This is a genomic window from Mesorhizobium sp. C395A (assembly GCF_030323205.1).
GTDB lineage: Bacteria > Pseudomonadota > Alphaproteobacteria > Rhizobiales > Rhizobiaceae > Mesorhizobium.
Genome location: NZ_CP100473.1, coordinates 2,755,268 through 2,811,337 on the forward strand (window position 1 = coordinate 2,755,268; position 56,070 = coordinate 2,811,337).

Annotated in this window: 55 protein-coding genes (2 of these 55 only partly in view); 26 read left to right on the top strand and 29 right to left on the bottom strand. The window is 63.9% G+C overall.

All coding sequences use genetic code 11. From position 1 onward, the window contains the following. The 5 genes from NLY37_RS13575 to NLY37_RS13595 form a co-directional block, all read left to right on the top strand. On the top strand, positions 1–746 hold the 3' portion of the coding sequence (locus NLY37_RS13575; protein WP_023741744.1) for a polysaccharide deacetylase family protein. It extends 166 nt beyond the left edge of the window; the window shows 746 of its 912 coding nt (coding positions 167–912); the start codon falls outside the window, past its left edge; it ends in the stop codon at positions 744–746. Between the two features lie 62 nt (positions 747–808). Continuing rightward, positions 809–1,777: a rhizopine catabolism ABC transporter substrate-binding protein gene (locus NLY37_RS13580; RefSeq protein ID WP_023687959.1), complete on the top strand. Its 969-nt coding sequence runs from the start codon at positions 809–811 to the stop codon at positions 1,775–1,777. A 157-nt stretch (positions 1,778–1,934) separates the two neighbouring features. Continuing rightward, the gene (locus NLY37_RS13585; protein ID WP_031197030.1) at positions 1,935–3,050 is read left to right on the top strand and encodes an ABC transporter permease; all 1,116 of its coding nucleotides are present in this window, start codon (positions 1,935–1,937) and stop codon (positions 3,048–3,050) included. Then, the gene (locus NLY37_RS13590) at positions 3,047–3,883 is read left to right on the top strand and encodes an ATP-binding cassette domain-containing protein (RefSeq protein WP_050588413.1); all 837 of its coding nucleotides are present in this window, start codon (positions 3,047–3,049) and stop codon (positions 3,881–3,883) included. The genes NLY37_RS13585 and NLY37_RS13590 overlap by 4 nt, the downstream gene beginning before the upstream one ends. A gap of 32 nt (positions 3,884–3,915) precedes the next feature. Then, positions 3,916–5,022: a Gfo/Idh/MocA family protein gene (locus tag NLY37_RS13595; RefSeq protein ID WP_023741746.1), complete on the top strand. Its 1,107-nt coding sequence runs from the start codon at positions 3,916–3,918 to the stop codon at positions 5,020–5,022. 139 nt (positions 5,023–5,161) lie between these two features. On the opposite strand, the gene NLY37_RS13600 is transcribed toward NLY37_RS13595, so the two are convergent. Both NLY37_RS13600 and NLY37_RS13605 read right to left on the bottom strand, forming a co-directional pair. Beyond that, a complete protein-coding gene (locus NLY37_RS13600) occupies positions 5,162–5,938 on the bottom strand; it encodes a FadR/GntR family transcriptional regulator (protein WP_023725423.1) in 777 nt (258 codons plus the stop codon). Positions 5,939–6,056: 118 nt separating this feature from the next. Continuing rightward, complete coding sequence (locus tag NLY37_RS13605) at positions 6,057–6,947, bottom strand: NAD-dependent epimerase/dehydratase family protein (RefSeq protein ID WP_023741747.1); 891 nt, start codon at positions 6,945–6,947, stop codon at positions 6,057–6,059. A 117-nt stretch (positions 6,948–7,064) separates the two neighbouring features. On the opposite strand from NLY37_RS13605, the gene NLY37_RS13610 reads away from it, so the two are divergent. Then, on the top strand, positions 7,065–8,003 hold the full coding sequence (locus tag NLY37_RS13610) for an NAD(P)-dependent oxidoreductase (protein WP_023682235.1): 939 nt from the start codon (positions 7,065–7,067) through the stop codon (positions 8,001–8,003). Between the two features lie 19 nt (positions 8,004–8,022). Here NLY37_RS13610 and NLY37_RS13615 read toward each other — a convergent pair whose 3' ends face one another. Both NLY37_RS13615 and NLY37_RS13620 read right to left on the bottom strand, forming a co-directional pair. Then, positions 8,023–8,805, bottom strand: coding sequence for a FadR/GntR family transcriptional regulator (locus NLY37_RS13615; protein WP_023690787.1), 783 nt, complete (start codon positions 8,803–8,805; stop codon positions 8,023–8,025). Positions 8,806–8,984: 179 nt separating this feature from the next. Continuing rightward, positions 8,985–9,974: a sugar-binding protein gene (locus tag NLY37_RS13620; RefSeq protein WP_023741748.1), complete on the bottom strand. Its 990-nt coding sequence runs from the start codon at positions 9,972–9,974 to the stop codon at positions 8,985–8,987. A gap of 466 nt (positions 9,975–10,440) precedes the next feature. Here NLY37_RS13620 and NLY37_RS13625 point away from each other — a divergent pair, with 466 nt between their 5' ends. The 12 genes from NLY37_RS13625 (at position 10,441) to NLY37_RS13680 (ending at position 21,451) form a co-directional block, all read left to right on the top strand. Then, the gene (locus NLY37_RS13625) at positions 10,441–11,181 is read left to right on the top strand and encodes an ATP-binding cassette domain-containing protein (protein WP_023673049.1); all 741 of its coding nucleotides are present in this window, start codon (positions 10,441–10,443) and stop codon (positions 11,179–11,181) included. 41 nt (positions 11,182–11,222) lie between these two features. Further along, on the top strand, positions 11,223–12,221 hold the full coding sequence (locus tag NLY37_RS13630; protein WP_023673048.1) for an ABC transporter permease: 999 nt from the start codon (positions 11,223–11,225) through the stop codon (positions 12,219–12,221). 39 nt (positions 12,222–12,260) lie between these two features. Continuing rightward, the gene (locus NLY37_RS13635; RefSeq protein ID WP_031246147.1) at positions 12,261–13,031 is read left to right on the top strand and encodes an SDR family oxidoreductase; all 771 of its coding nucleotides are present in this window, start codon (positions 12,261–12,263) and stop codon (positions 13,029–13,031) included. Between the two features lie 149 nt (positions 13,032–13,180). Continuing rightward, entirely contained in the window at positions 13,181–14,008 is an 828-nt protein-coding gene (locus tag NLY37_RS13640) for an AraC family transcriptional regulator (protein ID WP_023696208.1), read from the top strand. 112 nt (positions 14,009–14,120) lie between these two features. Next, positions 14,121–14,564, top strand: a complete 444-nt coding sequence (locus NLY37_RS13645) for an SRPBCC family protein (RefSeq protein WP_023741750.1) — start codon at positions 14,121–14,123, stop codon at positions 14,562–14,564. A gap of 16 nt (positions 14,565–14,580) precedes the next feature. Beyond that, the gene (locus tag NLY37_RS13650; protein ID WP_023741751.1) at positions 14,581–15,375 is read left to right on the top strand and encodes an FAD binding domain-containing protein; all 795 of its coding nucleotides are present in this window, start codon (positions 14,581–14,583) and stop codon (positions 15,373–15,375) included. A gap of 60 nt (positions 15,376–15,435) precedes the next feature. Further along, entirely contained in the window at positions 15,436–15,918 is a 483-nt protein-coding gene (locus NLY37_RS13655) for a (2Fe-2S)-binding protein (RefSeq protein ID WP_023673043.1), read from the top strand. Positions 15,919–15,929: 11 nt separating this feature from the next. Then, positions 15,930–17,297: a xanthine dehydrogenase family protein molybdopterin-binding subunit gene (locus NLY37_RS13660; protein ID WP_023741752.1), complete on the top strand. Its 1,368-nt coding sequence runs from the start codon at positions 15,930–15,932 to the stop codon at positions 17,295–17,297. 1 nt (position 17,298) lies between these two features. Beyond that, positions 17,299–18,303, top strand: coding sequence for a xanthine dehydrogenase family protein molybdopterin-binding subunit (locus NLY37_RS13665; protein WP_023733134.1), 1,005 nt, complete (start codon positions 17,299–17,301; stop codon positions 18,301–18,303). Between the two features lie 7 nt (positions 18,304–18,310). Continuing rightward, positions 18,311–19,192 (top strand): AAA family ATPase, encoded by an 882-nt coding sequence (locus tag NLY37_RS13670; protein ID WP_023741753.1) that lies wholly within the window; start codon positions 18,311–18,313, stop codon positions 19,190–19,192. A 235-nt stretch (positions 19,193–19,427) separates the two neighbouring features. After that, a complete protein-coding gene (locus NLY37_RS13675) occupies positions 19,428–20,564 on the top strand; it encodes a vWA domain-containing protein (protein WP_023741754.1) in 1,137 nt (378 codons plus the stop codon). Continuing rightward, the gene (locus NLY37_RS13680) at positions 20,564–21,451 is read left to right on the top strand and encodes an amidohydrolase family protein (RefSeq protein ID WP_023705629.1); all 888 of its coding nucleotides are present in this window, start codon (positions 20,564–20,566) and stop codon (positions 21,449–21,451) included. The genes NLY37_RS13675 and NLY37_RS13680 overlap by 1 nt, the downstream gene beginning before the upstream one ends. Positions 21,452–21,496: 45 nt before the next feature. Here the strand turns inward: NLY37_RS13680 and NLY37_RS13685 are convergent, their stop codons facing one another. The 7 genes from NLY37_RS13685 to NLY37_RS13715 all read right to left on the bottom strand — a co-directional run bounded on the left by NLY37_RS13685 (position 21,497) and on the right by NLY37_RS13715 (position 30,675). Then, positions 21,497–21,904: a carboxymuconolactone decarboxylase family protein gene (locus tag NLY37_RS13685; protein ID WP_023729419.1), complete on the bottom strand. Its 408-nt coding sequence runs from the start codon at positions 21,902–21,904 to the stop codon at positions 21,497–21,499. A gap of 248 nt (positions 21,905–22,152) precedes the next feature. Beyond that, the gene (locus NLY37_RS13690) at positions 22,153–23,649 is read right to left on the bottom strand and encodes a sugar ABC transporter ATP-binding protein (RefSeq protein ID WP_023741755.1); all 1,497 of its coding nucleotides are present in this window, start codon (positions 23,647–23,649) and stop codon (positions 22,153–22,155) included. Continuing rightward, entirely contained in the window at positions 23,649–24,698 is a 1,050-nt protein-coding gene (locus NLY37_RS13695; RefSeq protein ID WP_023729421.1) for an SMP-30/gluconolactonase/LRE family protein, read from the bottom strand. The genes NLY37_RS13690 and NLY37_RS13695 overlap by 1 nt, the downstream gene beginning before the upstream one ends. Then, a complete protein-coding gene (locus NLY37_RS13700; protein WP_023690776.1) occupies positions 24,695–26,818 on the bottom strand; it encodes an ABC transporter permease in 2,124 nt (707 codons plus the stop codon). Before NLY37_RS13700 ends, NLY37_RS13695 begins: the two co-directional genes overlap by 4 nt. A gap of 78 nt (positions 26,819–26,896) precedes the next feature. Further along, positions 26,897–27,922 (bottom strand): sugar ABC transporter substrate-binding protein, encoded by a 1,026-nt coding sequence (locus NLY37_RS13705; RefSeq protein WP_023741756.1) that lies wholly within the window; start codon positions 27,920–27,922, stop codon positions 26,897–26,899. 60 nt (positions 27,923–27,982) lie between these two features. Further along, the gene (locus NLY37_RS13710; RefSeq protein ID WP_023741757.1) at positions 27,983–28,969 is read right to left on the bottom strand and encodes an ABC transporter permease; all 987 of its coding nucleotides are present in this window, start codon (positions 28,967–28,969) and stop codon (positions 27,983–27,985) included. A gap of 272 nt (positions 28,970–29,241) precedes the next feature. After that, positions 29,242–30,675 (bottom strand): DHA2 family efflux MFS transporter permease subunit, encoded by a 1,434-nt coding sequence (locus NLY37_RS13715; protein ID WP_023741758.1) that lies wholly within the window; start codon positions 30,673–30,675, stop codon positions 29,242–29,244. A gap of 110 nt (positions 30,676–30,785) precedes the next feature. Between NLY37_RS13715 and NLY37_RS13720 the strand changes: the two genes are divergently transcribed. After that, positions 30,786–31,787 carry an ornithine cyclodeaminase family protein gene (locus NLY37_RS13720; protein WP_023682252.1) on the top strand — a complete coding sequence of 334 codons (1,002 nt, stop codon included), beginning with the start codon at positions 30,786–30,788 and terminating at the stop codon, positions 31,785–31,787. Then, a complete protein-coding gene (locus NLY37_RS13725; RefSeq protein ID WP_023714825.1) occupies positions 31,784–33,292 on the top strand; it encodes an HAL/PAL/TAL family ammonia-lyase in 1,509 nt (502 codons plus the stop codon). The genes NLY37_RS13720 and NLY37_RS13725 overlap by 4 nt, the downstream gene beginning before the upstream one ends. On the opposite strand, the gene NLY37_RS13730 is transcribed toward NLY37_RS13725, so the two are convergent. From NLY37_RS13730 to NLY37_RS13785, 12 genes are all read right to left on the bottom strand, one after another. Continuing rightward, positions 33,293–34,096, bottom strand: a complete 804-nt coding sequence (locus NLY37_RS13730; protein WP_023682254.1) for a 3-methyl-2-oxobutanoate hydroxymethyltransferase — start codon at positions 34,094–34,096, stop codon at positions 33,293–33,295. It lies immediately after the preceding gene. A gap of 85 nt (positions 34,097–34,181) precedes the next feature. Further along, positions 34,182–35,273, bottom strand: a complete 1,092-nt coding sequence (locus tag NLY37_RS13735; RefSeq protein WP_023712101.1) for a fatty acid desaturase family protein — start codon at positions 35,271–35,273, stop codon at positions 34,182–34,184. Positions 35,274–35,291: 18 nt separating this feature from the next. Next, positions 35,292–36,206 (bottom strand): sugar phosphate isomerase/epimerase family protein, encoded by a 915-nt coding sequence (locus NLY37_RS13740; RefSeq protein ID WP_023705643.1) that lies wholly within the window; start codon positions 36,204–36,206, stop codon positions 35,292–35,294. Between the two features lie 54 nt (positions 36,207–36,260). Further along, positions 36,261–37,349 (bottom strand): Gfo/Idh/MocA family protein, encoded by a 1,089-nt coding sequence (locus NLY37_RS13745; protein WP_023712102.1) that lies wholly within the window; start codon positions 37,347–37,349, stop codon positions 36,261–36,263. Between the two features lie 103 nt (positions 37,350–37,452). Then, on the bottom strand, positions 37,453–38,520 hold the full coding sequence (locus tag NLY37_RS13750) for an ABC transporter ATP-binding protein (protein ID WP_023741762.1): 1,068 nt from the start codon (positions 38,518–38,520) through the stop codon (positions 37,453–37,455). Next, positions 38,520–39,308 (bottom strand): ABC transporter permease, encoded by a 789-nt coding sequence (locus tag NLY37_RS13755; protein WP_023685259.1) that lies wholly within the window; start codon positions 39,306–39,308, stop codon positions 38,520–38,522. The genes NLY37_RS13750 and NLY37_RS13755 overlap by 1 nt, the downstream gene beginning before the upstream one ends. After that, positions 39,308–40,177 (bottom strand): ABC transporter permease, encoded by an 870-nt coding sequence (locus NLY37_RS13760; protein ID WP_023741764.1) that lies wholly within the window; start codon positions 40,175–40,177, stop codon positions 39,308–39,310. Before NLY37_RS13760 ends, NLY37_RS13755 begins: the two co-directional genes overlap by 1 nt. A gap of 66 nt (positions 40,178–40,243) precedes the next feature. Next, complete coding sequence (locus tag NLY37_RS13765; protein WP_023687931.1) at positions 40,244–41,305, bottom strand: ABC transporter substrate-binding protein; 1,062 nt, start codon at positions 41,303–41,305, stop codon at positions 40,244–40,246. Positions 41,306–41,365: 60 nt separating this feature from the next. Then, a complete protein-coding gene (locus tag NLY37_RS13770) occupies positions 41,366–42,313 on the bottom strand; it encodes a PfkB family carbohydrate kinase (protein ID WP_023685262.1) in 948 nt (315 codons plus the stop codon). After that, positions 42,310–43,344, bottom strand: a complete 1,035-nt coding sequence (locus NLY37_RS13775) for an ADP-ribosylglycohydrolase family protein (protein ID WP_023685263.1) — start codon at positions 43,342–43,344, stop codon at positions 42,310–42,312. Before NLY37_RS13775 ends, NLY37_RS13770 begins: the two co-directional genes overlap by 4 nt. Before the next feature lie 3 nt (positions 43,345–43,347). Continuing rightward, positions 43,348–44,073, bottom strand: coding sequence for a GntR family transcriptional regulator (locus NLY37_RS13780; RefSeq protein WP_023687928.1), 726 nt, complete (start codon positions 44,071–44,073; stop codon positions 43,348–43,350). Between the two features lie 206 nt (positions 44,074–44,279). Next, complete coding sequence (locus tag NLY37_RS13785; RefSeq protein WP_023714833.1) at positions 44,280–45,050, bottom strand: IclR family transcriptional regulator domain-containing protein; 771 nt, start codon at positions 45,048–45,050, stop codon at positions 44,280–44,282. Between the two features lie 116 nt (positions 45,051–45,166). Here NLY37_RS13785 and NLY37_RS13790 point away from each other — a divergent pair, with 116 nt between their 5' ends. Genes NLY37_RS13790 through pcaF form a run of 3 tightly spaced genes read left to right on the top strand, consistent with a single transcriptional unit; the run spans position 45,167 to position 48,016 of the window. Continuing rightward, positions 45,167–46,024, top strand: a complete 858-nt coding sequence (locus tag NLY37_RS13790) for a CoA transferase subunit A (protein WP_023741765.1) — start codon at positions 45,167–45,169, stop codon at positions 46,022–46,024. Then, positions 46,021–46,809: a CoA-transferase subunit beta gene (locus tag NLY37_RS13795; protein ID WP_023685267.1), complete on the top strand. Its 789-nt coding sequence runs from the start codon at positions 46,021–46,023 to the stop codon at positions 46,807–46,809. The genes NLY37_RS13790 and NLY37_RS13795 overlap by 4 nt, the downstream gene beginning before the upstream one ends. 1 nt (position 46,810) lies before the next feature. After that, on the top strand, positions 46,811–48,016 hold the full coding sequence (gene pcaF, locus NLY37_RS13800; protein ID WP_023741766.1) for a 3-oxoadipyl-CoA thiolase: 1,206 nt from the start codon (positions 46,811–46,813) through the stop codon (positions 48,014–48,016). Between the two features lie 13 nt (positions 48,017–48,029). Here the strand turns inward: pcaF and pobA are convergent, their stop codons facing one another. Genes pobA through pcaD form a run of 6 tightly spaced genes read right to left on the bottom strand, consistent with a single transcriptional unit; the run spans position 48,030 to position 52,845 of the window. Then, positions 48,030–49,202 carry a 4-hydroxybenzoate 3-monooxygenase gene (pobA, locus tag NLY37_RS13805; RefSeq protein WP_023712110.1) on the bottom strand — a complete coding sequence of 391 codons (1,173 nt, stop codon included), beginning with the start codon at positions 49,200–49,202 and terminating at the stop codon, positions 48,030–48,032. Beyond that, a complete protein-coding gene (locus NLY37_RS13810) occupies positions 49,202–50,254 on the bottom strand; it encodes a 3-carboxy-cis,cis-muconate cycloisomerase (protein ID WP_023741767.1) in 1,053 nt (350 codons plus the stop codon). Before NLY37_RS13810 ends, pobA begins: the two co-directional genes overlap by 1 nt. A 16-nt stretch (positions 50,255–50,270) precedes the next feature. After that, a complete protein-coding gene (pcaG, locus tag NLY37_RS13815; protein WP_023741768.1) occupies positions 50,271–50,885 on the bottom strand; it encodes a protocatechuate 3,4-dioxygenase subunit alpha in 615 nt (204 codons plus the stop codon). Beyond that, positions 50,885–51,640 carry a protocatechuate 3,4-dioxygenase subunit beta gene (gene pcaH, locus NLY37_RS13820; protein ID WP_023685272.1) on the bottom strand — a complete coding sequence of 252 codons (756 nt, stop codon included), beginning with the start codon at positions 51,638–51,640 and terminating at the stop codon, positions 50,885–50,887. Before pcaH ends, pcaG begins: the two co-directional genes overlap by 1 nt. Next, on the bottom strand, positions 51,630–52,043 hold the full coding sequence (pcaC, locus tag NLY37_RS13825) for a 4-carboxymuconolactone decarboxylase (RefSeq protein ID WP_023685273.1): 414 nt from the start codon (positions 52,041–52,043) through the stop codon (positions 51,630–51,632). Before pcaC ends, pcaH begins: the two co-directional genes overlap by 11 nt. After that, positions 52,036–52,845: a 3-oxoadipate enol-lactonase gene (gene pcaD / locus NLY37_RS13830; RefSeq protein WP_023691336.1), complete on the bottom strand. Its 810-nt coding sequence runs from the start codon at positions 52,843–52,845 to the stop codon at positions 52,036–52,038. Before pcaD ends, pcaC begins: the two co-directional genes overlap by 8 nt. A gap of 92 nt (positions 52,846–52,937) precedes the next feature. Here pcaD and pcaQ point away from each other — a divergent pair, with 92 nt between their 5' ends. The 3 genes from pcaQ to NLY37_RS13845 form a co-directional block, all read left to right on the top strand. Then, positions 52,938–53,855, top strand: a complete 918-nt coding sequence (gene pcaQ / locus NLY37_RS13835) for a pca operon transcription factor PcaQ (RefSeq protein ID WP_023685275.1) — start codon at positions 52,938–52,940, stop codon at positions 53,853–53,855. A gap of 276 nt (positions 53,856–54,131) precedes the next feature. Continuing rightward, complete coding sequence (locus tag NLY37_RS13840) at positions 54,132–55,430, top strand: ABC transporter substrate-binding protein (RefSeq protein WP_023702148.1); 1,299 nt, start codon at positions 54,132–54,134, stop codon at positions 55,428–55,430. A gap of 23 nt (positions 55,431–55,453) precedes the next feature. Beyond that, positions 55,454–56,070 carry the 5' portion of an ABC transporter ATP-binding protein gene (locus NLY37_RS13845; protein WP_023691339.1) on the top strand. Its footprint extends 124 nt past the window's final position, so 617 of the gene's 741 nt are visible here — the first part of the coding sequence; its start codon is at positions 55,454–55,456; its stop codon lies off the right edge, out of view.

Sequence of the window (56,070 nt, forward strand, 5' to 3'; positions counted from 1 at the left end):
TCGATCTCGGCGTCCACCTGACGCTGAACAGCGAAAAGCAGCACTACAAATGGCGGCCGCTGACGTCGCCGTCGCGCGCGGCCGGCCTGACGGACGAGTTCGGCTATTTCTGGCCCGATGTCGCAACCACCCGCCGCAAGGCAGCACCGCAAGCGGTGGAAACCGAGCTTCGCGCGCAGATCGACACCGCCTACCGCGCCGGCATCGACGTCACTCATCTTGACGCCCATATGGGGGCAGCGCTGTCGCCCGAGTTTTGCGACGTCTACATCAAGCTCGGCCTGGAATATCGGCTGCCGGTGCTGTTGACCAAAACGCTGTCGGCCTATTCGCCCAACGACAATCTGGTCGGCGTCACTGAAGCGGCGTTCCAGCGCGGCGTCACTGAAGCCCGGGCCAAGGGCTTTGTCATCTTCGACGCCGCGATTCAGACGACCTGGGGCCGTCCACGCTCCAAGCCGATAGAGCCCGCCTACAGGGCATTGGTCGAAGGGGTGCGCGAAGGCCTGACCTTCTTTTGCCTGCACTTCAACGCGCCGGGCGAGTTGGAACTCATCGAGCCGCGCTCCGCCTATATCCGCACCGAGGAATACGAACTCTTCCGCGACCAGGCTTTCCGCGACTGGCTCGGCGCGCAGGACATCGACATCATCGGCATGAAGCCGCTGCGCGAGGAGCTTCGTGCACGGCTCGGGGCATCGACACCGGCAAAGGCCCGCAAAGCGGCCACCCGGTCAGCGCCGTAAGCCGATCCGTCGGCCGAGGCGCAAAGAGGGAATTGGAACTGCAACGACAATGGGAGAATGACATGAAGACTGTTCTGAAACTGGCGCTCGGCGCGCTTGTCTCGATGAGTATGCTGGCGGGCGTCGTGCAAGCGGCCGGCCTGAAGGATCCCAAGGATGTCCGCATCACCTTCGTGGTGCATGGCTCGGCCTCCGATCCCTACTGGTCGGTGGTCAAGCGCGGCGTCGACGATGCGGCGGCGCTCACCGGCGCCAAGGTCGAATATTATGCGCCGCAAGTGTTCGACGTGGTCGAGCAGGCCCGCCTGCTCGACGCGGCCATCGCCACCAATCCCGACGGCATCGCCGTCTCCATTGCCGACGCCAATGCGCTCGGCAAATCGGTCAAGGCCGGACTTGCCGCCAACATTCCGATGGTCGTGCTGGATTCCGGCGAGAAGGAAGGCGCCGAACTCGGCACCTCTCTCTATGTCGGCACCGTCTCCGAATATGATTCCGGCAAGAAGGCCGGCGAGCGGCTGGCCAAGGAAGGCACGCTCAAAGTCGTCTGCATCAACCACGAGGTCGGCAATGTCAGCCTCGACCAGCGCTGCCAGGGGTTGAATGACGGGCTGAAGCCGTCAGGCGGCGGCACCGAGGTGCTTACCGTGTCGCCCGATCCGGCCGACATCCAGCGCCGCACCGAGGCCTATCTGTCGGCGCATCCCGACACCCAGGCGGTGTTTGCGCTCGGCGCCACCGCCGCCAATCCGCTGATCCCGTTCTTCCGGCAGAAGGAATTGTTCGGCAAGATCAAGCTCTACACCTTCGACATCAGCCCCGAAGTCCTGGATTCCGTCGTCGCCGGCGAAATGGGCTTCGGCATGGACGCACAGCAATATCTGATGGGATACCTGCCGGTGATCTATCTGGTCGAGCATGCCACACATGGCTTCTGGCCGCAGAACAACGCCTACACCGGCCCGCTGTTCATCGACTCGCCCGACAAGGCCAAGGCGATCCTAGCGCTCGCCAAGGACGGCATCCGCTAAGGCAAGACCAAAACGGATCGGGGAGCCGCCATGCGCTCCCCGTCTCTGGTCGAGATTGCGAAGTGAGCGATTGGGGAGCCTAATGGCTGTTGTGGAAGACAAGGCGATACCTCCAGAAGCGCCGGCGCCCGGGGTACTGGGCAAGGACCGTTTCGGCATGATGTCGAAACGGGCGGCCGGTGCTGACGAACGGCTGGCCAGCACCGGCCGGCTGACTCAATGGCTTCGCCGGCCCGAAGCCGGTGCCGCCGGCGGCCTCATCGCCACCATTATCATCTTCGCCCTGCTGCCGGGTGCATCGAACCTCTATTCGCTGCAGGGGTCGATGACCTTCCTGACGCTGGCAGCCGAACTCGGCATCATCGCCACGGCCGCAGCCCTTCTCATCATCGCCGGCGAGTTCGATCTCTCCGTCGGCTCGATGGTCGGCTTCGCCGGCGTCGTCATCGGACTGACGGTGAAATATTGGGGCCTGCCGCTGTGGGGCGGCATCGCCTGCGCCTTCGCTGTCGCCATCCTCACCGGCTACGTCAACGGCCTGATCGTGGTGAAGACCCGCCTGCCCTCCTTCATCGTGACGCTGGCGTCGCTCTACATCCTGCGCGGCCTGTCGATCGGCATTACCCGCGCCGTCACCGGCCGCACGCAGATCCCCTACATCCTCGACGGCGCACCGGACCCGGCAACCGCGGGCCTGTTCAACGGCCATCTCCTGACCGGCTTCTTCCAATGGATGGGCACGCAAGGCTGGATCGCCACCCGCACCGACGGCATTCCCTTCGTCGTCGGCATTCCGATGTCGATCGTCTGGTGGCTGGGGCTTACCGCGCTTGCCGGCTATGTCCTTACCCAGACCAAATACGGCAACTGGATTTTTGCTACCGGCGGCGACCTCAATGCCGCCCGCAATGTCGGCGTTCCGGTCGACCGGGTTAAGATCGCGCTGTTCATCTACACCGCCTGTGCCGCGACCTTGCTTGCCACCATCCAGGTGATGGAGGCCGGCTCCGCCGACACCACGCGCGGCCTGCTCAAGGAATTCGAGGCGATCATCGCCGCGGTCATCGGCGGCGTGCTGCTCACCGGCGGCTACGGCACCGTCTATGGCGTGCTGTTCGGCGCGCTGATCTTCGGCCTGGTGCAGATGGGCATCTTCTACACCGGCATCGACACCGACTGGTTCAAGGTCTTCCTCGGCATCGTCATTTTGATGGCCGTGCTGGTCAACAACTACATCCGCCTCAAGGCGCTCGGACGCGGAGGCGGCAAATGACCTACCCAAACCCGTCCCCCGCCATCCAGCCAGCCATGGAATTGCGAGGTGTGTCGGTCAATTTCGGCTCGGTGCGCGCGCTGCAGGATATCGACATCAAGGTCTATCCCGGCGAGGTGCACTGCCTGCTGGGCGACAACGGCGCCGGCAAATCGACGCTGATCAAGGTTCTGTCGGGCGTGCACCGGCCGACCAAGGGCGAGATTTTCGTCGACGGCAAGCCCGTCACCTTCCGCAGCCCGCGCGACGCGCAGGACCTCGGCGTCGCGACGGTCTTCCAGGACCTCGGCATGATCTCGCTGATGTCGATCACGCGCAACTTCTTCCTCGGCCGCGAGCCGACCAGAAGCCGCCTGCCCTTCTCGCGCTTCGACAAGGAGCGCGCCAACACAATTGCCCGCCAGGCGATGGCCGATATCGGCATCGACGTGCGCGACCCGACGCAGGCCGTCGGCACGCTGTCGGGCGGCGAGCGCCAATCGGTGGCAATCGCGCGCGCAGTCCACTTCGGCGCAAAGGTGCTGATCCTTGACGAGCCGACCTCGGCGCTCGGCGTGCATCAGGCGGCCATGGTGCTGAAATTCATCATCGAGGCGCGCATGCGCGGGCTGGCGGTGATCTTCATCAGCCACAACATCCACCACGCCTACCCTGTCGGTGACACTTTCACGCTGCTCAACCGCGGCCGCAATCGCGGCACATACGCAAAGTCCGAGATCTCGCGCGACGAGGTGATTTCCATCATGTCGGGCGGCGAGGATCTGAAGGCGGTGGAAGCTGAGATTGCCGGGCTGTTGGCGCAGATCGGCAATCGGCCGGCCGGCGCACCCTGAGCCTGGAACACTTTGCAGAGAGTTTTAGCAGCATGAGCAGGATACGGGTTGGCGTTATCGGCGCCGGCATGATCTCGCAGGTCGAGCATATTCCGAATCTGTTGCGGCTCGGCGACCTGTTCGAACTGGTCGGCGTCGCCGACCCGTCAAGGATTTCGCGGGAATATGTCAGCGAAGTTCACGGCATCGCCAATTTCGAAACGCCGGAGCAACTGTTCGACCATAAGCTCGACGCCGTCGTGATCGGCTCGCCCGACCCGCTGCATCACGAGCAGGTGCTGGCCGCACTGGGGCGCGGCCTGCATGTCTTCTGCGAAAAGCCGCTCTGCTATTCGCCGGCGGAAATCGCCGAGATCATCGCCGCGCGCGACAAGGCCGGCAAGGTCATGCAGGTCGGCTATATGAAGCGCTTCGATCCGAGCTACCGGCTGGCGCTGGCCTCGCTGCCCGGCACGGCAAAGACGCTGCGGTCCGTCTCGGTCGAGGTCAATGATCCCGATGCCTGGCCGTTCATCGCGCACCAGCGCTACAAGCGCGGCAACGACATTCCCGAGGAGCTGATTGCCGCCGCGCAAGCCAGGCAGAAACAACAGGTCGAGCGCGCGTTGGGCCAGCCCATGACCGATCTGGCTTTCCGTGGATTTACCGCCGCTTACAGCTCCGCCTTGATTCACGATGTGAATGCCGTGCATGGCCTGCTCGACGCACTCGGCGTGCCGGAGGGCGAGGTTGTCGGCGCGCAGATCTTCGCCAATGGCGATGGCGGCCAGGGCGCAGTAAAACTGCTCGACGGCCAGGCGCTGTGGACGATGACGCATCTCACCGTGCCGAAGCTCGCCGACTACAAGGAACGCATCACGCTGTTCTTCGACGCTGCCAGCCTCGAGCTCGAATTCCCCTCGCCCTGGCTCAACCATCACCCGACCCGGCTGACTGTGAAGACCTCGGACGGCCACACACTGTCGACGAAGGATCTGCGCGCCGGCTACGGCGAAGCCTTCGTCGAGGAACTGCGCGGCTTCTGGGGTGCGATCGTCAATGGCGACGAGGTGGTCAACCGCCCCGAGCACGCCGCGCGCGACCAGGCGCTGCTGATCGCGCTGACCAGGCAGCATTTGGCCACTTCGCAGGCCGGCTGAGCGCTCGCAGGATGTGTTGAGATTCAGGTCAGGCCGCGCCGAAAACATTGGGTTCGAGAACCGGAGCGGAGCGTACTTAAGTACGTGAAGCGCGAAAGCCGGCGTTTGCAGGCCGGCCTCACCTGAATATCAGCATATCCTACCGGGTGTTGATGACGCCGTCGGTATTGGCGAGCAGCTTGCGCACCGCGTTGCGGGCCGCCTCCGGCCGCTGCAGGCGGATGGCCTTCTCGATCGCCTCGTGCAGTTGCTGTGCATGCTGCAGATCGTCGAGTTCGCGCGTCGTATAGGTGAACAGATGATCGAAGGCGGATTCGATCAGCACGCCGAGCGGCACCAGCAGATCGTTGCCGGAGGCGCGCAGGATGGCCAGATGGAAACGCGTATCGGCGCGCGTGCGCTCCTGCAGGCTCGGCGCCTCGCCCATCTCGCGGCAGGCCTGGCTGATCTCGGCCATCTGCTCCTCGGTGCGGCGCATGGCGGCGAAGGCAGTCGCTTCCGGCTCGATGATATGGCGGAATTCCTGCACCGTCTTCAGGAACACCTCACGGTCGGGCGCGGTCGCGTACCAGGCGAGCACATCGCGATCGAGCAGGTTCCAGCGCTCCCTGGGCTCCACCCAGCTGCCGATCTTGGGGCGCGATGCCAGAAGGCTTTTGGCCATCAGCATCTTGATCGCCTCACGCACCGCCGAGCGGCTGACGTTGAAGGTTTCGGACCATTTGGCTTCATTGGGCAGGATGGTGCCCGGCGGATAGTCGCCGCGCACGATCCGAAGCCCGATTTCGCTGGCCAGTGAGGCATGCACGCTGGTGCCGGGCATCCGGGTCGCGTCAGCCCGGCGAAGGGCCGCTGGGCGCTCGGCGGATGCCCCCTTTTCAGGCTTCGTTCCCTTATTCGGCTTTCCGTCCCTCATGCGTCCACAAAGTCCGGATTTCGAAAGCTGTCAAGCAGAGTGCCGGGCGCAGACGGCAAAGCCTGCGGCTGTGCACAGATCAGGTTACAACCTTGCCCCAAAGCCCAATTTGCCAGCCCTATTTGACGTATTTGCGCCAGCTGTGCTCGGGACGGAAGCCGAGCATGTCCCTGGCCTTGCGGTTCGAGAGCAGCGTTTCATATTCGCCGAGATCCGCCTTGACCGGCACGTCGGGGTAAAACCGCTTCAAAAGTTCGGCCGTCGGCAGGTCGGACGAGGTGTCGTCATTGGCGGCGTTGAACACCTGGAAGCCGAGCCCGTCCGTTTCAACGGCGCGCAGCGTGATCTGGCCGAGATCGCGCGCGTCGACATAGCTCCAGGCGATGCGCTTGCGAAAGCCCGGATCGGCAAACCACTTCGGAAACAGCGAATATTCGTGCGGTTCGATGACGTTGCCGATGCGCAAGGCATAGATATCGGTGCCGTTGCGCTGCGCAAAGGCGCGCGCCGTGTGCTCGTTGACGACCTTGGACAGAGCATAGCTGTCCATCGGATCGACGTCGTATTCTTCGTCGAGTGGGAAATATTTGGGATCGCGCGGCTCGTTGGCGAACACCACGCCGTAGGTGGTCTCGCTGGACGCGATCACCACCTTCGGGATGCCGAGCTTCACCGCCGCCTCGATGACGTTGTAGGTGCCCATCGCATTGATGCGGAACGCCTCATTGTCGGTCGTGATCATGATGCGCGGTATGGCGGCGAAATGCACCACGGCATCGACCGGCTGCGGGCGCAGCGACGGGTCGAATTCGTGCAGACCCATATAGCTCGACAGCGCGTTGAACACCTGGCCGCTGTCGGTGATGTCGGTGATCAGCGTGCGTACCTTGGGATTGTCGAGCGGCTTGGTGTCGATGTTGAGCACCTGGCAGCCCTGTTCGATCAGATATTGCACGACATGGCGACCGGCCTTGCCGCTGCCGCCGGTGAACATGATCCGCTTCGTCATTTTCGTCTCCAATGCCTAGGATTTCTGTGTATTGTCAGACAATATGGCATTCTGCAACCACCCTCGCCCGCAAGACGGCGGCGCCCAATATCAATCATCGCAACAGGACTTCAAGACATGACCACGACCGCCGCGAGCGAAAAGATCGGCTTTATCGGCCTTGGCCTGATGGGGCACGGCATTGCCAAGAACATCGTCGACAAGGGCTATGGCCTGACCTTCCTCGGCCGCAAGAACCGCAAGCCGGCGGAAGACTTGGCTGGCCGCGGTGCGAAGGAAGTGGCCACCTCGCGTGAGGTGGCAGCGGCATCCGATATCGTCTTCATCTGCGTCACCGGCTCGCGCGAGGTCGAAGCCATCATCCGTGGCCCCGGCGGCCTCAAGGAGGGCCTGAAAAGAGGCTCGGTTGTCGTCGATTGCTCGACCGCCGATCCGGTCTCGACCGTGGCGCTGGCGGCGGAACTGAAGGAGATCGGCGTCGACTTCGTCGATGCACCGCTCAGCCGCACGCCGAAGGAAGCCTGGGAAGGCACGCTCGACGCCATGGTCGGCGCGCCCGACGCGCTGTTTGCCCGTGTGAAGCCGGTCATCGAAACCTGGGCCGGCCGCATCGTCCATATTGGCGATACAGGTGACGGCCACCGCATGAAGCTGCTCAACAACTTCATCTCGCTGGGCTATGCCGCGATCTATTCCGAGGCGCTGGCGCTGGCCGAAAAGGTCGGCATCTCGCCACCGCGTTTCGACAGCGTCATCCGCAACGGCCGCATGGATTGCGGCTTCTACCAGACCTTCATGCGCTGGACGCTGGAGGGCGACCGCGACGCACATAAATTCACCATCGCCAACGCCTTCAAGGACCTGACCTATCTGGAATCGATGGCGGGCGCGGCCGGCATCGCCAACCCGCTCGGCAACGCCACCAAGAACTCCTTCGCCGGTGCCCATGCCACTGGCCCGGCCGAGCAATTCGTGCCGATGCTGGCGACATATATCGGCAAGGTCAACGGCGTCGACCTGATGCCCAGCAAGGACGGCAAGAAGCAGACGATTTGAAGGCGGCGAAAAGCCTGTGTCAGCGCCTCGACCGGCCGATAACATCGTCGGTGTTGGCGAGCAGTTTGTGCACCGCATTGCGCGCGGCCGCAGGACGCTGCAGGCGGATGTTCTTCTCGATCGCCTCATGCAGCGCCTGCGCCCGCCGCTGATCGCTGGTCTCGCGTGTGACGAAGACAAAGAGATGATCGAGCGCCGACTCGATCAGAACGCCAAGCGGCACCAGCAGATCGTTGCCCGAGGCGCGCAATATGGCGAGGTGAAAACGCGTATCGGCGCGGATACGCTCCTGCAGGTTCAAAGCCTCGCCCATCTCACGACAGGCCTGGCTGATCTCGTCCATCTGCTCGTCGCTGCGCCGCGTGGCGGCAAAGGCCGACGCTTCCGGCTCAATGATGTGACGGAACTCCTGCACCGTGCGCAGGAAGGCCTCCCGGTCCGGCCCGGTCGCGTACCAGGCCAGCACATCGCGGTCGAGCAGGTTCCAGCGTTCCCTGGGCTCGACCCAGCTGCCGATCTTGGGCCGTGAAGCCAGCAGGCTTTTGGCCATCAGCATCTTGATGGCTTCGCGCACCGCCGAACGACTGACATCGAAGGTCTCGGCCCATTTGGCCTCGTTGGGCAGAATCGTGCCGGGCGGATAATCGCCGCGCACGATTCTGAGGCCGATCTCGCCGGCCAGCGAGACATGGACGCTCGCTCCCGGAAAATGCGCGGCACCGGCCCTGCGCATGACAGCCGGGCCGCGGCTGGCTTGTGCCTTGGCCCGCTCGGTTCGCTTCTTTGATTTCTCGTCCGGCATTCACGTTCCAATGCGTCGGCCGTCTGCGTCCGGACTGGTCCGAACCTGCACGGCGCGCCGATCTCGTTGCCGAAAATCCAAACTACAGGCGCGTCAAAGCCGGAGCCTGCTGCCCCAACCGTTGCGTCCGTTCGGGAAGAGACGGGGCGCCCGTCAAAGGGCGCCCCGAAATCGAGAACCTACTTCTGGATGCAGGTGTCGACCGTGTCCTTGGTGCATTCGTCGAGGCCGGTGAACACCGGATCGGCGACGGCCTTGCCTTCGACCAGGTCGATCATCACCGACGGTGCCTTGTAGCCCATTTCGAACGGCCGCTGACCGACCAGAGCAGTCACCAGGCCGTCACGGGCGATCGCCACTTCATCGCCGATCGTATCGGCGGCGCCGATGACGAAGTCGTTGTTGGCGATACGGTCCTTGAGCGGCCCGAACAGGTCGCGATAGGGCTGCGGTGCGCCAAACAGCGGCCAGCCGCCCATGATGCCGAAGGCATCGAGCTTGGGATTGGCGGCGAGGATGTCGGTCATCGCCTGAACGCCCTTGGCGCCGTCGTCATTGGTGAACACCGGGCAACCGGCAACTTCGGTCCAGCCGCCTTCGCCGGCAAGTGCCGCCAGGCCTTCCTTGCCCGACAGCGCGTCACGCATGCCCTGCGCCCGGCGCAGGATGTTGTCGGCCGCGGGATTGCCTTCGATGGTACAGATCGTGCCGCCGTTCGGCTTGCCCTTCTTGATGTACTCGCCGATCTTGTGACCCATCAAATAGTTGTCGGTGCCGAGATAGGTCTTGCGCAACGCGGCATCTTCCTTGCTGAGATCCGCGTCGAGCGTCATGATCGGGATCGTCGGATTGGCGGTCTTGATCGTCTGAGCGATCAGCGGCGCGTTGGATGGCGAAATCGCCATTGCCACCGTGTCGGCCTTGCTCAGCATGTCCTGAACGATCTGCGCCTCGCCGGCCTCGTCGGAGGTCGATGCCGGGCCGGTGTAGAAGCATTCATATTCCGAGCTGGCATTTTCCTTGTTCCATTTCTCGCAGCCCTGGTGGATGGCTTCGAAGAATGGATTGTCGAGACCCTTCACCACGATGACGAGCTGTTTCTTGGCCAAAGCCGGCCCGGCGCCCAGCGCCATGGCGGCGACGGCGGCGAGCAAAAGTGTTTTCCTCATGTCAGTCCTCCCTTGAAACAGACGGACACGGCGTGCCCGCCACACAGATCGACCGGATGCTTGATGACCGAGGTTCGTTTCACGAGCACTCGTGTCGCCAAGACAGATCGATAAGCATTTCCAGATGCGGCATTGGCCCGGCTCAACACATGGGTGGCGCCGCAACCTCGACCGATAAACCTCCGCCGATTCCGCCCGGCTAACCGCCAGCGGCATCGGCATAATCTCCTCCGACGCTTAGCTAATATCGGCTTGCGGCCAACGTCAATGCTATTTGTCCTACAAAACGGATTTTTGGATAACCAAGGCTTCAATTCGTCCGACAATTGATTGACGAGCGCCGGCTTTTGCGTAAAAGAACGCTGACGCTGTTTCCGGGAGGAGATGGGGAGAGCGGGGCCAAAGCAGCGCCGGCATTCACGCCGGGAACAGCAGCGGGTCGCAAAACACGGGGAGGCAAAGACTGGTGGCGGTTCTCGAACTCACCAATATCTCGAGGCATTTCGGCGCCATCCAGGCGGTCAACGACGTATCGCTGTCGATCGAGCCCGGACAGGTGGTCGGCCTGATGGGCGACAACGGCGCCGGCAAGTCGACGCTGGTCAAGATGATCGCCGGCAATTTCCGCCCCAGCCATGGCGTCATGCGCATGGACGGCAAGGAGTTGATCCTGCACAAGCCGGCGGAAGCTCGCCAGCACGGCATCGAGATCGTCCACCAGGACCTGGCGCTGTGCAACAATCTGACCGCTGCCGCCAATGTCTATCTCGGCCGTGAATTGCGCCGCGGCTTCGGCCCTTTACGCATCCTCGACTATGCCGCCATGTACAAGCGCGCCGGCCAGCTCTTCGCCGAGTTGAAGTCCGAGACCCGTCCGCGCGACCTCGTCAAGCAGATGTCGGGCGGCCAGCGCCAGGCAGTAGCGATCGCGCGCACCATGCTGTCGCAGGCGAAGATCGTGTTGATGGACGAACCGACGGCCGCGATCTCGGTGCGCCAGGTCGCCGAAGTGCTGAACCTGATCCGCCATTTGCGCGACCAGGGCATCGCAGTGGTGCTGATCAGCCACCGCATGCCTGACGTGTTCACCGTCGCCGACCGCGTCATCGTCATGCGGCGCGGCCGCAAGGTCGCCGACAAGACGATTGCGTCAAGTTCGCCCGAGGAAGTCACCGGGCTGATCACCGGCGCCATCGAACAGGTTTGATCTCAGCGAATTTCACCACGCACAGCACATGAAGGTCGACGATGGCACTGACAATTGACCAGCCGATCGAACAAAAGCAGCAATCCTTGCCGGCAAGACTGTTTGCCAGCCAGACCTTCTGGGTGGTGATCGCGGTCATCCTGGCCTGCCTGTTCCTGTCTTTTGCCACCGACGCCTTCGCCACGTCGAAGAACCTTTACAACATCACCCGCAACATCACCTTCGTCGCCATCATCGCGCTCGGCATGACCTTCGTCATCATCACAGGTGGCATCGACCTGTCGGTCGGTTCGGTGCTCTGCCTGTCGTCGATGGTGCTGGCCGTCACCATGCATGCCGGCTACTCCATCGAGGTCGGCATCCTCGCCTCGATCGCCACCGCGCTCGCCATAGGCGCCTTCAACGGCATCATGATCGCCTATCTCGGCTTTCCACCCTTCGTGGTGACGCTCGGTATGCTGTCGATTGCCCGCAGCCTCGCCATGGTCGCCTCCAACAACACCGTCGTCTTCCAGTTCGGCCCGGATCACGACAAGCTTCTGGCGCTGGGCGGCGGTGCATGGGTGTTCGGCATCGCCAATCCGGTGCTCTACATGATCCTTTTGGCGCTGATCACCGGCTTCACGCTGCGCTGGACCAAGTTTGGCCGCCACATCTTCGCCATTGGCGGCAATGAGCACGCGGCGACGCTGACCGGCGTTCCCGTCAAGCAGATCAAGGTCGCCGTCTATATGATCTCGGCGCTGGCGGCGGGCATTGCCGGCATCATCCAGACCGGATGGCTGGGCGCCGTCACCACCAATCTCGGAACCGGCATGGAACTGCAGGTCATCGCCGCCACGGTCATTGGCGGCGCCAATCTCGCCGGCGGCGTCGGCACCGCCTTCGGCGCTATTGTCGGTGCCGCGCTCATCGAAGTGATCCGCAACAGCCTTGGTCTGCTCGGCATCAATGCTTTCTGGCAAGGCGTGTTCATCGGCGGCGCCATCCTGCTCGCGGTGCTGTTCGACCGGATCCGCAACTTCAGGCGCAATGACTGAATGTTTTTGGACTGAACCTTTCGGCTGGAAACCGTTGCCTTGACATCGAAATCCCTGTTCGAGCTCAACGGCCGGCTGGCGCTGATCACCGGCTCCGGCCAGGGCATCGGCCTGGCGCTGGCGCGCGGCCTTGCCGAGCATGGCGCAAGTGTCGTGCTCAACGGCCGCGATGCCGGCAAGGTTGCCGGTGCTGTCGCCGGCTTGCGCGACGCTGGCTTCAAAGCGCACCCCTCGACCTTCGACGTGACGGATTTTCGCGCGGTCGATGCCGATGTCGCCCGCATCGAGGCCGAGATCGGCGCCATCGACATCCTGATCAACAATGCCGGCGTGCAGTTCCGCGCTCCGCTCGAGGACTTTCCCGAGGAGCAGTGGGAGCGGCTGTTCAAGACCAATGTCTCCGGCGCCTTCCATGCCGGCAAGGCGGTCGCCCGCAATATGATCGCGCGCGGCAAGGGCAAGATCATCAACATCGGCTCGGTGCAGAGCGAACTCGCCCGGCCCAACATCGCGCCCTATACGGCCACCAAGGGCGCAATCCGCAATTTGACACGTGGCATGTGCACCGACTGGGCGAAATACGGCTTGCAGGTCAATGCCATCGCCCCCGGCTATTTCCGCACCGAGATGAACCAGGCGCTGGTCGACAACCAGGAATTCTCCGCCTGGCTGGAAAAGCGCACGCCGGCCGGCCGCTGGGGGTATGTCGACGAACTGATCGGCGCCGCCGTGTTCCTCGCCTCCGACGCCTCGTCCTTCGTCAACGGCCATACGCTTTATGTCGACGGCGGCATGACGGCTTCGGTTTGACGGGAAACCCTATCGCTCAGTCTGAAAATCCGTCGGCATAAGCGGCCCCCCAAGCTCACCACACCTCCCAGCCTTGACGCGACCCCGAACTCAGCCGCACAATCCCGTTGCAGGCGAAGGGAGGCCAGTCGTCTGCGGGAGGTATACCCATGACGGACGCGATCAGGCTCTATTGGGGCCGGTTCGGACATGTTTCTGTCCTGAATGTCGCCAGCGACTTCGTCACCCATGCGCATGTCGAGGCCCACATCATCATCTGGCTGGAGGGCACGGCCGGCGAGATGACCGTCGGCCGCGAGACGGTGCCGCTGGGTCCCGGCACCGCCGCCGGCATCAATTCCTACCAGCCGCACAGCCACATTCTGTCGCAGAACGGCAGGCCCGGCCTGTTCCTCGCCTTCTACATCGATCCGGATTGGGCGCGCCGGCGCCGCGACCTGCCTTCGTCGGCGCCGTTGTTTGCACAGGCCGCAATCACGCTCGAACCATGGCTGCACCAGGCCGCCGCCAATCTGCTCGACCATTTGAGCGAAAATGAAAGCATCGACGACGTCGCCAATTACGAGATCGAGCGCTTCATCGATAGCGTGCTCGACGCCGCCGACGCCTCGGCGCCGCCGGAGGTACGCATCCGCATCAACACCATGCAGGACTTTCGCGTCCGCAAGGCAATCCAGCTGATGAAGGCCAATGTCTGCGAACGCATCTCGTTCGACGACGTCGCCCGCAGCGTTGGCTTGTCGCGGCCGCATTTCTTCGCTTTGTTCAAGGAACAGACCAATTTGACGCCCAATGTCTACTGGAACACGCTGCGCATGGAGGAAGCCGTGCGGCAGCTGCAGTGGTCGCAGGAGCCGCTGATCTCGGTCGCCTGCAATCTCGGCTTCACCACCCAGGGCAATTTCTCGCGCTTCTTCCGCGACCATGTCGGCGTGCCGCCGACGCTTTACCGCGAAGCGGCGCGTGCCATGGCCTGAACGGGCCGTTCTTTTTCAGACTCCTTGATAGGGCCGCAAGACCCATTGATAAGCGCAGCGCCGGCCGCCGCCCTACCCTGCAGCGTAACGAATTCGTAGGGGAATGATCCATATGGCTGAAGTCACCGTCTCCAGCGTCATCGAGGCGCCGGTCGAAAAGGTCTGGGCGCGCATACGCGACTTCAATGACCTGCCGGGCTGGCATCCGCGCATGGTCAAGAGCCATATCGAAGACGGCAAGAGCGCCGAAACCATCGGCTGCGTGCGTAATTTCGAGCTCGCCAGCGGCGCGCGTATCCGCGAAAAACTGCTCGACTTCTCCGATGCGGATTTCCGCGTCAGCTATTCTATCCTCGAAACGCCGCAGCCGCTGACCAATCACAAGGCGACGCTGCAATTGCGCCGCGTGACCGACGGCGACCGCACCTATGCCGAATGGACCGCAACTTTCGACGCGGCGCCCGAAGAGGCCGACAAGATCGCCGCCGGCATGGCCGCCAATGTCTTCCAGGGTGGCTTCAATGCGTTGAAGAGCCATTTTTCTGGCCAGAGCTGAGTCAGGGGAGACTGCCATGGCGCTTGCCCTCCAGACCTTTTCGGCCGTCAGGGATGCCAACGCGGCGCTGAAGGCGCCCGGCACCCGCTATCTCGGCGGCGGCACGCTGGTCGTGCGCGCCGCCAATGAAGGCGATGTCTCCGTCACCGGCCTCGTCCGCTCGACCGATCCGACCCTCTCCGGGATCACCGTTGCCGGCGGCAAGGTCCGCATCGGCGCTTCGGTGACAATGGCGGCCATCGCCCGCCATCCGGAGCTTGCGGCGCTGTCCAAGGCTGCGCGCGCCGTCGGCGGCCCGGCGATCCGCAATATGGCGACTGTCGGCGGCAATCTGTTCGCACCCGCGCCCTACGGTGATTTCGCTGTCGCCCTGCTGGCGTTGGATGCGACGGTCGGCACCGATGATGGGGAATTGCCTATCGAGGATTTTCTGGCCAGGCGGGACGACAGCCGCGCCATCGTCACATCAGTCGCCTTCGCATTGCCGAAGGCCGAGAATTTCCGCTTCCTGAAAGTGTCGCGGGTCAAGCCGAAGGGCGTCTCCGCGCTCAGCATCGCCGCCGTTCTGGAACAGGCCGGCGACGGCACTGTCTCCTCGGCGCGGATCGCGCTCGGCTGCATGGCAGACCGGCCGATGCGCGCCCGTGCTGCGGAAAAGGCACTGATCGGCAGCAGGCTTGACCAGGACGGCGCCGCAGCGGCGCTGGCTGCAGCCGGTGAAGGCACTTCGCCAATCACCGACCCGATCGCCAGCGCCTGGTATCGCGCCGAGGTTCTGCCGGTCCATCTCGGCCGGCTGCTGCTTACTTAACCACCGCTTGGGGGGCGCGCGTCTGTCCGATCAATCGGGCAGGCGCGTTGGGAGGAAAACATGGCAAAGGTTCCGGTTCAGTTCACGCTCAACGGCTCGGAGAAGGCCGAATTTGTCGACAGCGGCACGACACTGCTGCACGCGCTGCGCGACAAGATCGGCGACACCTCGCCCAAGGGCGGATGCCACCAGGGCACCTGCGGCGCCTGTTCGGTCATCATCGACGGCGAACTCCGGCTCTCTTGCCTGACCCTGGCCGAGACCTGCGGCGGCGCCGACATTCGCACCACATCGGGCCTCGCCGAGGCCGGCGTCCTGCATCCGCTGCAGCGTGCCTTCCTCGACGCCTTCGCCACACAATGCGGCTTCTGCACGCCGGGCATGATCATGGCCGCCAAGGTGCTGCTCGACCATACCCCCAATCCGAGCCGCGAGGATGTGGTCGAGGCGCTGTCCGGCAATATCTGCCGCTGCACCGGCTACGAGCCGATCATCCAGGCGGTGCTGACGGCGGCCCGAGCCAATTCGCAGAACGCGGCCTAAGGATCAAAAGAATGGAACTGCGCAAAAACTATTTCGCCGATCAGCGCAAGGACGGCCTGCACGAGATCGGCCATGGGCGGCCTCGGCTGGATTCGCCGGGACATGTGACGGGCAAGACCGCCTATTTCGCCGACCGCACCTTCCCGAATATGCTTCACCTGAAAATGGTGCGCAGTCCGCACCACCATGCCCGCATCCGTTCGATCGACACTTCCGAAGCGGAGAAGCATCCCGGCGTGGTGAAAATCCTCACCGCCAAGGATGTGCCGCACAATGTCTACACCATCCTGATCCTGATCCAGGTCGGGCCGGAGGACGAGACGGTGCTGGCCGACGGCAAGGTGCGCTGGAAGGGCGAGGCCGTGGTGGCGGTGCTGGCCGAGACCGAGCGCGCGGCTCAGGAAGCGGCAGCCAAGGTCAAGGTCGACTACGAGGTGCTGCCGGCCGTCTTCGACATGGAGGAAGCGCTGAAGCCCGGCGCGCCTTTGGTCAACGAATATCACGGCCAGAACTATTATCTCTACGACAGTGGCGAATGCCGCAAGGTGCGCTTCGGCGATGTCGAGGCGGGCTTCGCTGCCGCCGACCACATCCTAGAACAGAGCTACCAGTCCTCGCCGATCGAGCATGCGCCGACCGAGACCACGGGTTGCGTCGTGGTGCCGGAAGGCAATGACCGCTTCACCTGCTACACCAACACCCAGGCGATGTTCTTCACCCTCGACAACGCCTCGATCATCCTGCAGATGCCAGGCTCGAAACTGCATTTCGTCGGCGGCACTGTCGGCGGCGGCTTTGGGGGCAAGGTCGACGTCATCGTCGAGCCGATCGCCATTCTTGGCGCCAAGCTCACAGGACGTCCCGTCTCCTTCATCTACAGCCGCGAAGAGGAGATGCAGATCTCGTCACCGCGCGCCGCCGAAAAGATAATCATCAAGGATGGCGTGATGAACGATGGCCGCATCGTGGCTCGCAAGGTGACCGGCTATACCGATGCCGGCGCCTATTCGCGCCATTCGCCTTATGGCGCGCAGAAGGGAGCGGCGCACTATCCCGGGCCCTACGCCATTCCCAATGTCTGGATCGACACTTATTGCGTCTACACCAACCGCACCCCCTCCTCCGCCATGCGCGGCTTCGGCGTCACCATCGGCGACTTCGCGCTTGAGGTGCAGATGGACAAGCTGGCGCGGCTGATCGGCATGGACCCGCTCGAATTCCGCTTCATCAACGCCTATCGCGATGGCGACATGAAGGCGCATCGCCAGCCGACCGAAGGAGCGGCGCTGATCGAGTGCATGCAGGAGGCGTCGCGCGCCGCCAACTGGCCGGTGGCGGAGAAGTATATGGCGATGTCCTCCTACAAGAAGGGAGCTTGAGATGGCGCTAAGGCGCGGACGCGGCGTCGCCGCGATCAACTATCCGACGGGCATGAACCTTGGCGGCGACCCGACGCAGGCGCTGGTGCATTCGACGCCGACCGGCAATTTCATGGTGACGCTTTCCAGCGTCGATCTCGGTCAGGGCTTGAAGCAGATCATGGCGCAGATCTGCGCCGAGACCATCGGCGTGCCGACGGACCGGGTTACCATCGACACCGCCGACACCGACACCGGTCCGCACTGCATGGGCACCTTCGCCTCGCGCGGCACCCACCGCGCCGGCAACGCCGTCATCCAGGCCGCCAAGGAAGCCCGCCAGGTGATGCTGGAAGTGGCAGCGGAAGAGCTGGAGGTCAACGCTTCCGACCTTGAGACTGACGGCCAGGGCAATATTCTGGTCAAGGGCGCGCCGCAGAAATCGATCTCGATCTTCGACGTCGCCTTGTCGGCGCATTTCAAGCGCGGCCGCTCGATCTCAGGCCGCGGCATGTTTCTGATCCCGCGCTCCTATCCGGAGAAAGAGACCGGCGCGATGAAGCCGTCGACCTGCTACGCCCATGCCTGCACGGTGGCCGAGGTCGAGGTCGATGACGAGACGGGCGAGGTTACGGTGCTGACCGTCAAGAACGTCTTCGAGATCGGCCGCGCGCTGAACCCGAAAATGGTCGAGCAGCAACTGGTCGGCGGTTCCTGGATGGGCATCAGCCACGCGCTCTACGAAACGACCGAGCCCTATTATCCCAACCGCGACCATGGCGGCACCGACTTCAACCAGTATCTGATGCCGGGACCGGGCGATCTCGCCCAAACCGAGATCATCGTGCTGGAGCGGCCGTCGGCGGATGGTCCTTACGGTGCCAAAGGGCCAGGCGAAATGTGCGCGAACCCGCAGATCCCCGCGGTTGCCAATGCCGTCTTCGACGCCGTCGGCGTGCGCATCGACACGCTGCCGATCACACCGGAGCGCATATTGCGCGCGCTGAAGGCGCAAGCGGCGAACTGAGGACGACATGCAGGAGCCGAATGCCGAGACTGTCGCGACCTCGCCGGAGGCGGTGGCACGCCACCTCGCTGGATCGCGCTACCTCGCCGACGACAGCCTGGCCACCGCCATCTTCCTGGCCATACGGCTCGGCAAGCCGCTGCTGCTGGAAGGCGCGCCCGGCGTTGGCAAGACCGAAGCTGCGAAGGCGATCGCGCAACTGCTTGGCCGCGATCTGGTGCGGCTGCAATGCTATGAAGGCATCGACGCAGCACACGCGCTCTACGAATGGAACTACCAGCGCCAGCTGCTCGCCATCCGCCATGCCGGCGAGCATGAGATCGACATCTATGACGACCGCTTTCTGATCGCGCGGCCATTGCTGCAGGTGCTGCGGGCGCCGGAGCAGCGCGTGCTGCTGGTCGACGAGATCGACCGCTCCGACCACGAATTCGAAGCGCTGCTTCTCGAATTCCTTTCCGATTTCCAAATCAGCATCCCTGAGCGCGGCACGATCCGCGCCGAGGCGCAGCCGATCGTCATCCTGACCTCGAACCGAACCCGCGAACTGGCGGAGGCGCTGCGTCGGCGTTGCGTCTATCACTGGATCGGCTATCCCGACGCCGAGCGCGAAGCCGCCATCATCATGCTGCGCGCCGGCAATGTCGCCGAGACCACCGCGCGCGCCGTGGCGAATGCCGTGCAGTCGATCCGCGCGCGGCCACTGGCCAAGCCGCCCGGCATCTCCGAGGCCGTCGAATGGGCCAACGCCGCCACCATACTGGAGAAAGGCGGCAGCCCATGGCCGCAAGCCTTCCGCCGAGCCATCGGTGTGCTTATCAAGGACGAGGAGGATTTGTCCGCGATCGCGCCGGAGCTTGGCCAGATTGTCGAGGAGGCGCTGGGGTGACGTGTGAGGTCAACAGCTCGTTCATAGCGAGGTGGCCTCACCTGGGCACTCTGCAACGCTGGCGGGACAGCGCCCCCCTCTGTCCTGCCGGACATCTCCCCCACAAGGGGGGAGATCAGCCGTCATCCTGGCTTTCGCCAATCTCCAGCGGCGCAGAAAGAACCGAAGCGCCAAAGCTGCTGATCTCCCCCCTTGTGGGGGAGATATCCGGCAGGACAGAGGGGGGCGCGAAGGAATGATGCGTCAGGGGACCCTTCCTCTCGCCTCCGCGCCCTTCCTCGACTTCGCCCGGCTGCTGCGCCGCCACGCCTTTGCCGTCGCCCCCGAGCAGGTCTGCAGCTTCATGCAGGCGGTCACCCTGCTCGGCCCCCGCTCGATGGCCGACATCCGCGAGGCGGCGCTCGCAACGCTTGCCCCCCCGCCCGATCGCCGCGGCGAATTCGAGGCGCATTTTCGCAATCACTTCCATGGCGATGGCCAACCTTCCGTCGAAGGCGAGGAAGACGAGGAGACCCGCATCAAGGACGACGACGGCACGCGCGAGAAGGAGAGCGAGACCATGCGCCAGGAGAAAGGCGGCGAGCTGTCGTCGGCAATCGAACAGCTCAGCAGCCGCGACTTCCTCCGCGACGACGATGGCCTTGGGCCCTTCCGCCGCAAGCTCGCTTCAGCCCTCCCCGCGCGCCGCTCATTCCGCACCGTGCGCACCCATTCGCGCGGCAAGCTCGATCTGCGCCGCTCGCTCAGGGAAATCGTCAGCGCCGATGGCGATATCCCCTCGCCGCAGCTGCGCCGCCGCCAGACGGTGGCGCGCAAACTGCTGATCCTGATCGACGTCTCCGGCTCGATGAAGCTGCACACGGCGGACTACCTCAAACTGGCGCACGCCGCCGTACAAGGTGCTGACCGTGCCGAAATCTTCACCTTCGGCACGCGGCTCACCCGCATCACGTCCGCACTGCGTATCCGCGATCGCGACCAGGCTCTCGCCCGCGCGGCGGCACTCGTCGACGACTGGGACGGCGGCACGCGCATGGGACCGACCTTGCTCGCCTTCCTCTCGGTGCCGCGTTTCTCAGCTTTCGCCCGCGGTGCCGCTGTGATCATCCTGTCGGACGCGCTGGAGCGCGGCGACCATGCCGATCTCGAGACCGCAATGCGCCGGCTGAGCGCCCGCGCCTTTCGCCTGTCGCTGGCCACACCGCTGGCCGGTGACCCGCGTTTCCTTCCCGCCACGGCAGCACTCCGCGCCATCCTGCCTGATCTCGACGATCTCATCGACGGCTCGTCGCTCGGGAGCCTCACCGATTTCGTCCTGTCGCTCGCCCGCCCCGCCCCGGCGGCGTCGGCAATCTGGAAAAGGGTATCGTGATGCAGAAAGCCATCGACGCGCATTTCCACATCTGGCGCCAGCAGGACCAGCCATGGCTGGTCGGGCCGATGGTGCCGCGCATTTTCGGCCCCTACGAACCGATCCGCCGCGACTATCCGATCGAGGAATTTCTCGCCGATCAGCAAGGCGCAGGTGTCGAGAAGGCCGTCTATGTCCAGACCAACTGGGCCAAGGAGGATTTCGAAAAAGAAGTCGCCTTCCTGCAGAAGACTGCCGACCAGACCGGCTGGCCGCACGCTATCGTCGGCTATACCGATATGACTGTCGACGATGTCCGGCCCCAGATCGATCGATTGAAAAAGTACCCGCTGCTGCGCGGCGTGCGCATGCAACTGCATTGGCACGAGACGCCGGCCTTCCGCTTCGCTGCCTCGGCCGATCAGGTCATCGACCCCAGGGTGCGGGCCAATGTCGCGCGGCTTAAAGACTATGGCCTGTCCTTCGACCTGCAGCTTTTCCCCGCCCAGATGAAGAACGGGCTGACGCTCGTCGGCGAGAACCCCGACACCAATTTCATCCTCACCCATGCCGGCATGCTGACCGGCATGGAGCCGGAAACCACCGAGGCCTGGAAAGCCGGCCTGAGTACTCTATCAACAGCGCCGAACTTCTACGCCAAGCTGTCGGGCCTCGGCACCTTCGCCCACCGCAACGATCCGGCGTTGATTGCCTACATCGTCGACAATGCCATCGACATTCTGGGCGCTGACCACCTGATGTTCGGCTCCAACTTCCCGATAGAGAAGCTCTGGACCAGCCACGCCGAACTGATCAAGGCGCATCGTGCAGCCGTGGCGAAGCACGGTCCGGTGGCGGAAGCGGATATCTTTTGGAATACAGCAGAGAAGGTTTACAGACCGGCATAGCGCACGCTTTCCCTTCTCCCACAGGGGAGAAGGGAAAGCCGCCCCTCACTTCACTTCGAACTCAGGATCGACCGGAATCTGCATCGCAGTCACCAGATGGTTGGTCTGCCCGGCCAGCCCGATGATCGACACCAGATCGCCATGCTGCGCATCGGTCAAGCCTTTGGCCCGCGCCGCAGCCGTGTGCGAATGGACGCAATAGGAGCAGCCATTGGCAGTCGACACAGCGATGTAGATCATCTCCTTGGTCAGCGGATCGATGGCGCTTTCCGTAGCCATCACCACTTTCACCTGGTCCCATGTCCGTTTCAGCAAGGCCGGATCGTTGGCCAGCCCGCGCCAGAAATTGTTGACGAAGTCCGACTTGCGCGTCGCGCGGATGTCGTCGAACACAGCCTTCGCAACCGGGATTTTTTCGACCTCGGCATCGCTGAGGAGTTTTGTGGCGGCCATGGCGTTTCCTTTCGTTGAATCGGTGGATCAGGTGGTTGAATCAGGTCTCGAGCAAGGGCGGCTAACCGGCTATTCCGATTCAGTTTTTGATGCTGACAGAACCATGGCGATTGGCCGAAGCATATCAGCTTCGTCATTCAGGGGCGAAGCAGGCGCGAAGCGCCGTCGCGGAGACCCGAGCATGACGAAGGCGCTGAGGCCTTGGCCAATTGGTGACGTATGCGCACCGTCAAACACCGACCGGCAACCTAGTGCACTGCCGCATACATGATCTTCTCCTCCGTCGCCTCCGCCGGCGAGAACTCCTCCACGATGCGCCCCTGTCGGCACACCAGAATCCGATCCGACAGGTTCATGATTTCCGGCAGGTAGGACGAGATCACCACCACGGCCAACCCCTCGTCGGCCAGCCGGTTGATGATCTGGTGGATCTCGGCGATGGCGCCGACATCGACGCCGCGCGTCGGCTCGTCGAAGATCACGATACGCGGCTGCTGCACCAGCCCCTTGCCGATCACCACCTTTTGCTGGTTGCCGCCGGAAAGCTCGACCACGCGGGCATTGTCGTTGATCGCCTTGATGTTCAGCGTCTTCGTCCATTCAGCGGAAAGCGTGCGCATCTCCTGCTGGTTGATCACCCAGGCCTTTTCGCGGCCCGCCGCCAGCAGCCCGCCGAACAGGTTCTCGGCGATGCCCATCGTCTCGAAAATGCCCTCGCTCTTGCGGTCCTCGGTAACATAGACGATGCCGTCGGCGACCGCCTCACTGGGCACGAGATAGCGCACCGGCCTGTCGTCGAGTTCAATCGCGCCACCGCGCAAAAAATCGCGCTTGTAGATGCCGGAGACGATCTTGAAGGTCTCGGTGCGGCCGGAGCCGATCAGCCCGAACACGCCGGTGATCTGTCCCTCGAAGATCGAGAAGGAGGTGTTGCGCACGACATTGCTCATCGAAATGTCCTGCACCGACAGCACCTTCTTGCCGGCCTTGCGCAGCCTGGCCTCGTCGCGCTGGCGATAGATCTGTCCCGACAGTGTACGCCCGACCATGGCGGCGACGATCTTGTCGCGATCGAAGGCCGATGTGTCGTCGGTTATGACCAGCTCGCCATCGCGCAGGATTGTGATGCGGTCGGCGATCATCAGCGCCTCTTCCAATGCATGGCTGATGAAGACGATCGAGACGCCGTTCGCCTTCAGCCGCCGGATCAGCGCGAAGAAGTGCCGCTTCTCCTCCGGCGTCAGCGTCGCCGTCGGCTCGTCGAAGATGATGATCTCGGCATTGTGGTGAACGGCGCGCGCGATCTCGACCATCTGACGCTTGGCCGCGCCCAGCGTCGCCACCATGGCGTTGGGGTCGACCGGAAAGTTCAGCGACTGCAAAAACTGCTGCGCCGAAATGTAGGTGCCGCGCAGCCGGTTGAGGAATTTTTCGGTGCCGAGATAGAGGTTTTGCGCCACCGTCATCGACGGCACCAGGCTGGTCTCCTGGAACACCATGGCGATGCCGGCCTCGAGCGCCGCATGCGGCGACGCATAAGCGATCTCGCGGCCTTTGTGGAACATCTTGCCTGAGGTGGCGTCGACGACGCCGGCGATGATCTTGGTCAGCGTGGATTTGCCGGCGCCGTTCTCGCCGAGCAGCGCGTGGATTTCGCCCTTGCGCAGTTCGAAGCTGACTTGTCTGACCGCGGGCACGCCGCGATAGTTCTTGGTGACATTTTCCAGGCGCACGATCGGTTCCATCAGAGACCTCCTGCGTCGATGGCCAGCACGCAATCGCCGCCCCTGGAGGCGATGAACAGGCGGCCGTCCGTTTCCGCCACGCTGCAGATGCCATGGCGCGTGCCGTCGGCGCGGCTGTGCAGGCTGAATTGCGGCTGCATGTTCTGATCGAGCCTGACCACCAGCCCATAGGAGCGGCTCGGCGACCAGGGCTTGTGGATGCCCATGGTGCGGATGCCGCCGCATTGCAGCGGTTCGAGGAAGCTGCGATTGGAGGCCAAAGCCGGCGCGATCCAGTAGGCCGGCGCCACCTGGTCTAGCATGTCGCGCCGATAGTGGGTTTCCTGGAGAACGAATTCGATCAGCCGGTTGCGTGGCGCGAACAGAGCCAGCCACGCGCCGCCATCGCCGGCCGGCGCGAGGCGCGCGGGATAGCCGGGCAGATGCGTCAGCACGGTCGAGCGGCTACCGGTCGCACCATCGAAGCGAACGAGCTGATGGCGCCAGCTTTCGCTGACCAGCACATCCCGCCCAATGGGATGCAGCCCATAGGGAAAGGCGATATCGCCGGCCACTTTGCGGAACTCGGCGGCGGCCGCGTCCCGCCTCCAAAGCGAACCGGACGCGCCCTTCTTCATCAGGTCGGCGGCCCATTGCGACGGCGTGTGCTCAGCCGAGCCATTGGCCAGCCACAACGTGCCGTCGTCTGCATAGGCAAGCGCGGTGATGCAGCTGACGCCGGCCGGCAGCGAAACCTCCTTGCCGGCAACCAGCAGCTTGCCGCTTTCCAACCCCACCGTCAGTTCGCCCGACAGTGATAGAGCCAGCGCCGTGATGGGGGAAGGAAAGGTCCCGACAACCTTCGGCTCCACCCCTGCGGCAAGCGAATATACCGCATTGCCGCTGGAAACGAGCAGCCGGCCATCGGCAACCAGAAGATTGTCGGGCTCCGTCAAATCGGCGAACACTGGCGCCTCGTCCAGCCGCGTGTTGGGACGGAAGGCACCGTCGAGCGGTGGGATGGTCACCGCCTTGCCACGAAACAGGTCGAGCACAGGATCGAGGATCATGGCTTCGCTCCCCAATAAGAAGCGGAACTGGTCCAGTTCGGGTCGGCGCCCGCAATCTTGTAGCGGCCGATGCGGTTGTTAAGGATGCCGCCGACGAACAGGAAACCCTTGTGCTCGCGCATCGAGGTGACCATCGGATGCGCGCCGCCGGTAAGGTCGCCCATCGCCTCGACAATGCCGCCCTTGTCGTTGAATTTCACCACGCCGCCGGTGTTGATGTTGGGGAACAGCCACTCGTCCTGCGGCAGCCGGCGCGTCATGCGCTTGCGCATATCGGGATGGCGCAGCGACAGGTCGAAGCTCGGCGTGCGCATGCCGAGCCATGCCATCCAGTAATTGCCGTCCGACGCCCGGTTGATGTTGTCGGGATAGCCCGGCATGTCGCGGATGACGCATTCGGCGGTGCCTGCTTTCGGCCCTTCCAGCCAGTATCGATGCACACGGCAGGCCCAGCTCTCAGCGAAGAACAGCGACTTCCCGTCATGCGCCATGCACACGCCATTGGTGTAGCGGTAGCCGTCGAGCAGTGTCTTCGTCGAACCGTCCTTCGGGTCATAAACCAGCAGCCGGCCGGTGGCGCGGTTCTCGATCGAGTCCAGCGCCCAATCGTGGGCGTCATAGCGCTTGGTGGAGTCAGTGAAATAGATCCGCCCGTCCGGCGCGATGTCGCAATCGTTGGGGTCGCGCAGCCGCGCATCGTCGACGATCGAGGTCCAGGAACGCGACGTCTCCGCCGACAGGCGTTTCACATCCCGATCCGGCGAGACGGAATAGAGCCCCATGGCGCCGACGCAGCTGATCAGATTGCCCGATTTGTCGAAGGCCAGGCCCAGCGGAAAGCCGCCGATATGGGCAAACACCTCCGATTTCATATAGTCCGGCGCGAAGAAGCGGACGATCTCGCCATGGCGCGTGCCGCAATAGAGGTGATCGTCGCGGTCGAGGATGACGTCTTCCGGCCCTTCCAACTCGCCGAGCCCGATATGGTCGGCCGCCGACAGCCGGTTGTCGAGCGCGTAGGGCGTGCCTGAGCCCGGCACCGCAGACTGTGTCTCGCCCATCTTGAGATAGACCGGCGCGACATAGACTTCGTTGAGCACCTTATGGCGGTTCTTCAGCCAGCGGATGTCGATCGTCACCGCCACCGCCAGCATGATGCCCAGCACCATCTGGTTGGTGCCGGTGCCATAGCCCAGCCGGATCAGCCCGTTGGTCATGGTCAGCACGATGATGGCGCCCATCAGCCCCTTGATGACCGAGCCGCGGCCACCACCCAAGCTGACGCCGCCGACCACCGCCGCCGTCAGCGCCATGATCTCAAGGTTGAGGCCGGTGCCCGGCCCTGCCCCACTCAGGCGGCAAGCGATCAGGAAGCCGCCGATCGAGGCGCAGAAGCCGGAAAAGACATAGGTCATGAACACGGTGCGGCGCACGCGAATGCCGGCATTGTGCGCCGAGCGCCTGGAGCCTCCGACCGCCAGCACATGCCAGCCCGGCCGTGAGCGCGTCAGCGCGATATGGGTGACGATGGCAAGAATGATCGCCAGCCACACCGAGACCGAAAGCCCCCAGAAGGTGCTGTCGCCGATGAAGTCGAGCACATCCGATGTCGCCTGGGAAAGCTGCACGTCGGCGGCATAGGTGGTGACGAGAATATCGAACAGCGCCCGGCCGAAGATGAACGTCACCAGGGTGGTGAGGAAGGCGCGCAGCCTGAGGTAGCCGACGAGGTAGCCGTTGACGGCGCCGAAGATCAGGCCGGTGGCGAGCGATGCCGCCAGCGCCAGCCAGATAGACTGTTCGAGAATGAAGAAGACATAGACGGCGGAGAAACAGGACAGCGCGAAGATCGAGCCGACGGACAGGTCGATGCCGCCGCCCAGCATCACCACCGTCATGCCGGTGACTACCATCGAGAACTCGCCGAGCTGGCGGGTCGATTCCTGCAGCGAGGTCAGCTTGAAGAAGCCGGGAATGATCGAGCCGAACACGCTGAGCGTCGCCACCAGCGCCAGGAACGGAATGGCGTTGTCGGTCCAGCGTTTTGTCAGGATTTCGCCGACCAGATGGTCGGGCACGAGATTGTAGCGCCAGGACTGGAGGCGTTCGCGAAAGGACATCGGCGGCTGCTATTCCATGAGGGAACGAGGTGACCGGATTGTCCAGTCACCTCGTTTATTTCAGTCGAAAAGCGCGGCTTACTTCGCCGCCGCTTCGGCCTGCAGCGCCTTCAGGTCCCAGCAGCTGTCGGGCTTGAGGTCGACCTTGGTCGTAGCCTTCTCCAGCGTGTAGATGTAGGTGTGCGACGTGCCGGCCGGCTGGCCGCTCTGCAGCAGGAACTTGATGATAGCGTTCATGTCGCCGGACTGGCGGGCAAGGTCTGTCATGACAACGGCGCCATAGGTGCCGTCCTGCAGCTTGTCGCAATCGGCCGCCTTCTCGCCGCCGCCGGTGGTGACCAAAAAGACCTTGCCGTCGAGCTTGGCGTCGCGGATGGCGGCGGATGCGCCGGTGGCGTCACCATCCCAGAAGTCGATGATCGAGCAGATGTCGGGGTTCTGCTGCAGCATTGTCGTCGTCACGTTGCGCGACGTCGTCGGATCCCAGTTGGAGTCGGGCTTGGCCACGACTTTGAAGTCGGGGTGCTTCTCCAGCACCTTCATGATGCCGGCATACTGGTAGAGACTGGACGAGTTGGCCTGATCACCCTGCACAAGGCCGATCTTCTTCGACGAATTCTCGCCGCAGCCCTTGATCGCCGCTTCGGCCTCGAGTTGGCCGAGCCGGTCCCAGTCACTGCCGACAAAGGCGTCGGCCGGGAAGTTGGCGGGATTGTCGACCAGTATGACGTAGGTGCCGGCGGCCTGCGCCTTCTTCATCAGCTTGGAATAGGAGTTGAGGTCCGGCGCATGGATGATCAACACGTCCGGCCTTGTGTCGGACGAGATCGCGTCGGTGATCGCCTGTGCACCGGCATCGACGACCCAGTTCGGATCGCGTGTTTCGAAGGTGCCGCCCCAGGCCTCGACTTCCGTCTTCAGATAGTGCGACCAGCCCTGCGCAAGGTCGAAGCCCATCGCCAGCGGCACCAGCATGACGCGCTTGCCCTTGAGCGCCTGCGCGTATGCGGCCGGGCCCGGATCGTCGGCGGCGAAGGTCGGCGCGACGAAGGCGGTAGCGGCAAGCGCCGTGGCGGCCGCCATCAGTGTTCTGATCAGTTTCATGTCACATCCTCTGTTTTTCACTTATTGCCGGCCGGTCGGCATGACCCGGTCGGGTACCCCTTAGATGTCGCCCTGCTGCGCGGTCTGTTCGTCACGCGGATTGATGATGCCGTCGACGATGATGGCTCCGAGCAGGATCGCCGCCTTGATCAGGTTTTGATAGAGCAGCGGAATGTCGATGATGGTCATCGCGTTCGACAGGATGCCGATCAGTGCAGCGCCCACCAGCACATTGCGCACCCCGCCCCGCCCGCCGGAAAGGCCGATGCCGCCGATCACCGCCACCAGCACGATGTCATAGAGCAGCGTCGAGTTGACGATGCGGGTGTTGATCGAATGCAGGCTTGCCGCCGTGAGCAGGCCGGCGATCAGCGCGACAAAGGCCGAAACCACATAACGCAGCACCAGCATTGGCCGCACCGGAATGCCGATGTTGCGCGCGGCGACCGAATTGTCGCCGGCGAAATAGATGTAGCGGCCCCATTTGGTGTAGCGCAGGAACAGGAAGAACAGGAAGGCGAGCCCGGCGAAGACGAACACTTCGATCGGAATGTCGAGGAAACGCAGGCCGCCGAGCAGCTCCACCCAATGGCCCTGAGGCACCGGCACCGCATCCTGCGTGATCAGTTGCGAGCGGACATAGCCGAAGACGAAGGAGCCGGTCGCCAGCGTCACGAAGATCGCCGGCACGTCGGCATAAGCGACGAGAAAACCATTGAGCAGGCCGATGGCGAGCACGCCTGCCAGCACGTAGGCGAAGGCGAGCCCATCAGGCGTTCCGGCGTTGAGCAATTGTAGATACCAGGCGACCGACATCGCCATGATCGCCACCGCCGACAGGTCGATGCCCCTGCCGATTATGACGACCGCCATGCCGAGCGCCAAAATGCCCAGCACCGACACCGAGCGGACGATGGCAACGAGATTGTTGGCAGCGATGAAACCAGGCAGCCCAATGGCAGCGGCGACGAACAGCACCACGGCGATGGCAAAGACAATGCCTTCCTGATTCAGGCTCCTGACATTTGGCCAGCCAATCGTGTTCATGTCTGCATTCGCCCCGATGGCAGCTCTGCCACCCCTTCCGAAGAAAGCTAATCGGCTCGGCGCCGCTTCGTCAAATGAATCCGCGCTCGGAACACCCGTTGGCAGTGATAATCTTCCAGTGGACGCACCGATTGCTAGAACTGGCGCAATCCTAGGAAAAGGCTGCGCTTTTGGCATTTGGTTGCACCATTGCGCGTATGCGCGAAGGTGCCGTTCTGAGGCGAAAGCACAAGGCGGAATTAATTGCCGCCTGAGCGGCGAAAATTGCGAATTCAGGTCCTGGACGTGTGGCCTGAAACTTCGGCGCCTGCACCGGGCGGCAGCACGAGGAACCGCAACGCCGCCGCCAGCCCGATGGCGCCGATGACCAGGAAGGCGATGCGAAAATCGACGAGGTCGAGCGCCGGCCGGTGCCTGACGATCTGCGACAGGTTCAGAATGGCAGCCGCCACCGCTACGCCGAACAGCATCGACATCTGCTGCAGCATGGACGACAAAGTTGCCGCCGAGCTGCGCTGCGCCGCATCGATATCGGCGAAGGCCAGAGTATTCAGCGCTGTGAACTGCATCGAGCGCGTCAGGCCGGCGATCAGCATCAGCGCTACCACCAGCGCCTGCGGCGTCTCCGGCGAGATCGCCGCGCAGGCCATGATCGAGGCCGAGGCGATCAGGCCGTTGACGACCATGACCGTGCGAAAACCAAAGCGCCGCAGCGTCGGCGTCGTCACCGTCTTCATGCCGAGATTGCCGAGGAAATAGGCCAGGATCATCAAGCCGGCATCGACCGGCGAAAGGCCAAAGCCGACCTGAAACAGCAGCGGCAAAAGGAACGGCGTGGCGTTGATCGCCACGCGAAAAATGGTGCCGGCGGCAAGCGTAGAGATGGCGAAGGTCTGCACCCTGAACGCGCTGAGATCGAGCAGCGGATGCGGCGCGCGCCGGAGATGCCGCACCGCCAGCCAGCCGATGACGATGCCGGCGGCAACCAGCAGCACGGCGGGCAAGGCGCCGTCTTCCGGATGTGCGATGCGCTCAAGGCCGTAGAGCAGCAGCGCGAGCCCCAGCGACGTGAGGAAAAACCCCGGCCAATCCAGCGGCTTGGGATCGGCCGCGCGGTTGCCCGGAATGAAGCGCGCGACCAGCGCCAGCCCGACGAGCCCAAGCGGGATGTTGATGAAGAAATTCCAGTGCCAGGAGAGATAGGTTGTGATGAAGCCGCCAAGCACCGGCCCGACCACGGGCGCAAACAACGCCGGCCAGGTGATCAGCGCCGTGGCGTTGAGCAGCTCCGATTTCGACGCATTGCGCAGCACCAGAATTCGCCCGACCGGCGTCATCAGCGCGCTGCCAAGGCCTTGCACGACGCGAGCGGCAACGAACTGAGGCAGACTTTGCGAGAAGCCGCAGGCCAGCGAGGCCAGCGTGAACAGTACGATCGCCAGCAGGAAGATGTTGCGCGCGCCGAAGCGGTCGGCAAGCCAGCCCGACAGCGGCACGAACACTGCCATGGTCAGCATATAGGCGGTGATGCCGATGCTCATCGCCACCGCCGGCACGCCGAAGGATTGTCCCATCTGCGGCAGCGAGGTCGAGATGATCGTCGAATCCAGCAGCTGCATGAAAAACGCGATGGCGACGATCAGCGCCACGCGCCGCGCATTGCTGGCGGTTACGGCGGAGGCCTCGGTGTCGGGAACGGCAGTCATGGCGAACCGCGTTGAACAGCATATGGCTGGCCCAGTCCAGAGCTTATCCAACAAACTTCCGTGTCGCGCCGCGGCCTGTTATGGATGGGCGGGGTGGCCAAGGACATTGCATGAAGCCTATCTATATCGACTACCTCAATGCTCTCGATATCGAAGCCCTTGAGATGAGCGATGGCGAAATCATCGCCGCCGTCGAAGCCGGGCTTGTCGCGCAAGGCAACGGCCAGACGGTGATAGAGCCCCGCGTCCATCTCGAGCCCGATCCCTCCTTCCACGGCCACTTCAATGTGCTGCGCGGCTACGTCGCGCCGCTCGATACGGCCGGCGTGAAGATCGTCGGCGATTATGTCGACAATTATCTGCACGGCCTGCCCTCGGAATTCGGCATCCTCAATCTGTTCGATCCGCGCACCGGCACGCCGCGCGCCATTCTCGATGCCACCGTCATCACCGACATGCGCACCGGCGCTGTCACCGCCATTGGCGCCAAGCATCTGGCGCGCAAGAATTCCAAGGTGCTGGCCCATATCGGCGCGCGCGGCACCGCCTACTGGAACGTGCGCCTGCTCGACCATCTCTTCGACTTCGACGAGATCCGCGTTCATTCGCGCCGCCCGAAAAGCCGCGACGGCTTCGCCGCCAAACTCTCCGCCGATCTCGGCAAGACCGTCACGGCGGTCGCCGACTGGGAGAGCTGCGTCAAGGGCGCCGACATCGTCGTCGAGGCCTCGCGGCTGCCGGAGCCGCAGCCGCTGCTCAAGACCGAATGGATCAAGCCCGGTGCGCTGGTCGTGCCCTATGGTACGATGAGCGCGGTGGAGCTGTCATTGACCGACATCATGCAGAAAATGGTCGTCGACGACTGGGGCCAGTGCAAAGGCGGCAAGTTCGGCTCGCTGCGCGCCCATGTCGAGACCGGGCGGCTGAGCGAAGCGACGCTGCACGCCGAGCTCGGCCAGATCGCTGCCGGTCTCAAGCCGGGACGCCAGAGCGACGACGAGACGATCCTGTTCTGGCATCGCGGCCTGTCGCTGTCCGACATTGCGCTGGGCAAGGCGATGCTGGCCAAGGCTGCTGATAAAGGCATCGGCCAGAGGCTGCGCTTCGCATGAGCGCGCTCGTCCTCACCGGCGCCGGCGTCAGCGTCGAGGATGTCGCGGCGGTCGCCCGCGCCGGCCGCAAGGTGGAGGTTGAGCCTGCTGTCATCGAGAGACTCGACAAAGCGCGAAAAGTGCTCGATCAGGTCGCCGCGTCCGGTCAGCAAATCTATGGGCTCAACACCGGGCTCGGCGCCAATCTCGGCACATCGGTCGAGGGCGATGCCAGCGCCTTCCAGCGCCAGTTGCTGGAAGGGCGAAGCGGCGCTGTCGGCGAACCGTTGCCCCAAGAGGCGGTGCGGGCGACCATGCTTGCGCGCGCAGCGATGCTGGCAGTCGGCGGCTCCGGCATTTCGCCGGCGGCTTTCACCGCCCTTGTCGATGCGCTCAATGCAGGCGTGCATCCGGTAATGCCGCAGTTGGGCTCGATCGGCGCCGGCGATCTCGTGCTGATGGCGGCGCTCGCCCGTCTGCTGACCGGCGACGGCGAAGCTGACTATCAGGGTCGGCGCATGCCGGCGGCCAAGGCGTTGATGATGGCGCGGTTGGCTCCGATCAGCCTGGCGCCGAAAGACGGCCTGTCGCTGATCAACGCCTCGGCGGTATCAGCCGGCACTGGCGCGTTGGTACTGGCCGACGCGCTGTCGGCCTTTGCGCAACAGCAGCAGGCCGGCGCGCTGACCATGGAAGGGTTTGGCGCCAACCGCACCATCCTCGATCCGCGCCTGCATCTGGCGCGGCCGGCAGCCTGCCAGCAACTCGCGGCCAAGGGCCTGCGCGACCTGCTTGCTCGTGACGAGGAGCCGACGCCGACCACCTTGCAGGACCCGCTGTCGATCCGCTGCATGCCGTCGATCCATGGCGCGCTGATCCAGGCGATCGACCAGGCGCGGCTGGCGCTGGAGATCGAACTCAATGCCGCCGCCGACAATCCGCTGGTGCTGGGCGATGACGGGCTGGTCCTGTCGACCGGCAATTTCCACACCGCATCGCTGGCGCTTGCCTTCGAGACGCTCGGCCTGGCGATCGCGCAATGTGCCGCGGCAAGCGTTGCCCGCTTCATCCAGCTCGCCGGCTCCGGCCGCAACGGTCTGCCCAGATATTTGTCGCCGGTCGGCGGCGCCTCGGCCGGTTTCGTGCCGCTGCAAAAGACCGCAACGGCAATCCTGGCCGGCATCCGCCACAAGGCCAATCCGGTGATGCTGGATTTCCTGGCCGTGTCCGAAGGCGTAGAGGACCACGCCACGCAGACGCCGCTTGCCGTGTCGAAATGCGCCGGGATGATCGCGCTGTGGCGACGGCTGATCGCCTTCGAACTGATGGCCGCCGCACAGGCCGTGGACCTGCGCGACGGTCTCAAGCTGGCGCCCGGCACAGCAGCGGTCCATACCGCGGTGCGCGCGCATGTAGCGATGCTCAGGGAGGACCGGCCGCTGGGAACGGATGCCGAGGTGCTCCATGCCATGCTCGCCGACGGAACATGGCAAGGTGCAGCGATGATCGGCAAGGAGGCCGAGTAGTTAGCCCTTTGCGTCCACCCGTTTCATGAACAGGCTGAGCTCGGCCGGATCCATGCGCACGACATGCCTGTCTTCCGGATAGGCGCCGCTATCGACGTCGGCAACGTACTCGGAAAACGCCGCGACGCGTTCCGCCTGCAGGCGATCGTACTCGGCGGCGAAGTTGCGGTAGACCTTGGAATGACGCGGCATGTGGCCCCGGTTCTGGCCAAGAATATCGTCGGCAAACAGATATTGCGCGTCGCAGCCGGTGCCCGCACCCATCGACAGCATGATCAGCGAGGTCCGTTCCGAGATCGCCTTCGCCACCTCGATCGGCACCACTTCGATCTCGGCGCCGAGAGCTCCAACGGCCTCATACTGCTTGACCGCCTCAAAAATCTGCATGGCGGTGTCGGCGGTCTTGCCGACGGCCTTGAAGCCGCCGGTCCAGGTGGCGCGGGACGGAATGAGGCCGACATGGCCGATGACGGGGATCGCGTCGTCGGCGAGCCGCTTCACGGTGGCGAAACCGGCGCTGCAATAAACGGCGTCGGCGCCGGCCTTGTAGAGCCGGAACGCCCAGCGCAGGAAATCGTCCGCCGTGCCGATCTCATAAAAATTCTCGCCCGGCATGGTGAACAGGCTGGGCGCCGCATCGCGATACTCAGGGTTGAGCACCAGCTCGGGCGGCACCGAGACGATATCGACCCCTGCCCGCTCGGCAGCCTCGGCCTCGTCCATGGTCAGGACGCGCAGCATGGTCAGCTGGCGCTTGCCCTTCATGGCGCGCAGATCGGCGACGGTCGGTCTCTTTCGGCTCATCGGGATGTCCCTGTTGGCTGGTTGCTTTTCCCGGTCACCTTACCGGCCCCGTAACAGGCCGGATAGAAGGCGGGTGGTTTATTCGCTACTCGGCCGCCGCCGACATATCGAGCTCGTGAAATTCACCGCGATAGGGCCGCGCCGTCGGCGGCAATTCGCGCTTGAGGAAATAATCCTCGTACCGCAGCTGCTTCAGCAGCACCGGCCAGACCTCGCGATAGGCATGCCACATGGACGGGTTCGCCGCCGGCAGGTCGTGCTTGACCAGCTCGTGCAGCCTCGGCAGCGCATGGTAGGGCACCATCGGAAACATGTGATGCTCGACGTGGTAATTCATGTTCCAGTAGATGAAGCGGCTGACCGGGTTCATGTAGACGGTGCGCGTGTTCAGCCGGTGGTCGACGACATTGTCGGCCAACCCGATATGCTGCAGCAGGCCGGTCAGAACCATGTGCCAGCTGCCATAAAAACGCGGCAGGCCGATCAGCACCAGCGGCAGCCATGAACCCAGCGCGATCGCGAGGGCGATCGTCGCAACGTACACGGCGACATGCCAGCGCGCCGCCGTGATGGCCTTGCCCTGTTCGGTCTCAGGAATGTAGCTCTTTTCGTCGTCCGACAGCTTGCCCAACGCCTGGCGCGCCAGGATCGGCAGCGAATAACGGAAATCGAGAATGCCGGTGAAGGCAAGCGCCGCCTTGACCAGATTTGGCGGCCGCATTACCGCGATCTCGGCGTCACGGCCGACGATGATCGTGTCGGTGTGATGCCGCGCATGGCTCCAGCGCCATTGCACCGGATTGCGCACCACCATGAAGCTGGCGATTTCGTAGATCGCATCGTTCATCCAGCGTGTGCGGAAGGCGGTGCCATGGCCGCATTCGTGCCAGCGCGAATCGCTCGACGATCCATAGAGCACGCCATAGACGAGCAGGAACGGCACCACCCACCACGTGCCCCAGAACCACACGATGCCGGCGGCCGAGCCCAGGATGGCTGCGATCCAGATCACCGTATCGCGGATCGCCGGCCCGTCGGAGCGCTGCATCATTTCCTTCATTGCCTTGCGCGGCACGTCGGTGTGATACCACTCGGCCGAGGCCAGCCCGGTCTCGATCGCCCGGCGGGTGCTTTCGCCGACCAGGCCGTAATCGCGCTTTGTCTTGGCCGTCGCCATCACCGTCTCGCCCTGCCCTTAGAGACCGTTGGCGCGGAATTTCCCGTCGAGGAATGTCTTTGCGCGCGGCACGTCGTCCTCGGTCAGATGCTCGATGATAACAGGGATGTTCGGGTGCTTCTCACTGAGCCGCTGCAGATAGAGATCGTAATTCAGCGATCCCAGCCCGGGCGCCGGCAGCTCGATCTCGCCGACGCCGCGGAAGGTCAGCCCCTCATGCGCGTCCGCGTCGCCGATATCGGCATGCTTCTCGGTCTTGTCGCTGCCTGAGCGCTTGACGTCCTTGGCGTGCGCGATGCGGATCTTGTCGGCCAGCGTGTCGAACACCTGGTTCAGCACCTGGTCCATGCGGTCGATATTGTGCGCCTCGAAATAATTGGTCGGATCCATCAGCAGGCCGAGGCCCGGATGGTCGACCTGCGCGAACATTTTGACCGTCTCCTCGACCGAACCGACGACATTGTTGACATAGGTTTCGAGCAGGAACACCGCGCCATGGTCGTAAGCCGTCTGGGCAAGATCCGAGATCACCTTGCGGCATTCCTCGAAGCCTTCCTCGGTCTTGTTTTTGGGATGATGCACCCAGTCGGATTCGGTGTTGTAGGTGCCGGTCTCCGAGATCACGTAGGGCGAGCCGAAGTCGCGCGCATTGCGGATGATTTCCTTGAGATAGCCGACGCGCTTCTCGCGCTCGGATTTGTCGGGATGGATGATGTTGGTGTAGCCCGAGATGCAGCAGACCGGCAGATTGTGGTCGCGAAACGTGTCGCGCACTGTCCTCGCCTTGTCCCCGGTGATCTGCCCGGCCGTGAGATCGACATCCCTGAAATGCATGTCGAGCTGCACTGTGTTGAAGCCGAGTGCACGGATGCGGCGGGCGGCCTCCGCCAGCTCATAGGGGAAATAGCCGGTGAAGATACCTGCCTGCATCATGATGTGAACTCCTCCCGGTAAGCGATTCAGCCGCCACACTATTCGGCGGCATGTTCAGTCGATCGATATCTCGGACAGTTTGACGGTGCGGCCTTGCGCCATCGAGCGGTAGCCCGCCTCGACCAGTGCCATTGTCTTGACGTTATCGGCGACGGAGAGCGCCGGCGGCGCGCCTGTCTTCACCGCATGCTGCAATTGCTCCATCACGCCGATGAAGGCATGCGGGAACCACATCGTGTCCCAGCTCGGGCTGACCCATTCGCCGCCGGTCGTCTTGGTCGACGCATAGGTCAGCGTCGAGGCCACGCCTTTCGGCCAGCCGATCGTGCCTTTGGCGACACCCTTGGTGCCGTCGACGCGCCAGTTGATGTGCTGGTCGTCCTCATAGCCCTCCTGGCGCGGTCCGGACCAGACATCCTCCAGCGACACGGCGAGCACGCCGGAGGGAAAGCGCAGCGTCGAGACGGTGATGCCGTCTGAATGGTCGAATGTCGTGCGCGGATCCTTGCGCGTCAGCGTGGTGATTTCCGAGGGATCGCCGAACAGGAAGCGCAGCACGTCCAGATGATGCACGCTCATATTGGCGAGCGTCAGCCGGTCGTAGTCCTGAAGGAAAGTCTGCCAGTGCGGGATCGCATGCATGTCGATCTGCGCAAAGACGATGTCGCCCAGCGCGCCGCTGTCGATGATCTGCTTCAGGACGCGCATCGACTGGTCGTAGCGCATGTTCTGGTTGACCGAGAGGATCTTGCCTGACTTGGCTGCCTCGTCGCGCAGCTTCACGGCTTCATCGACCGACAGCGCCAGTGGCTTCTGCGCCAGGATCGCCTTGATGTGAGGCTGCTTCAGCGCATGGCGGATCAGCGCCGGCTGCTGGTCGGGCGGAAAGGCAAGGTCGACGATCTCGACCTCAGAATCCTCGATCAGCTGTTCCGGTGTGTCGTGGACGGTCGCAATGCTCCAGCGCTTCGCCACCTTCTCGGCGCTGGTCTTGGTGCGCGAGGCGATGGCGACGACTGGGAAACCGGCCTGCGCATAGGCGGCAAGATGGCATTCGGCCATGATCATGCCGGCGCCGATGCAACCGATCCGGTATTCGCTGGTGCGAACCCTCACATCCGGCTCGAAACCCTGGCCTGCCATCCATTCCTCCCTTGGACGACAGGATATAACGCCATGGCCGGCCCATCAGCCAAGGTCCGCTCCATCAATTCCCATCAGAACCATGCCGGGGTGACGGTGCGAACTAGTTTGCGGCAATCAGCACGGTGCTTTCCGGCGACCAGCTGAGCATTACATTCTGGCCCTCGGCCAGCCGGTCACTGCCGGTATTCTGGACGATGACTTTCAACGTCTGGCCGGCACGCTCGACGAAATAGGTGCTGTTGTTGCCGGCGAAAATGCGCTTGGAGATCTGGCCCTTCAGAGCGTTGGCATTGGCCGCATCCGCAACCCCGGCATCGGTCGCGATGCGAATGCGTTCGGGACGCACGGCGCAGCTGGCCTTCGTACCGGCGGCAAGCCGACCACCCACCCCGGCGGCAATCGCCGTGCCATCAGGCAGCCGGATGCCGTTGCCGGTCGCATCGCCGCGAAGGATATTGGCGTCACCGAGGAAGGTGGCGGCGAATTCGCTCTTCGGCCGGTCGTAGATTTCCTCCGGCGGCCCTTCCTGCACGAGCCTGCCGTCCCGCAATATGCCGATGCGGTCGCTCATCGTCAGCGCCTCTTCCTGGTCGTGGGTGACGAAGATGGTGGTGATGCCGATCTCGCGCTGGATGCGCTTCAGCTCGATCTGCATGTCGACGCGCAGCGCCTTGTCGAGCGCGCCGAGCGGCTCGTCGAGCAACAGCACGCGCGGCTTGGTGACGATGGCGCGCGCCAGCGCCACACGCTGGCGTTGGCCGCCGGAGAGCTGGTGCGGCCGGCGCTCGCCGAGCTTGCCGAGCTGAACCAGATCGAGCGCGCGCTGCACTTCGGTGGCGATCGTCGCTTTCGTTTCGCCGCGCACCGACAGGCCGAAGGCGACATTATCGGCGACGCTCATATTGGGAAACAGCGCATAGTTCTGGAACACCATGCCGATGCGTCGCTTTTCGACCGGCACGCGTTCCACACTCTCACCGCCAATGGTGATGCGGCCAGTATCGGGAAAGTCGAAGCCGGCGATCTGGCGCAGCAGCGTGGTCTTGCCGCTGCCCGAGGGGCCAAGCAGCCCATAGAAACCGCCATCGGCGAAATCGATGGAGACGTCGTCCAGCGCCTTGTGCGCGCCAAAACTGCGGGAGACGTTCGATACCTGCACGCCGGCCATTATTTCTCTCCGCCGAATTTGAAGAAGCGCGCCGTGAGCAGCATTAGCGCCATCGACACGACGATGATGATGGTCGAGACCGCGTTGATCTCGGGCGTGAAACCCTTGCGGATCGCGGCGTAGATTTCGACCGGCAGCGTCGTCTGGCCCGGCGTCGCCAGGAAGTAGGAGACGACGAACTGGTCGAACGACACGGCAAATGCGAACAAGCCGCCGGCAATGACGCCGGGCATGATCCACGGCAGCGTCACACGCCTCGTCACTTGCCACTGGTTGGCGCCGAGCGAGCGCGCCGCCTCTTCCAGCTCCGGTGCAAAAGTCTGCAGCCGGGCCGAGACGACGACGATGACATAGGGCAGCGCTAGCGCCACATGGCCGAGCAGGATGGCGAACAGGCCGCGGCCAATGCCGACGCCGAAGAAGAAGATCAGCATCGCCGTGCCGGTGATCAGCCACGGAATGGCGATTGGCGGAAACAGCAGCGCCTGCAGCACTTTCTTGCCGCGGAAATCATAGCGGAACAGCGCCAGCGAAGCGGCCGAGCCAAGCACCACTGAGATGAGCGTGGTGATGACCGCGATCTTGAGGCTGTTCCAGGTGGCCGCGATCAGCTGGTCGTTCTGCCAGAGCGAGGCATACCATTCCGTCGTCCATTCGAACGGCAATTGGTAGAAGGGCGAGACGTTGAACGACATCAGCGCCATGATGATGATCGGCAGATAGAGGAAGGCGAGCAGCAGTCCGATGTAGAAGCGGCCTAGTCCTTCGAGGATGCGGGTCGTCATCATCAAGCAGCCCTCCGCAGCACCGGCGAGGCAACCGCCAGGATCACCAGCACCACCGCCAGCAGGATGAAGGAAAGCGCCGCCCCCAGCGGCCAGTTGAAGACGGCGACGAACTGGTCCTCGATCACCGTGCCGTAGAAGGTGCCGGTGCGGCCGCCGAGGATGCGCGGCTCCATGAACGAGCCGACGACCGGCACGAAGATCAGTGCCGCACCTGCCACCAGGCCGGGCATAGACAGCGGGATGATCACCCGCTTCAGCACCTGCAGCCGCGAGGCGCCGAGCGAGCGCCCGGCCTCGATCAGCGAGTCGTCGATTGCCTGCAGCGTGAGATAGCAGGTCAGCACCATATAGGGCAGGTAGGAGTGCACCAGGCCGATGATGATTGCGGGATAGGAATACATCAGGTCGATGTTGATCTTGAACGGCAGCACGGCGTTGAGCGCCGTGTCGAGGATGCCGCCCTCGCGCAGCACCATCGCCCAGGAGAAGATGCGCACCAGCCCGTTCGACCAGAACGGCAGGATGACCAGCAGGAAGATCGCCTCGCGGCTGCGCCCCTTCAGCACCTTGGCCAGCACATAGGCGGCGGGGTAGCCGATGACGACGCACCACAAAGTCACTTCGAGGCCGAGCCGCAGCGAAGCGAGCAGCAGCGTCAGGTACAGGCTCTGCGAGAAGAAGGCGGCGTAATTGCCAAGGGTGAACGCCCATGGCTTTCCCGACAGCGGCAGGTCGGTCATGAAGGAGAAGAATACCATGGCCGAGAGCGGCAGGAAGATCGCCACCGTCAGCCAGAGATAGGCCGGCGCCAGCAGCGGCAGGGCCGATCTCAGCCCGCTGCGCGACGCGACCGCACCCTGTACTGCCATGATACCCTCCTCCCCAGGATTGAAGGGCCAGCCGGCGCCAACCGCCGGCTGGTCCGGACGTGAGCGTTACTTCACGTCGACTTTGAGCTGCTGCCACAGCGCCAGATAGGCCTCGCGCTGCGCGTCGGTGATCGGCGCCTGGAACTGGATGCGCTTGGCCACCTCGGGATCGCCCATCACCTTGCGGTTGAAGGAGTCTTCAGGCAGCGCTTCCACCGCCTTGGTGTTGGCCGACACCGGCGCGCCGACCTTGGTGACCCATTCGACATAGAATTTCGGATCGATCATCCAGTTGATGAAGGCCTGCGCACCCTCGACATTCTTCGAGCCCACGGGAATAGAGAACGCGTCGAGCCAGGCGACGGCGCCTTCCTGCGGAACGACCAGCGAGACCGGCAGCTTGAAATGCGTCTTGGCACGGTCGGCCGAGCCGCTCCAATAGGTGCCGATGTCGATCTGGTTGGAGGCGACCATCTGGTTCCAGTCGTTCTCCGAGCTCCAGAACGTCTTGATCTGCGGCATCAGCGAGGTCAGCTTCGCCTTGACCGCTTCCATATCCTTGATGTCGTTGATATTCTGACCGGTGGCGATGGCGCCGAACTGCACCGCTTCGACAGCGTCGTCGCGAATGACGACCCGGCCCTTATGCGCTGGGTCCCACATTTCGGCGATCGAGGTCGGTGGCTTGTCGAAGGACTTTTCGTTGATTGCCAGCGCCGTCAGGCCCCACACCCACGGCACGCCATAGACCTTGCCGTCATGGTCGAGCATCGGCGATTGCGCCTTGTCCTTGCTGATGTCGGCATAGTTCGGCAGCTTCGAGACATCGATCGGCTGGATCAGCTTTTCCGCCATCGCCTGATCGTTGAAGGCGGCGTTGATCATGACCACGTCATAGAGGCCCGGATTGGTGCGGATCTTGGTCAGCATTTCCTGTTCGGAATTGAAGAAGTCGTTGACGACCTTGTTGCCGGTCGCCTTTTCGAAGGCTTCGATCGCCCACGGCTCGTCGGCGCCGTAGCCCTTCCAGTTGAGCACATGCACTTCGGCGGCACTGGCGGCCAGCGTGAGCGCGGAGGTGATGACGGCGGTCGCCGTCAGCAGGGCAGTCAGTCTTGGCATGCGCATGTTCGTTCCTCTCTTGTTTGCCCGCTTGGCGGGTCAGGCTGTCTGATGGGCCTTCTGGTTCTAGCCCGGCTCGCCCGTGGCGGCCTGGCTCAGGAAAGTCTGGATCTCGCTGTCGGTCGGCGCCGATGAGCCGCCATGGCGGGTGACGGAAAGTGCTGCCGCCGCATTGGCATAGCGCGCCGCCTCGAAGGGATGCACGCCGCGCGAGAGTGCACTGACGAAACCGCCGATATGGGTGTCGCCGGCGCCATTGGTGTCGATGGCATCGACCTTGAAGCCGGCAATGGTCTGCGTCTCGCCATTGACCAACCTCACGAAACAGCCCTTGGCGCCGGCGCGGATAACGACGCCTTCGGCCTTTGGGCAGTGGTCGGCGAGCAGCCGGGCGGCGAGTGCCTCGACATCGCCTTGCCCAGCGATCTCGACCGCTTCCGTCATGTTGCAGCTCAGCCATGTCGTACGGGCAAGTACCCGCGACAGGATGGGACGTGGGATATCCGCGATGACCGGCGTTGGATCGAAAACGAAGGGAATGTTTTCTGGCAGCGCCTCGATCCAGTCGGTCAGCGCGTTGTGGCTTCCGAGATAGCTCAGCGTGTAGCCTGACGTGAACACCCAATCATCAGACGTGACCACCACGGGCCTCATCATCTCGAGGCTGAGAATGCTCTCCGCACCGGGCCACGACACGAAGGTGCGCTCGGCATCGCCGGAGATCATGGCGACGCAATTGCCGCTGTCCATGACCGGCGATGGCGACGTCAGCGTTATGATGCCTTCGGCCGCAAACGCGGTGCGCAAAAAATCGCCATTCGGTCCGCTGCCGAGCTGGCCGCCGAACACCACCGTCATGCCGGTGCGGCTGGCCGCGACCATCATGTTGAAGCCGCCGCCGGCGACCTGCGCAAAGCTCGACGCGGTCTTCTCGCAGCCCGGCGCCGGCAAGGCGTCGATGCGGTAGACATAGTCGACGACGGCGCTGCCGATATGGACCAGACGCCCACTCATGCCGCGGCATCCTTGCTGGCCTTTGCCGTGCGCGCCGCGACGAGCTCTTCGGCAAGCGAGCGCACCTCCCCCATATCCATGCCGACGAGCCCGGCAATGTGTTGTTGCGGCAGTTGCGAAAAGCCGACGCAGGCGCCGGCCATGCCTGAGGCAATCGCGCCGATCGTGTCGGTGTCGCCGCCGAGATTGGCGCTGATGATTGCCGCTTGCCAGGGATCGCCCTGCGCGACTTCAAGCACGGCGAAAGCTGCCGGCACGGACTCCTGGCTGGCCACACCGGTGCCGACGAGATCGGTGATGAGCCCGATCGCATCCCGCATGGTCTTGCCGCGCACGAGCTCCTGCGCCCAGGCGATACGCGCGGCGATATCGCCACCAGTCACCCAATGTCCGAGCCGGGCGCCTCGCCGCGCGGCTGCTACCGCGCTGTCGGAAGCGGCACGCCAGTCGCCACCGGCGACGCCGTGGCTGGCGGCGGCGGCAACTGCTGCGGCCGAAGCGATGGCGATCGAGGTGTTGTGCGTGGCACGGCAAGTTTCGGCGACCTTGGCGACGAAAGCGTCGAGCGGTTCCAGCGGCATCATGATGCCGACCGGCGCGATGCGCATGGCCGCGCCATTGGTGTCGCCCCGGCTTCCCGCCTCTTCCGCCGGCACGCCGTCATTGATGGCGTCGATGGCGCGCTTGGTCGATGGTCCCAGCAGGTCATAGCTGCCGCGCGCCTTGACCTCGCGCTCCCAGTCGAGCAGTGCGTTCACCCAGCGCGCATGATCGAAGCGGTCGCCGGACTCGACGAGAATGCGACCAAGCAGCAGCGCCTGTTCGGTATCGTCGGTGATGGTGCCGGCAACGAGCCCCTTCGACACCGGATGATCGGCAAACGGCGCCACGAAATCCTCGACATGGCCGTATAGCTCGGCGATCCGCGCCGGCGACAGAAGCTGCGTCGGCATGCCCAGCGCATCACCGAGCGCCCCACCGACAAGCGCGCCCATGGCGCGATCGAGCGTGTCGTTGGTTCTGTCCGGCATCGCTCAAAACCTCATATGCAGCGCGAAATGCGCCGGGTTGAGCAGGCTGGTTACATATTCGATCGGCCGGTCGTCAGCCGCACGCGTCAGCCGGCGTCCGCGCAGGAACGGCGTGCCTTGCGGGCAGCCGAGAATGGCGGCGTCTTCGGCATTCAGCATCTCGATGCCGACCCATTCCTCGCCATGGTCTGGGATGAGGCCGGCGCCGCGCAGCGTCTGGTGCAGCGAGCCTTCGCGCAGACCGCGCAGCGGCACGTCCTCCAGTTCGGGCGACAGCGGCAGGCGGCTGCGTTCGATGGAGATCGCATGGCCGTCGCTGGCATTGGTGCGCACCCGGTCGACGGCGATGAAGAACGGGCTTTCGATGCCAAGCAGCGCGGCAAGATCGGCATCCTCGATCACTTCAAGCCGCAGCGTCCGCGTCTCGGCATTGGCGCCGGCATTGGCCAGCGCCCGCGACCAGCCAATGCTGTCATCGACCGGCTTGCCGTCGAAAGTGACGAAGGAGCCGATGCCGACCTTGGTCGTGATCAGCCCACGGCTGGACAACTCCTCGAGGCCCTTGCGGACCGTGTTGCGGCTGACGGAAAAGCGCTGGACGAGTTCGTTCTCGCTTTGCAGGCGGTCGCCGAAGCCAAGCACGCCGGAGCGGATCTCATGTTCGAGAACGGTGGCGATCTGCTCGGGCTTGCCCGTGCCGGGAGAAAGTTGAACCGCGCGCCGCTTCATATGGGTACCTGTTCAGTAAACCTGTATAGTCCTGTTCGATATTGGAGTTGAAGGGCGGCGTCAACGATATATTTGGATTCACGCATATGCGTTGTGCTCAGGTGCCCCGGGCATCGTTTGTTCGCATGGCGACGCTAACCGCGCAGGGCGTCGCGTCTCCGAGACAGAGCGGGGGCAGCGCTTCCCTCAGGCGATTAGCCTTGCGCTCACACGAAGAAAAATTCCTCAATCCGTTGCTTGGCCGTCCGCAGCGCTGGCAGGATATCCCGCTCCATCGCCTCGACGGAGAACCGCGCCGACTGCGTCGAGACGTTGATCGCCGCCACGGTCTTGCCGGCGCGGTCATAGATCGGCACCGCTATCGAGCGCAGGCCAAGTTCCAGCTCTTCATCGACGACGGCAAAGCCATCCGCCCTCGCCGCGTCGATGGCCTTGGCCAGCGCGGCGCGGCTGGTGATCGTCTTCGGCGTGCGCCGTTCGATCCTCGCCTCTGCAAGCAAGGCCTTCAGCTCATCCGCGCCCAGCCCCGCAAGCAGGACGCGCCCCATCGAGGTGCAATGCGCCGGCAGCCTGGTGCCGACATCGAGCGAAACGCTGAGGATGCGGCGGCCAGGAATGCGCGCGACATAGACGACTTCCTCGCCCGACAGCACCGCCGCGTTACAGGCCTCGTCGAACTGGGCGGCCACGTCGCGCATGATGGGTGCGGCGAATGTCCACAGCGAGGCGCCGCCGAGCCAGGAGCGCACGATGGTGAGCAGGCGCGGCGATAGCGAAAACTGCCGGCCGGATTGCGTGGCATAGCCGGTCGCGGTTAGCGTCAGCAGGAAGCGACGCGCGCCGGCGCGGGTCAGCCCCGCCTCCTCCGCCATTTCGGTCAGCGTCATCCCGGCCGGATGCCGGGCCAGTATCTCCATGACTGCAAGGCCGCGCTCCAGCGAGCCGACATGGTCGCGTGTCGTTGCCTCGTCCTCCATGCGGCCTCCGCAAGACAATGCGCCGCCTTGACTCGTCTCGGCGGCGCGATGTAAAAATATCTCATACAAAACAAATGTTCGCAATACGAACTTTTTGAACTTCGGAGTTCTTGGCGATGGTCAATTTCCTGCCGCTCAAACAGGCCGTGGCTGAGAACCTGCATGATGGCGATACGGTCGCCTTCGAAGGCTTCACGCATCTGATCCCGACGGCGGCGGCGCATGAGGCCATCCGCCAGGGCTTTCGCGACCTGACGCTCATCCGCATGACCCCCGACCTGATCTACGACCAGATGATCGGCATGGGCATGGCCAAGAAGATCATCTTCTCCTATGTCGGCAATCCCGGCGTCGGCCTGCTGCGCCGCGCCCGCGACGCCATCGAGAACGGCTTCCCCCGGTCGATCGAGATCGAGGAGCACAGCCATGCCGGCATGGCCAACGCCTACGAGGCGGGAGCTGCCGGCCTGCCTTGCGCGGTGTTCCGCGGCTATCGCGGCGCCGGGCTGGCGGCAGTCAATCCCAACATCCGCTCGGTCACCTGCCCGTTCACCGGCGAGGTGCTTGCCGCCGTTCCTTCCATCCGACCGGACGTGACCTTCATCCACGCTCAGAAGGCCGACAAAAAAGGCAATGTGCTGGTCGAAGGCATTATCGGCATCCAGAAGGAAGCGGTGCTCGCGGCCAAGCGCGCCGTGGTGACGGTAGAGGAAGTCGTCGACAATTTCGACGACCTGCATCCCAACCTCACCGTGCTGCCGCGCTGGACCATCGCTGCGATCTCGGTGGTATCAGGCGGTTCGCATCCCTCCTACACGCACGGCTACTATGCCAGGGACAACGCCGCCTATTTCGAATGGGACGACATCGCCGCCGACCGTGAAAAATTCCAGACCTGGATGCAGGCCAATGTCCTTGAGCGCACGGCGGACGATTTCGCCGGCCGCGTAAAGCATCTGAGGAGCGCGGCATGAGCGGCTTTACTCCCAATGAGATGATGACGATTGCCGCCAGCCGAGCCCTGAAAAACGACGATGTCTGCTTCGTCGGCATTGGCGCGCCGTCGGCCGCCTGCAACGTCGCGCGACTGACGCATGCGCCCGACATCACGCTGATCTATGAAAGCGGCACCATCGGCACCGCGCCCGATGTTTTGCCGCTGTCGATCGGTGACGGCGAACTTTGCGACACCGCCGTCACGACCGTCTCGGTGCCGGAGATGTTTCGCTACTGGCTGCAGGGCGGTCGCATTTCGATCGGTTTCCTCGGTGCCGCCCAGCTCGACAAGTTCGGCAACATCAACACCACCATCATCGGCGACTATGCGCATCCCAAGACCCGCCTGCCCGGCGGCGGCGGCGCGCCGGAGATCGCCACCTCGTCGAAGGAGATCTACATCACCATGGCGCAGTCCAAGCGCGGCATGGTCGAGAAGATCGACTTCTTCACCTCCTTCGGCCATGGCAATGGCGGCGACCATCGCCAGCGCCTCGGCATCGAGACCGCTGGACCGACGCTGCTGATCACCGACCTCGCCATCTGGAAGCCCGACCCGATGAGCAAGGAATTCACCGTGGTGTCGCTGCATCCCGGCGTGACGCGGCAGCAGGTGCAGGACAGCTGCGGCTGGATCGTAAAGTTCGCCGAGGCGCTTGACGAAACGCCGGCGCCGACGGAACTCGAGCTGACGACATTGCGTGACCTGCAGGCCCGCACCAAGGCGGCGCATGAGGGAAGCGGAAAAGAAAAGGCCGCATGACATGACCGAGGCATTCATCTGCGATTACATCCGCACCCCGATCGGCCGTTTCGGCGGCTCGCTGTCGTCGGTGCGGGCCGACGATCTTGGCGCCATCCCGCTGAAGGCGCTGGTCGAGCGCAATGCCGGCATCGACTGGCAGGCTGTCGACGACGTCGTCTATGGCTGCGCCAATCAGGCCGGCGAGGACAACCGCAATGTAGCCCGCATGTCGCTGCTCCTGGCCGGACTGCCGAAGGAAATTTCAGGCTCGACCGTCAATCGCCTCTGCGGGTCCGGCATGGACGCGCTCACCATTGCCGCCCGCGCCATCAAGGCGGGCGAAGCCGAGTTGATGATCGCCGGCGGCGTCGAATCGATGAGCCGCGCGCCCTTCGTCATGCCCAAGGCCGAGACCGCCTTTTCACGCCATGCCGAGATCCATGACACCACCATCGGCTGGCGTTTCATCAACCCGCTGATGAAGAAACAATATGGCGTCGATTCCATGCCGGAGACCGGCGAGAACGTCGCCGAGGATTTTTCAGTGTCGCGCGCCGACCAGGACGCCTTTGCCGTGCGCAGCCAGGACAAGGCCGTCGCGGCACAGGCCAATGGCCGGCTGGCGAAGGAGATTACCCCGGTGACGGTCCCGCAGAAAAAGGGCGATGCGACTATCGTATCGAAGGATGAGCATCCCCGCGCCGGCACCACGGTCGAGTCGCTGGCCAAATTGCCGACGCCGTTCCGGCAAGACGGCACGGTCACCGCCGGCAACGCATCGGGCGTCAACGATGGCGCGGCGGCGCTGATCATCGCCTCCGAAGCGGCTGTGAAAAAACACGGCCTGACGCCGATCGCCCGCATCCTCGGCGGCGCTGCCGCCGGCGTGGCGCCGCGCATCATGGGCATCGGCCCTGCTCCGGCGACACAAAAGCTCTGCGCTCGCCTCGGCCTGACACCGCACCAATTCGATGTCATCGAGCTCAACGAAGCTTTCGCCTCCCAAGGCATCGCCGTGCTCCGCCAACTCGGCATCTCCGAGGACGCGGAGCACGTTAATCCGAATGGCGGCGCCATCGCGCTTGGTCATCCCTTGGGCATGTCGGGCGCGCGTATCACTGGCACCGCGGCACTGGAACTGCGCGAGCGCAGCGCCCGCTATGCGCTGGCCACCATGTGCATCGGCGTCGGCCAGGGCATCGCGGTGGCGCTCGAACGGGTTTGAGTTTGCACCGCCCTTAATAGGGCAAACCGACATAGTTTTCAGCCAGCGCGGTCGACGCCGCTTGCGAATGCACGAGATAGTCGAGCTCGGCTTCCTGGATGCGCTGGCCGAACTCGCCCGTATCGGGAAAGCGGTGCAGCATCGTCGTCATCCACCAGGAGAAGCGCACCGCCTTCCACACTCTGGCCAGCGCCTTGGCTGAATAAGCGTCGAGCCCGCTTGGTGATTTGTCCAGATAGAATTCGCGAAGCCCGGCAAAGAGATAGCGCACATCGCTGGCGGCGAGGTTGAGCCCCTTGGCGCCCGTCGGCGGCACGATATGGGCGGCGTCGCCGACCAGGAACAGCCGGCCGAAGCGCATCGGCTCGGCGACGAAGGAGCGCAGCGGCGCGATTGATTTTTCGAAGGACGGGCCGGTAACGACCGCGGCTGCGGTCTGTTCCGGCAGGCGACTGCGCAATTCGTCCCAGAAGCGACCGTCGCTCCAGGCGTCGACCTGTTCGTCAGCCGGGACCTGCACATAGTAGCGGCTGCGATGCGTCGACCGCATCGAGCACAGCGCAAAGCCCCGCTCATGGTTGGCGTAGACCAGTTCGTGATCGGCCGGCGGCACTTCGGCCAGCACGCCGAGCCAGCCGAAGGGATAGGTCCGCTCGAAGGTTTTCAGCGCCCGCCCAGGCGCCGATTTGCGGCTAACGCCGTGATAGCCGTCGCAGCCGGCGATGAAGTCGCAGTCGATGCAATGGCTGACGCCGTCCTTGTCGTAGGTGACGTAGGGCGCTTCGCCATCGAAACCATGCAGCGCGACGTTGGCCGCCTCATAGACGGTGGTCAGCCCGGCCGCCTCGCGCTTGTCCATCAGATCGTGCGTCACTTCGGTCTGACCATAGACGGTGACATGCTTGCCGCCGGTCAGTGCCGTGAGGTCGAGCCGGTGCAGGCCGCCGCCGAACGCAAGCGAGATGCCGGCATGCAGCAGGCCCTCGGCATGCAGCCTTACAGCTGCGCCCGCCTCTTCGAGCAACTCGACGGTGCCTTGTTCGAGCACCCCTGCCCGCACCCGGCCAAGCACATGCTGCCGGCTCGAACGTTCGAGGATCACCGTCTCGACACCAATGGTGCCGAGAAGCTGGCCAAGCAGCAGCCCGGACGGTCCGGAGCCGACAATGACGATCTTTGTGCGCATCAGTGTCCCAGGCTTTCGATCTGTCCGGCGAGTTCGGCGGCGAGCCGTAGCGCAGCCGCGGTCGCTATCGCCATTTGCGGCAAGAGCAGCCATTCCAGCGTCCAGGCAGCACCGGAGCGCTCCTGCTCATGCACCAGCGCCTGGTGCATGCCGGAAAGCTGGGTGGCGTTGAAGCGCGCCAGCGTCACCAGCACTTCCGCCTTCACCGGGTTCTGCTTGTGCGGCATGGCCGACGAGCCGCCACCGCCGGACAGCTTGATGTCGGTTCCACCTTGCGCCATCAACGCAACGTCCTGGCCGAATTTGCCGAGGCTGCCGGTGACAAGCGATAGCAGCCCGGCGAATTCGGCCAGCGCATCGCGCTGGCTGTGCCATTGCGGCGCATCGCCAAGGCCGAGTTTTGCGGCAAGGGCTGCGCGCACCGCAGGCCCCTTGTCGCCGAGCTTCTCCAGCGTGCCGGCAGCGCCGCCGAACTGCACCACGAGCAGACGCTTGGATTGCTCCGACAGTCTCTGCTGATGCCGTTGCAGCGGCGTGCGCCACACCGCCACGCGGTCCGACGCCTGAATTGGGATCGCCGGCTGCATGCGCGTCATCGCTGTCAATGCACGGCTGCCAAAACGTTCTTCCAGCCTCACCAGCCGCAGAATGTTTTCAGTCAGCAGCAGGTCGAGATGTTCAATGAGCCGGCGCAGCCGAAGCACCAGGCCAGTGTCGATGACGTCCTGGCTGGTTGCGCCGAAATGCACGCCGGCGTCGTGCGGCGCGCCGACCGCTGCCTTCAACTGGCGCACCAGTTCGGGCACGATCACGCCATCCTTCGCCACACCGGCCCGCAGCCGCGCGGTGTCCGGCTTGTATGACAACAGGACAGGTATAATCGCCGCGGCGGCATCCGTGCCGATAATCCCGCTTTCGGCTTCCGCTTGCGCCAGCGCGCGCTCGAAATCGAGCATGGCGGCGATTTCCCCATCCACCGAAAAATGCCGAGCCGCCTCCTCGTCGCCAAGCAGGCCGGAAAGCAGCGGATGGTCGAAGGGCGATACGGTCATGTGCTGGTTTCCTCCGTCAGCTGTCGAAGAAGACCGTTTCCTTCTCCCCCTGGAGATGGACGTCGAAAATATAGTCGTCGCCTTGCCGCTCGGCGATCAGCGTCGGCACGCGCACCTTGTGCTCGATGCGGGCCAGGATCGGATCCTCGGCATTGGCCTTGGCCTCGTCGGAGAAATAGAGCCGCGTGTGGAGGCCGATATTGATGCCGCGGGCGACGATCCACAGGCTGATATGCGGCGCCATCAGCCGGCCGTCGCCATACGGCACGCGTCCCGGCTTGATCGTCTGAAAACTGCACAGGCCGGTTTCCATGTCGGTCGGCTGACGGCCCCAGCCCTGAAAATCCGGATCGGCATCGCCGCGCAATTCGGCCGGCGAATTGTAGAAGCCATTGGCATCCGCTTGCCAGATCTCGATCAACGCATCCCTGAGCGGCGTGCCGGTGCCGTCGAGCACGCGGATGCGCAAACCGATGCGCTCGCCCTTGGTCTTGTCGTTGAGCATCGTCGCGCCGAGGTCTGTCGGATAGACGCCGCCGATACCACCGAAATTCGGCGTCAGCCCGATATGCACGTAGGGCCCGGCGGTCTGCGACGGGCTCTCCTTCAGCCGGGTCAGCGATTGCGCCATCAATTGCCCTCCGGCCGGTTTTCGAACAGCGCGGCGCGGCGCCCGCGCAGCACGATGTCGAACTTGTAGGCGCGCGCGTCGAACGGGATCGTCGCCTGCATGTCGAGCGCCGCGACCAGCGTCTCAACGGCCGCCTTGTCACGGATACCGCGCACGATCGGGCACCGCCAGATCAGCGGGTCGCCCTCGAAATACATCTGCGTGATCAGCCGCTGTGCGAAGCCGTGGCCGAACACCGAGAAATGGATGTGCGATGGCCGCCAGTCATTGGGCCCGTTCGGCCAGGGATAGGGACCGGGCTTCACCGTGCGAAAGGCATAGCCGCCATCGGCATCGGTGATGGTGCGGCCGCAGCCGCCGAAATTCGGATCGAGCGGCGCGAGATAGCCGTCCTTCTTGTGGCGGTAACGGCCGCCTGAATTGGCCTGCCAGAATTCGAGCAGCGCGCCGGAGACGCCCTGGCCGCGCTCGTCGAGCACGCGGCCATAGACGATGATACGCTCGCCGATTGCGCTCTCGCCGGGCTTGGCGAAGTTGTGGATCAGGTCATTGTCGAGTTCGCCGAGCATGGCGTGGCCGAACACCGGACCGGTGATTTCGGACGCCGTGTTGTCGAAGGCCAGCAGCGCCTTTTGCGGCGAGCGCAACACCGACGTCTTGTAGTCGGGCGTCAGCGCCGGCGGATGCCAGCCACGGTCGCGCTGGAAGAAGGCTCCGCTCTCGGGCCTGCGGTTCGAGCCGGCATCAGCTGGCATGGCCAGCCCTGCTTCCGTCCATTTCCGAAAACACCTCCTTGGCGATCCTGAAGGCGCGGTTGGCGGCCGGCACGCCGGCATAGATCGCGACATGCAGGAACGCTTCGCAGATATCGTCGCGCGACGCACCGGTGTTGGCGGTGGCGCGCACATGCATGGCGACCTCTTCATCATGGCCAAGGGCCGCCAGCAATGCCAGCGTCACGATCGAGCGTTCGCGCCTGCTGAAGCCCGGACGCGCCCACACAGTGCCCCAGGCTGCCTCGGTGATCAGCTCCTGGAACGGCCGGTCGAAATCGGTGACGGCATCCTCGCTGCGATCAACATGAGGGTCGCCGAGCACCGAGCGCCTGACGGTCAGCCCGGTCTGGTATCTGGTTTCGTTTTTGGGCAGTTCATCCATGGGTCTGCTTTCTCAGGGGAAGCGCCGCGACGAAATCGCGGATGAGGGTGGTCAGCGCCTTGGGCTGTTCGACGCAAGGGATGTGCGCGGCGTCACGAATGATTTCGAAATGTGCGCCTGGGATCAGATCGGCCAGCCAGCGGACGAGATCCGGCGGCGTCGAGCCGTCCTGGTCGCCAACGACGCAAAGCGTGGGTACCGCGATCCCCTGCGCGGCCTCGGTGAAATCGGCATCGCGCACCGCGGCGCAGGTGCCGATATAGCCGGCGACGGCTTGCCGGGTCATCATGTTCCAGTAGCCGTCGAGCTCGGCGACACGGTCCGCGTGGAAGGCAGGCGTAAACCACATTTTGAGCACGGCATCGGCGATGGCCTGGATGCCTTTGCTTTCGACCGTTTCGATGCGGGTGTTCCAGCTGTCGGCAGTGCCGATCTTGTGGGCGGTGTCGCACAGGATGAGGCCGTCGACGATTTCGGGGCGCCGGGCATAAAACCCTTGCGCAATCAGGCCGCCCACCGACAGGCCGCACAGCACCGCATTGTTCAGTTCGAAATGATCGATCAGGCCCGACAGATCATCGACATGCTCGTCGATCGAGCTGACGCCACCAATGTCGGACAGGCCATGGCCGCGCTTGTCGTAGACCAACGCAGGCATTTCACCACCCAGTTCGGACAACACCTCGTCCCAGATGCGGAAGTCGGTGCCCAGCGAATTGATGAACACGATCGGCCGCGCATTTCCCTTCGCCTTGATGTGGCGATGGTGCAGCGTGATGCCGCCAATGTTGACGAATGGCACGATTTCGATCCTCCGTGTTCACATTGCACAAGGCATTTGGTTTGGTAAAATGATATTTTACGCCGTTTCATTAACTGCTAGGTTATGAGAACATGTCCGAAAGCCGCATAAGGTTCCGTCACCTGCAGGCATTCCTTGAGGTAGCGCGGCAAGGCAGCGTGGCGAGGGCGGCCGACTTTCTCCATGTCAGCCCACCGGCCGTGACCAAGACGTTGCGCGAACTGGAGGAGGCGCTTGGCATCGCTGTCGTCGAACGCGACGGCCGCGGCATCAGGGTGACGCGGCTTGGCGAAATCTTTCTCGGCCATGCCGGCACGGCGATCACGGCACTGAAGCGCGGCGTCGATTCCGTCCGCCAGGACGGCGCCATCAACCGGCATCCGATCCGCATCGGCGCGCTCCCGACAGTGTCGGCCAAGGTGATGCCACGCGCCATAAGCCTGTTCCTGAGTGAAAATACCGGTGCTGCGATCAAGATCGTCACCGGCGAGAACGCGGTCCTGCTGGAACAGTTGCGCGTCGGTGCGCTCGATCTCGTCGTCGGCCGGCTTGCGGCGCCGGAAAACATGACCGGCTTCTTCTTCGAGCATCTCTATTCCGAACCGGTGCTGTTCGTGGTGAGGGCCGGCCATCCGCTGCTGCAGCCGGGCCAGGACATCTTCGCCCGGCTCGATGAATTCCCGGTGCTGATGCCGACGCGGGAGTCGGTCATCCGCCCGTTCGTCGACCGCCTGTTCATCACCAACGGCATGACGGCGCCTGCGACCGAGATCGAGACCGTCTCGGATTCCTTCGGCCGTGCCTTCCTGCGCCAAAGCAATGCGGTCTGGATCATATCGACAGGCGTCGTCGCCAACGAACTCTCCAGCGGCGCCTTCGTCGCCTTGCCCGTCAACACCGAGGAAACCAAAGGGCCGGTCGGCCTGACGATGCGGACCGACACTGCGCCTTCGCCGGCCTTCACCATCCTGCTGCAGACAATTCGCGAGGCGGCCAGCCAGAACGCCTGAGCACCTTTCGCCAATCTGGCGCAGAGCGGGCCTTCAGCCGTATTTCCATAACCTGTTGGTTAACGAAACACCGCAAAATATCATTTTACCAAACCAAACACCTAGGGCACTGTGACGATGGGAGGATCGAAATCGTGCCGTTATCGGCATTGGCGGCGTTCCGCTGCCGCCTCAAGGCCTGCCGGGGCGATCTCCGATCTTAAGAACGGGCGGCATCGATTTTGAGCAGGCCGGCGGTGACCTCCAGGTGCCGTCAGGAAAGGGAGGAATACCAGCATGACCTCAAGCAAATCCGGCGTCTCGCGGCGCCAGTTCATCGCCACATCGCTCGCCGGCGGCGCGGCACTTGCGCTCAGCCGCGGCCAGGCATTCGCGCAGGCCGCCGACACGCTGAAGGTCGGCTTTGTCAGCCCGCGCACCGGGCCGCTCGCCGGCTTCGGCCAGACCGACGGCTATGTGCTCGATCTCGCCCGCAAGGCGCTCGCCAACGGCCTCGACATCGGCGGCAAGAAATACAGTGTCGAGATCATCGACCAGGACACGCAATCCGACCCGTCGCGCGCCGGCCAGCTCGCCAAGGACCTCATCAACAACCAGGCCGTCGACCTGATGCTGGCGGTGTCGACGCCGGAGGTGATCAACCCGGTCGCCGACGCCTGCGAAGCCGCCGGCGTGCCTTGCCTCTCCACCGTCATGCCGTGGGAGGCCTGGTATTTCGGCCGCGGCGCCAAGCCCGGCGAACCCTCGCCGTTCAAATGGACCTATCATTTCGGCTTCGGCGTCGACGAGTTCTTCCGGACCTACATCTCGCAATGGAACCTGATCGAGACCAACAAGAAGGTCGGCGTTATGTATCCCAACGACGCCGACGGCAATGCCATCCGCACCCATCTGGCGCCGTTGCTGGCAAAGCAGGGTTTCACCATCGTCGATCCCGGCGCCTACGAGACCGGCACCACCGACTATTCCTCGCAGATCGCGCTGTTCAAACAGGAAGGCGTCGAGATCTTCAACTCCTTCCCGATCCCGCCGGACTTCGCCGCCTTCTGGCGCCAGGCCGCGCAGCAAGGCCTGATCAAGCAGATCAAGATCTGCCAGGTCGCCAAGACCGGACTGTTCCCATCCGACATCGAGGCGCTCGGCGATCTCGGCAACAAGATTTCGAGCGCCGCTTACTGGCACAAGGCCTTCCCCTACAAGTCGCCGTTGACCGGCGTGTCGGGAACCGAACTGGCCGACGGCTATGAGGCCGCAAGCGGCAAGCAGTGGACGCAGCAGCTCGGCGCCTCGATGTCGCTGCTCGACGCCGGCTTCGAGGCGCTGAAGGCAAGCACCGACGCCAAGGACAAGGCGGCCGTCGCCAAGGCGCTGAGCACGCTCAACACCGAGACCATGATCGGCAAGGTCGACTTCACCAGCGGCCCGGTCGCCAATGTCTCTCCCGGCCCGATCATCGGCACCCAATGGGTGGCGGCCAAGGAAGGCGGCAAATTCCCGCTCGACTACGTCGTGACCGAGAACGCCACCGACCCGAAGGTTCCGGTCGAGGCCAAGCTCCAGCCGTATAACAGCTGACGGTCGGTTACGGGGATCGCATCGTGAACGGTTCAGCAAACGCCGCGATCCTCCGCGCTGCCGGCATCCAGAAACGCTTCGGCGCGCTGGTGGTGCTCGACGATGTCGACTTCGCCATGAATGCCGATGAGGCCGTCGGCATCGTCGGCCCGAACGGCGCCGGCAAGACGACGCTGCTCAGCATCTTGTCAGGCGCCTTCCCGCCGAGCGCCGGCACGGTCGCCTTCAAGGGTGGCGATGTGACCGCGATGCCGGCTACAGCGCGCTGTCGTCTCGGCCTGGTGCGCACGCACCAGGTGCCCAAGCCGTTCAGCGGCATGACCACGTTCGAGAACGTTTTTGTTGCCGCGTCGCATGGTGCCGGTCTCGCCCGCGACGAGGCCTATGAAGAGGCGCTGGAGTCGCTGAAACTGTGCGGCATGATGGGCGTGGCCAACCGGCGCGCCGAAACGCTCGGCCTGCTCGACCGCAAGCGGCTGGAACTTGCCCGCGCGCTCGCGGCAAGGCCTACGCTGCTTCTGCTCGACGAGATCGGCGGCGGACTGACCGATGGCGAGGCGAGCGAACTTGTCGATACCATCAAGGAATTGCGCCGCCGCAAGATCGGCATCGTCTGGATCGAGCACATCGTCCACATCCT

Coding starts and splice junctions, on each gene's coding strand:
- NLY37_RS13580 (WP_023687959.1), top strand. CDS start 809: ATGAAGACTGTTCTGAAACTGGCGCTCGGCGCGCTTGTCTCGATGAGT.
- NLY37_RS13585 (WP_031197030.1), top strand. CDS start 1,935: ATGATGTCGAAACGGGCGGCCGGTGCTGACGAACGGCTGGCCAGCACC.
- NLY37_RS13590 (WP_050588413.1), top strand. CDS start 3,047: ATGACCTACCCAAACCCGTCCCCCGCCATCCAGCCAGCCATGGAATTG.
- NLY37_RS13595 (WP_023741746.1), top strand. CDS start 3,916: ATGAGCAGGATACGGGTTGGCGTTATCGGCGCCGGCATGATCTCGCAG.
- NLY37_RS13600 (WP_023725423.1), bottom strand. CDS start 5,938: ATGAGGGACGGAAAGCCGAATAAGGGAACGAAGCCTGAAAAGGGGGCA.
- NLY37_RS13605 (WP_023741747.1), bottom strand. CDS start 6,947: ATGACGAAGCGGATCATGTTCACCGGCGGCAGCGGCAAGGCCGGTCGC.
- NLY37_RS13610 (WP_023682235.1), top strand. CDS start 7,065: ATGACCACGACCGCCGCGAGCGAAAAGATCGGCTTTATCGGCCTTGGC.
- NLY37_RS13615 (WP_023690787.1), bottom strand. CDS start 8,805: ATGCCGGACGAGAAATCAAAGAAGCGAACCGAGCGGGCCAAGGCACAA.
- NLY37_RS13620 (WP_023741748.1), bottom strand. CDS start 9,974: ATGAGGAAAACACTTTTGCTCGCCGCCGTCGCCGCCATGGCGCTGGGC.
- NLY37_RS13630 (WP_023673048.1), top strand. CDS start 11,223: ATGGCACTGACAATTGACCAGCCGATCGAACAAAAGCAGCAATCCTTG.
- NLY37_RS13640 (WP_023696208.1), top strand. CDS start 13,181: ATGACGGACGCGATCAGGCTCTATTGGGGCCGGTTCGGACATGTTTCT.
- NLY37_RS13645 (WP_023741750.1), top strand. CDS start 14,121: ATGGCTGAAGTCACCGTCTCCAGCGTCATCGAGGCGCCGGTCGAAAAG.
- NLY37_RS13650 (WP_023741751.1), top strand. CDS start 14,581: ATGGCGCTTGCCCTCCAGACCTTTTCGGCCGTCAGGGATGCCAACGCG.
- NLY37_RS13655 (WP_023673043.1), top strand. CDS start 15,436: ATGGCAAAGGTTCCGGTTCAGTTCACGCTCAACGGCTCGGAGAAGGCC.
- NLY37_RS13660 (WP_023741752.1), top strand. CDS start 15,930: ATGGAACTGCGCAAAAACTATTTCGCCGATCAGCGCAAGGACGGCCTG.
- NLY37_RS13665 (WP_023733134.1), top strand. CDS start 17,299: ATGGCGCTAAGGCGCGGACGCGGCGTCGCCGCGATCAACTATCCGACG.
- NLY37_RS13670 (WP_023741753.1), top strand. CDS start 18,311: ATGCAGGAGCCGAATGCCGAGACTGTCGCGACCTCGCCGGAGGCGGTG.
- NLY37_RS13675 (WP_023741754.1), top strand. CDS start 19,428: ATGATGCGTCAGGGGACCCTTCCTCTCGCCTCCGCGCCCTTCCTCGAC.
- NLY37_RS13680 (WP_023705629.1), top strand. CDS start 20,564: ATGCAGAAAGCCATCGACGCGCATTTCCACATCTGGCGCCAGCAGGAC.
- NLY37_RS13685 (WP_023729419.1), bottom strand. CDS start 21,904: ATGGCCGCCACAAAACTCCTCAGCGATGCCGAGGTCGAAAAAATCCCG.
- NLY37_RS13690 (WP_023741755.1), bottom strand. CDS start 23,649: ATGGAACCGATCGTGCGCCTGGAAAATGTCACCAAGAACTATCGCGGC.
- NLY37_RS13695 (WP_023729421.1), bottom strand. CDS start 24,698: ATGATCCTCGATCCTGTGCTCGACCTGTTTCGTGGCAAGGCGGTGACC.
- NLY37_RS13700 (WP_023690776.1), bottom strand. CDS start 26,818: ATGTCCTTTCGCGAACGCCTCCAGTCCTGGCGCTACAATCTCGTGCCC.
- NLY37_RS13705 (WP_023741756.1), bottom strand. CDS start 27,922: ATGAAACTGATCAGAACACTGATGGCGGCCGCCACGGCGCTTGCCGCT.
- NLY37_RS13710 (WP_023741757.1), bottom strand. CDS start 28,969: ATGAACACGATTGGCTGGCCAAATGTCAGGAGCCTGAATCAGGAAGGC.
- NLY37_RS13715 (WP_023741758.1), bottom strand. CDS start 30,675: ATGACTGCCGTTCCCGACACCGAGGCCTCCGCCGTAACCGCCAGCAAT.
- NLY37_RS13720 (WP_023682252.1), top strand. CDS start 30,786: ATGAAGCCTATCTATATCGACTACCTCAATGCTCTCGATATCGAAGCC.
- NLY37_RS13725 (WP_023714825.1), top strand. CDS start 31,784: ATGAGCGCGCTCGTCCTCACCGGCGCCGGCGTCAGCGTCGAGGATGTC.
- NLY37_RS13730 (WP_023682254.1), bottom strand. CDS start 34,096: ATGAGCCGAAAGAGACCGACCGTCGCCGATCTGCGCGCCATGAAGGGC.
- NLY37_RS13735 (WP_023712101.1), bottom strand. CDS start 35,273: ATGGCGACGGCCAAGACAAAGCGCGATTACGGCCTGGTCGGCGAAAGC.
- NLY37_RS13740 (WP_023705643.1), bottom strand. CDS start 36,206: ATGATGCAGGCAGGTATCTTCACCGGCTATTTCCCCTATGAGCTGGCG.
- NLY37_RS13745 (WP_023712102.1), bottom strand. CDS start 37,349: ATGGCAGGCCAGGGTTTCGAGCCGGATGTGAGGGTTCGCACCAGCGAA.
- NLY37_RS13750 (WP_023741762.1), bottom strand. CDS start 38,520: ATGGCCGGCGTGCAGGTATCGAACGTCTCCCGCAGTTTTGGCGCGCAC.
- NLY37_RS13755 (WP_023685259.1), bottom strand. CDS start 39,308: ATGATGACGACCCGCATCCTCGAAGGACTAGGCCGCTTCTACATCGGA.
- NLY37_RS13760 (WP_023741764.1), bottom strand. CDS start 40,177: ATGGCAGTACAGGGTGCGGTCGCGTCGCGCAGCGGGCTGAGATCGGCC.
- NLY37_RS13765 (WP_023687931.1), bottom strand. CDS start 41,305: ATGCGCATGCCAAGACTGACTGCCCTGCTGACGGCGACCGCCGTCATC.
- NLY37_RS13770 (WP_023685262.1), bottom strand. CDS start 42,313: ATGAGTGGGCGTCTGGTCCATATCGGCAGCGCCGTCGTCGACTATGTC.
- NLY37_RS13775 (WP_023685263.1), bottom strand. CDS start 43,344: ATGCCGGACAGAACCAACGACACGCTCGATCGCGCCATGGGCGCGCTT.
- NLY37_RS13780 (WP_023687928.1), bottom strand. CDS start 44,073: ATGAAGCGGCGCGCGGTTCAACTTTCTCCCGGCACGGGCAAGCCCGAG.
- NLY37_RS13785 (WP_023714833.1), bottom strand. CDS start 45,050: ATGGAGGACGAGGCAACGACACGCGACCATGTCGGCTCGCTGGAGCGC.
- NLY37_RS13790 (WP_023741765.1), top strand. CDS start 45,167: ATGGTCAATTTCCTGCCGCTCAAACAGGCCGTGGCTGAGAACCTGCAT.
- NLY37_RS13795 (WP_023685267.1), top strand. CDS start 46,021: ATGAGCGGCTTTACTCCCAATGAGATGATGACGATTGCCGCCAGCCGA.
- pcaF (WP_023741766.1), top strand. CDS start 46,811: ATGACCGAGGCATTCATCTGCGATTACATCCGCACCCCGATCGGCCGT.
- pobA (WP_023712110.1), bottom strand. CDS start 49,202: ATGCGCACAAAGATCGTCATTGTCGGCTCCGGACCGTCCGGGCTGCTG.
- NLY37_RS13810 (WP_023741767.1), bottom strand. CDS start 50,254: ATGACCGTATCGCCCTTCGACCATCCGCTGCTTTCCGGCCTGCTTGGC.
- pcaG (WP_023741768.1), bottom strand. CDS start 50,885: ATGGCGCAATCGCTGACCCGGCTGAAGGAGAGCCCGTCGCAGACCGCC.
- pcaH (WP_023685272.1), bottom strand. CDS start 51,640: ATGCCAGCTGATGCCGGCTCGAACCGCAGGCCCGAGAGCGGAGCCTTC.
- pcaC (WP_023685273.1), bottom strand. CDS start 52,043: ATGGATGAACTGCCCAAAAACGAAACCAGATACCAGACCGGGCTGACC.
- pcaQ (WP_023685275.1), top strand. CDS start 52,938: ATGTCCGAAAGCCGCATAAGGTTCCGTCACCTGCAGGCATTCCTTGAG.
- NLY37_RS13840 (WP_023702148.1), top strand. CDS start 54,132: ATGACCTCAAGCAAATCCGGCGTCTCGCGGCGCCAGTTCATCGCCACA.